57 protein-coding genes and 3 pseudogenes (2 of these 60 only partly in view) are annotated in these 55,102 nt (G+C 59.1%); 38 read left to right on the forward strand and 22 right to left on the reverse strand.

From position 1 onward, the window contains the following. The 7 genes and pseudogenes from ACZZ0K_RS05370 to ACZZ0K_RS05400 form a co-directional block, all read left to right on the forward strand. On the forward strand, positions 1-767 hold the 3' portion of the coding sequence (locus ACZZ0K_RS05370) for an NAD-dependent epimerase/dehydratase family protein (protein WP_252878667.1). Its footprint begins 172 nt before the window's first position; 767 of the gene's 939 nt are visible here — the last part of the coding sequence; its start codon lies beyond the left edge, outside the window; the stop codon is at positions 765-767. A gap of 48 nt (positions 768-815) precedes the next feature. Then, positions 816-1,829, forward strand: a complete 1,014-nt coding sequence (locus tag ACZZ0K_RS05375) for an MraY family glycosyltransferase (protein WP_150742535.1) — start codon at positions 816-818, stop codon at positions 1,827-1,829. A gap of 91 nt (positions 1,830-1,920) precedes the next feature. Beyond that, positions 1,921-3,915: a polysaccharide biosynthesis protein gene (locus tag ACZZ0K_RS05380; protein ID WP_150742534.1), complete on the forward strand. Its 1,995-nt coding sequence runs from the start codon at positions 1,921-1,923 to the stop codon at positions 3,913-3,915. A gap of 142 nt (positions 3,916-4,057) precedes the next feature. Further along, positions 4,058-4,986: pseudogene (locus ACZZ0K_RS05385) on the forward strand (glycosyltransferase family 2 protein). Position 4,987: 1 nt separating this feature from the next. After that, positions 4,988-5,932 carry a WxcM-like domain-containing protein gene (locus ACZZ0K_RS05390; protein WP_258707038.1) on the forward strand — a complete coding sequence of 315 codons (945 nt, stop codon included), beginning with the start codon at positions 4,988-4,990 and terminating at the stop codon, positions 5,930-5,932. Continuing rightward, positions 5,925-6,314: a GtrA family protein gene (locus ACZZ0K_RS05395; RefSeq protein ID WP_258707037.1), complete on the forward strand. Its 390-nt coding sequence runs from the start codon at positions 5,925-5,927 to the stop codon at positions 6,312-6,314. The genes ACZZ0K_RS05390 and ACZZ0K_RS05395 overlap by 8 nt, the downstream gene beginning before the upstream one ends. 11 nt (positions 6,315-6,325) lie before the next feature. Further along, a complete protein-coding gene (locus ACZZ0K_RS05400; RefSeq protein ID WP_258707036.1) occupies positions 6,326-7,774 on the forward strand; it encodes a hypothetical protein in 1,449 nt (482 codons plus the stop codon). A 107-nt stretch (positions 7,775-7,881) separates the two neighbouring features. On the opposite strand, the gene ACZZ0K_RS05405 is transcribed toward ACZZ0K_RS05400, so the two are convergent. Continuing rightward, positions 7,882-8,358: an acyltransferase gene (locus ACZZ0K_RS05405; RefSeq protein ID WP_150742529.1), complete on the reverse strand. Its 477-nt coding sequence runs from the start codon at positions 8,356-8,358 to the stop codon at positions 7,882-7,884. Positions 8,359-8,696: 338 nt separating this feature from the next. Between ACZZ0K_RS05405 and ACZZ0K_RS05410 the strand changes: the two genes are divergently transcribed. From ACZZ0K_RS05410 to ACZZ0K_RS05425, 4 genes and pseudogenes are all read left to right on the forward strand, one after another. Next, the gene (locus tag ACZZ0K_RS05410) at positions 8,697-9,032 is read left to right on the forward strand and encodes a ComEA family DNA-binding protein (RefSeq protein ID WP_150742528.1); all 336 of its coding nucleotides are present in this window, start codon (positions 8,697-8,699) and stop codon (positions 9,030-9,032) included. A 235-nt stretch (positions 9,033-9,267) separates the two neighbouring features. Then, a pseudogene (locus tag ACZZ0K_RS05415) lies at positions 9,268-9,765 on the forward strand (beta-ketoacyl synthase N-terminal-like domain-containing protein); the annotation flags it as partial. A gap of 59 nt (positions 9,766-9,824) precedes the next feature. Next, a pseudogene (locus tag ACZZ0K_RS05420) lies at positions 9,825-9,947 on the forward strand (hypothetical protein); the annotation flags it as partial. A 12-nt stretch (positions 9,948-9,959) separates the two neighbouring features. After that, positions 9,960-10,511: a beta-ketoacyl-[acyl-carrier-protein] synthase family protein gene (locus tag ACZZ0K_RS05425; RefSeq protein WP_463559749.1), complete on the forward strand. Its 552-nt coding sequence runs from the start codon at positions 9,960-9,962 to the stop codon at positions 10,509-10,511. On the opposite strand, the gene ACZZ0K_RS05430 is transcribed toward ACZZ0K_RS05425, so the two are convergent. From ACZZ0K_RS05430 to eat, 3 genes are all read right to left on the reverse strand, one after another. Beyond that, positions 10,508-11,065 (reverse strand): TetR/AcrR family transcriptional regulator, encoded by a 558-nt coding sequence (locus ACZZ0K_RS05430; protein WP_252878663.1) that lies wholly within the window; start codon positions 11,063-11,065, stop codon positions 10,508-10,510. The two genes, ACZZ0K_RS05425 and ACZZ0K_RS05430, sit on opposite strands and share 4 nt — an antisense overlap. A gap of 137 nt (positions 11,066-11,202) precedes the next feature. Continuing rightward, positions 11,203-11,370, reverse strand: a complete 168-nt coding sequence (locus ACZZ0K_RS05435) for a DUF2897 family protein (RefSeq protein WP_016770901.1) — start codon at positions 11,368-11,370, stop codon at positions 11,203-11,205. Positions 11,371-11,591: 221 nt separating this feature from the next. After that, on the reverse strand, positions 11,592-12,956 hold the full coding sequence (gene eat, locus ACZZ0K_RS05440) for an ethanolamine permease (protein WP_258707034.1): 1,365 nt from the start codon (positions 12,954-12,956) through the stop codon (positions 11,592-11,594). Positions 12,957-13,354: 398 nt separating this feature from the next. On the opposite strand from eat, the gene kdpF reads away from it, so the two are divergent. From kdpF to ACZZ0K_RS05470, 6 genes are all read left to right on the forward strand, one after another. After that, entirely contained in the window at positions 13,355-13,444 is a 90-nt protein-coding gene (gene kdpF, locus ACZZ0K_RS05445) for a K(+)-transporting ATPase subunit F (protein ID WP_007899818.1), read from the forward strand. Between the two features lie 8 nt (positions 13,445-13,452). Then, complete coding sequence (gene kdpA, locus ACZZ0K_RS05450; protein ID WP_463559008.1) at positions 13,453-15,147, forward strand: potassium-transporting ATPase subunit KdpA; 1,695 nt, start codon at positions 13,453-13,455, stop codon at positions 15,145-15,147. Positions 15,148-15,157: 10 nt separating this feature from the next. Beyond that, on the forward strand, positions 15,158-17,215 hold the full coding sequence (gene kdpB / locus ACZZ0K_RS05455) for a potassium-transporting ATPase subunit KdpB (protein ID WP_122611496.1): 2,058 nt from the start codon (positions 15,158-15,160) through the stop codon (positions 17,213-17,215). Positions 17,216-17,443: 228 nt separating this feature from the next. Beyond that, entirely contained in the window at positions 17,444-17,989 is a 546-nt protein-coding gene (gene kdpC, locus ACZZ0K_RS05460; protein WP_310217536.1) for a potassium-transporting ATPase subunit KdpC, read from the forward strand. A gap of 144 nt (positions 17,990-18,133) precedes the next feature. After that, positions 18,134-20,785: a sensor histidine kinase gene (locus ACZZ0K_RS05465; protein WP_056788409.1), complete on the forward strand. Its 2,652-nt coding sequence runs from the start codon at positions 18,134-18,136 to the stop codon at positions 20,783-20,785. Positions 20,786-20,833: 48 nt separating this feature from the next. Further along, a complete protein-coding gene (locus ACZZ0K_RS05470; protein WP_463559009.1) occupies positions 20,834-21,529 on the forward strand; it encodes a response regulator in 696 nt (231 codons plus the stop codon). Positions 21,530-21,661: 132 nt separating this feature from the next. Here the strand turns inward: ACZZ0K_RS05470 and ACZZ0K_RS05475 are convergent, their stop codons facing one another. After that, positions 21,662-22,699 carry a patatin-like phospholipase family protein gene (locus ACZZ0K_RS05475; RefSeq protein WP_039759961.1) on the reverse strand — a complete coding sequence of 346 codons (1,038 nt, stop codon included), beginning with the start codon at positions 22,697-22,699 and terminating at the stop codon, positions 21,662-21,664. A gap of 214 nt (positions 22,700-22,913) precedes the next feature. Here ACZZ0K_RS05475 and ACZZ0K_RS05480 point away from each other — a divergent pair, with 214 nt between their 5' ends. From ACZZ0K_RS05480 to ACZZ0K_RS05490, 3 genes are all read left to right on the forward strand, one after another. Continuing rightward, entirely contained in the window at positions 22,914-23,192 is a 279-nt protein-coding gene (locus ACZZ0K_RS05480; protein WP_016770894.1) for a hypothetical protein, read from the forward strand. Between the two features lie 104 nt (positions 23,193-23,296). Then, entirely contained in the window at positions 23,297-24,055 is a 759-nt protein-coding gene (locus tag ACZZ0K_RS05485; RefSeq protein WP_041478383.1) for a CHAD domain-containing protein, read from the forward strand. A 233-nt stretch (positions 24,056-24,288) separates the two neighbouring features. Continuing rightward, the gene (locus ACZZ0K_RS05490; protein WP_041478384.1) at positions 24,289-25,083 is read left to right on the forward strand and encodes an acyl-CoA thioesterase; all 795 of its coding nucleotides are present in this window, start codon (positions 24,289-24,291) and stop codon (positions 25,081-25,083) included. 1 nt (position 25,084) lies between these two features. On the opposite strand, the gene ACZZ0K_RS05495 is transcribed toward ACZZ0K_RS05490, so the two are convergent. The 3 genes from ACZZ0K_RS05495 to ACZZ0K_RS05505 form a co-directional block, all read right to left on the reverse strand. After that, complete coding sequence (locus tag ACZZ0K_RS05495) at positions 25,085-25,450, reverse strand: DUF962 domain-containing protein (protein ID WP_463559010.1); 366 nt, start codon at positions 25,448-25,450, stop codon at positions 25,085-25,087. Between the two features lie 229 nt (positions 25,451-25,679). Continuing rightward, on the reverse strand, positions 25,680-27,161 hold the full coding sequence (locus ACZZ0K_RS05500; RefSeq protein ID WP_463559011.1) for a methyl-accepting chemotaxis protein: 1,482 nt from the start codon (positions 27,159-27,161) through the stop codon (positions 25,680-25,682). 173 nt (positions 27,162-27,334) lie between these two features. Next, the gene (locus tag ACZZ0K_RS05505) at positions 27,335-28,141 is read right to left on the reverse strand and encodes a TatD family hydrolase (RefSeq protein WP_463559012.1); all 807 of its coding nucleotides are present in this window, start codon (positions 28,139-28,141) and stop codon (positions 27,335-27,337) included. A gap of 234 nt (positions 28,142-28,375) precedes the next feature. Between ACZZ0K_RS05505 and ACZZ0K_RS05510 the strand changes: the two genes are divergently transcribed. From ACZZ0K_RS05510 to ACZZ0K_RS05520, 3 genes are all read left to right on the forward strand, one after another. Further along, the gene (locus ACZZ0K_RS05510; RefSeq protein ID WP_056788457.1) at positions 28,376-29,797 is read left to right on the forward strand and encodes an MltF family protein; all 1,422 of its coding nucleotides are present in this window, start codon (positions 28,376-28,378) and stop codon (positions 29,795-29,797) included. Positions 29,798-29,910: 113 nt separating this feature from the next. Then, on the forward strand, positions 29,911-30,345 hold the full coding sequence (locus ACZZ0K_RS05515; RefSeq protein ID WP_039759946.1) for a DoxX family protein: 435 nt from the start codon (positions 29,911-29,913) through the stop codon (positions 30,343-30,345). A 248-nt stretch (positions 30,346-30,593) separates the two neighbouring features. Then, positions 30,594-30,902: a hypothetical protein gene (locus tag ACZZ0K_RS05520; RefSeq protein WP_095182213.1), complete on the forward strand. Its 309-nt coding sequence runs from the start codon at positions 30,594-30,596 to the stop codon at positions 30,900-30,902. Between the two features lie 6 nt (positions 30,903-30,908). Here the strand turns inward: ACZZ0K_RS05520 and greB are convergent, their stop codons facing one another. The 3 genes from greB to ACZZ0K_RS05535 are packed head-to-tail and all read right to left on the reverse strand — an operon-like array spanning position 30,909 to position 34,628. Next, positions 30,909-31,406: a transcription elongation factor GreB gene (gene greB, locus ACZZ0K_RS05525; RefSeq protein WP_150637747.1), complete on the reverse strand. Its 498-nt coding sequence runs from the start codon at positions 31,404-31,406 to the stop codon at positions 30,909-30,911. Between the two features lie 34 nt (positions 31,407-31,440). Beyond that, entirely contained in the window at positions 31,441-33,945 is a 2,505-nt protein-coding gene (locus tag ACZZ0K_RS05530; protein WP_463559013.1) for an ABC transporter permease, read from the reverse strand. Then, positions 33,945-34,628: an ABC transporter ATP-binding protein gene (locus tag ACZZ0K_RS05535; protein ID WP_016770883.1), complete on the reverse strand. Its 684-nt coding sequence runs from the start codon at positions 34,626-34,628 to the stop codon at positions 33,945-33,947. The genes ACZZ0K_RS05530 and ACZZ0K_RS05535 overlap by 1 nt, the downstream gene beginning before the upstream one ends. Positions 34,629-34,638: 10 nt before the next feature. On the opposite strand from ACZZ0K_RS05535, the gene ACZZ0K_RS05540 reads away from it, so the two are divergent. The 3 genes from ACZZ0K_RS05540 (at position 34,639) to ACZZ0K_RS05550 (ending at position 36,761) form a co-directional block, all read left to right on the forward strand. Further along, on the forward strand, positions 34,639-35,244 hold the full coding sequence (locus tag ACZZ0K_RS05540) for an arylesterase (protein WP_258707028.1): 606 nt from the start codon (positions 34,639-34,641) through the stop codon (positions 35,242-35,244). 57 nt (positions 35,245-35,301) lie between these two features. Further along, complete coding sequence (locus ACZZ0K_RS05545) at positions 35,302-35,595, forward strand: hypothetical protein (RefSeq protein WP_016770881.1); 294 nt, start codon at positions 35,302-35,304, stop codon at positions 35,593-35,595. A 194-nt stretch (positions 35,596-35,789) separates the two neighbouring features. Then, positions 35,790-36,761, forward strand: a complete 972-nt coding sequence (locus ACZZ0K_RS05550) for a L,D-transpeptidase family protein (RefSeq protein ID WP_024013783.1) — start codon at positions 35,790-35,792, stop codon at positions 36,759-36,761. A 126-nt stretch (positions 36,762-36,887) separates the two neighbouring features. On the opposite strand, the gene oprI is transcribed toward ACZZ0K_RS05550, so the two are convergent. Further along, positions 36,888-37,139 (reverse strand): outer membrane lipoprotei OprI, encoded by a 252-nt coding sequence (gene oprI / locus ACZZ0K_RS05555; protein WP_003183784.1) that lies wholly within the window; start codon positions 37,137-37,139, stop codon positions 36,888-36,890. A gap of 638 nt (positions 37,140-37,777) precedes the next feature. Here oprI and ACZZ0K_RS05560 point away from each other — a divergent pair. Continuing rightward, positions 37,778-38,059 carry a GNAT family N-acetyltransferase gene (locus ACZZ0K_RS05560; protein ID WP_016770879.1) on the forward strand — a complete coding sequence of 94 codons (282 nt, stop codon included), beginning with the start codon at positions 37,778-37,780 and terminating at the stop codon, positions 38,057-38,059. A 60-nt stretch (positions 38,060-38,119) separates the two neighbouring features. On the opposite strand, the gene ACZZ0K_RS05565 is transcribed toward ACZZ0K_RS05560, so the two are convergent. Further along, entirely contained in the window at positions 38,120-39,196 is a 1,077-nt protein-coding gene (locus ACZZ0K_RS05565; protein ID WP_016770878.1) for a 3-deoxy-7-phosphoheptulonate synthase, read from the reverse strand. A gap of 129 nt (positions 39,197-39,325) precedes the next feature. After that, the gene (locus ACZZ0K_RS05570) at positions 39,326-39,769 is read right to left on the reverse strand and encodes a PilZ domain-containing protein (RefSeq protein ID WP_056788469.1); all 444 of its coding nucleotides are present in this window, start codon (positions 39,767-39,769) and stop codon (positions 39,326-39,328) included. Between ACZZ0K_RS05570 and ACZZ0K_RS05575 the strand changes: the two genes are divergently transcribed. The 5 genes from ACZZ0K_RS05575 to cysB all read left to right on the forward strand — a co-directional run bounded on the left by ACZZ0K_RS05575 (position 39,768) and on the right by cysB (position 43,724). Continuing rightward, on the forward strand, positions 39,768-40,154 hold the full coding sequence (locus ACZZ0K_RS05575; protein ID WP_041478405.1) for a thioredoxin family protein: 387 nt from the start codon (positions 39,768-39,770) through the stop codon (positions 40,152-40,154). The genes ACZZ0K_RS05570 and ACZZ0K_RS05575 overlap by 2 nt on opposite strands. Then, positions 40,151-41,107, forward strand: coding sequence for a putative 2-dehydropantoate 2-reductase (locus tag ACZZ0K_RS05580; RefSeq protein WP_252878652.1), 957 nt, complete (start codon positions 40,151-40,153; stop codon positions 41,105-41,107). The genes ACZZ0K_RS05575 and ACZZ0K_RS05580 overlap by 4 nt, the downstream gene beginning before the upstream one ends. Positions 41,108-41,129: 22 nt before the next feature. After that, the gene (locus tag ACZZ0K_RS05585) at positions 41,130-42,035 is read left to right on the forward strand and encodes a 5'-nucleotidase (protein ID WP_024013777.1); all 906 of its coding nucleotides are present in this window, start codon (positions 41,130-41,132) and stop codon (positions 42,033-42,035) included. 97 nt (positions 42,036-42,132) lie between these two features. Beyond that, entirely contained in the window at positions 42,133-42,636 is a 504-nt protein-coding gene (locus ACZZ0K_RS05590) for a universal stress protein (protein WP_016770874.1), read from the forward strand. A 113-nt stretch (positions 42,637-42,749) separates the two neighbouring features. Further along, positions 42,750-43,724 (forward strand): HTH-type transcriptional regulator CysB, encoded by a 975-nt coding sequence (gene cysB / locus ACZZ0K_RS05595; protein ID WP_016770873.1) that lies wholly within the window; start codon positions 42,750-42,752, stop codon positions 43,722-43,724. Between the two features lie 9 nt (positions 43,725-43,733). Here cysB and ACZZ0K_RS05600 read toward each other — a convergent pair whose 3' ends face one another. Together ACZZ0K_RS05600 and ACZZ0K_RS05605 are read right to left on the reverse strand one after the other, a co-directional pair. Continuing rightward, positions 43,734-44,216: a GreA/GreB family elongation factor gene (locus tag ACZZ0K_RS05600; protein ID WP_024013776.1), complete on the reverse strand. Its 483-nt coding sequence runs from the start codon at positions 44,214-44,216 to the stop codon at positions 43,734-43,736. Between the two features lie 2 nt (positions 44,217-44,218). Further along, the gene (locus ACZZ0K_RS05605) at positions 44,219-44,632 is read right to left on the reverse strand and encodes a hypothetical protein (protein ID WP_258707027.1); all 414 of its coding nucleotides are present in this window, start codon (positions 44,630-44,632) and stop codon (positions 44,219-44,221) included. A gap of 125 nt (positions 44,633-44,757) precedes the next feature. Between ACZZ0K_RS05605 and earP the strand changes: the two genes are divergently transcribed. Both earP and ACZZ0K_RS05615 read left to right on the forward strand, forming a co-directional pair. Continuing rightward, positions 44,758-45,900 carry an elongation factor P maturation arginine rhamnosyltransferase EarP gene (gene earP / locus ACZZ0K_RS05610; RefSeq protein WP_258707026.1) on the forward strand — a complete coding sequence of 381 codons (1,143 nt, stop codon included), beginning with the start codon at positions 44,758-44,760 and terminating at the stop codon, positions 45,898-45,900. A gap of 48 nt (positions 45,901-45,948) precedes the next feature. Further along, positions 45,949-46,518, forward strand: a complete 570-nt coding sequence (locus ACZZ0K_RS05615; RefSeq protein WP_003226785.1) for an elongation factor P — start codon at positions 45,949-45,951, stop codon at positions 46,516-46,518. A 184-nt stretch (positions 46,519-46,702) separates the two neighbouring features. On the opposite strand, the gene ACZZ0K_RS05620 is transcribed toward ACZZ0K_RS05615, so the two are convergent. The 4 genes from ACZZ0K_RS05620 to ACZZ0K_RS05635 form a co-directional block, all read right to left on the reverse strand. Continuing rightward, entirely contained in the window at positions 46,703-47,713 is a 1,011-nt protein-coding gene (locus ACZZ0K_RS05620) for an alpha/beta hydrolase (RefSeq protein ID WP_024013773.1), read from the reverse strand. Between the two features lie 36 nt (positions 47,714-47,749). After that, on the reverse strand, positions 47,750-48,169 hold the full coding sequence (locus ACZZ0K_RS05625; RefSeq protein WP_007940002.1) for an organic hydroperoxide resistance protein: 420 nt from the start codon (positions 48,167-48,169) through the stop codon (positions 47,750-47,752). Between the two features lie 329 nt (positions 48,170-48,498). Continuing rightward, complete coding sequence (locus tag ACZZ0K_RS05630; protein ID WP_258707024.1) at positions 48,499-48,954, reverse strand: MarR family winged helix-turn-helix transcriptional regulator; 456 nt, start codon at positions 48,952-48,954, stop codon at positions 48,499-48,501. 82 nt (positions 48,955-49,036) lie between these two features. Then, on the reverse strand, positions 49,037-49,993 hold the full coding sequence (locus tag ACZZ0K_RS05635; protein WP_258707023.1) for a LysR family transcriptional regulator: 957 nt from the start codon (positions 49,991-49,993) through the stop codon (positions 49,037-49,039). Between the two features lie 111 nt (positions 49,994-50,104). On the opposite strand from ACZZ0K_RS05635, the gene ACZZ0K_RS05640 reads away from it, so the two are divergent. Next, positions 50,105-50,851, forward strand: a complete 747-nt coding sequence (locus ACZZ0K_RS05640; RefSeq protein WP_374046287.1) for a sulfite exporter TauE/SafE family protein — start codon at positions 50,105-50,107, stop codon at positions 50,849-50,851. Here ACZZ0K_RS05640 and ACZZ0K_RS05645 read toward each other — a convergent pair. Beyond that, complete coding sequence (locus ACZZ0K_RS05645) at positions 50,841-51,695, reverse strand: LysR substrate-binding domain-containing protein (protein ID WP_174823892.1); 855 nt, start codon at positions 51,693-51,695, stop codon at positions 50,841-50,843. The genes ACZZ0K_RS05640 and ACZZ0K_RS05645 overlap by 11 nt on opposite strands. A gap of 97 nt (positions 51,696-51,792) precedes the next feature. Between ACZZ0K_RS05645 and ACZZ0K_RS05650 the strand changes: the two genes are divergently transcribed. After that, positions 51,793-52,014 carry a DUF1127 domain-containing protein gene (locus tag ACZZ0K_RS05650; protein WP_130929310.1) on the forward strand — a complete coding sequence of 74 codons (222 nt, stop codon included), beginning with the start codon at positions 51,793-51,795 and terminating at the stop codon, positions 52,012-52,014. Between the two features lie 64 nt (positions 52,015-52,078). Beyond that, complete coding sequence (locus ACZZ0K_RS05655; protein ID WP_122746654.1) at positions 52,079-53,305, forward strand: winged helix-turn-helix domain-containing protein; 1,227 nt, start codon at positions 52,079-52,081, stop codon at positions 53,303-53,305. 131 nt (positions 53,306-53,436) lie between these two features. Here the strand turns inward: ACZZ0K_RS05655 and ACZZ0K_RS05660 are convergent, their stop codons facing one another. Next, on the reverse strand, positions 53,437-54,783 hold the full coding sequence (locus ACZZ0K_RS05660) for a class II 3-deoxy-7-phosphoheptulonate synthase (RefSeq protein ID WP_038861070.1): 1,347 nt from the start codon (positions 54,781-54,783) through the stop codon (positions 53,437-53,439). Positions 54,784-54,934: 151 nt separating this feature from the next. Between ACZZ0K_RS05660 and ACZZ0K_RS05665 the strand changes: the two genes are divergently transcribed. Beyond that, positions 54,935-55,102 carry the start of a spermidine synthase gene (locus tag ACZZ0K_RS05665; RefSeq protein ID WP_258707021.1) on the forward strand. It continues 588 nt past the right edge of the window, so the window shows 168 of its 756 coding nt (coding positions 1-168); it begins with the start codon at positions 54,935-54,937; its stop codon lies off the right edge, out of view.

Below are 55,102 nucleotides of genomic sequence, written 5' to 3' on the forward strand. Positions count from 1 at the left end.
TGGCAGGGGTTGATGTCGTTATCCATCTTGCGGGTCGGGCACATCAGTTTGGCAAGGACGCCGCTAACCTGAATGCCATGATGGCCGTCAACAGAGACCTCACCGTACGGTTGGCTGCCGAGGCTGAGAGAAATGGGGTAAAACGATTTGTTTTCGTTAGTTCCATCGGTGTGAATGGTGTGGAAACTGATTCTGCTTCGATAGATGAACGTTCCCCACCTAACCCCATCAAGGATTATGCGCTATCCAAACACGAAGCCGAGATTGCACTTTCGGCTCGATACATTGATCAATCTGGCCCCATGGATCTGGTCATTATCCGCCCGCCGCTCGTTTACGCTGCCAATGCGCCGGGGAATTTTCGAAAGCTGCTAAAACTTGTCGACAAAGGTATACCGCTGCCTTTTTCAGGCGTTGCCAATCAGCGAAGCATGATCTCACTGAACAATCTCACAGATTTCATGAGGGTATGCGCAACCCATCCAAGCGCTGGTGGGGAACTGTTCGTTGTATCTGATGGTCAGGATTTTTCTCTGCCTGAGATTCTTCAGGCGCTTTTCGAAGGCAAGAGCAAGGCGCCCCGACTGTTCTATTTTCCTGTCACACTCATGTCTGCTGCAGCTCGACTAGTCGGCAAAGGCGCTCTGATGACCCAGCTTTGCGGTTCTTTTGTCATCAATTCCGAAAAAGCACGCACTCTGTTGAATTGGGTGCCACCTTTCTCTGCGCGTGATGAGCTCGTCAAATCGGCACGAGATTTTAAATAATTTGGTGTCGCATGCCGCTCGAACCAGGAACGGCTCAATAAGGAGTTTTTGATGTTGTGGTTGTTTTTGTCGATTATTGCAATCGTGTCGTTCGCACTGACGTGGATTCTTCGTAAATACGCGATTGCACGCAGTTTGATCGACGTGCCAAACGCACGTAGTTCGCACACGATCCCCACTCCGAGAGGGGGCGGTGTCGCAATCGTTTTAGGTTTCCTTGCGGCTACGGCGGCCATGTATTGGATGAGTTTATTACCATTGAACCAAACCGTTGCGTTCTTGGGTGCGGGCACGTTGGTGGCAATTCTAGGGTTTCTCGACGATCACGGACATATAGCTGCAAGATGGCGTCTACTGGGGCATTTTCTTGCGGCATTCTGGGCTTTGTACTGGATTGGCGGACTTGCGCCTGTCTCGATTCTGCAAATGAAGATCGATCTTGGCTTGTTCGGCTATCTCGTTGCAGCGATGTTCCTGGTGTGGATGCTGAATCTTTATAACTTCATGGATGGTATCGATGGTTTGGCGAGCGTCGAGGCTGTCACGGTTTGTGTGGGGATGGCTTTTCTCTACGGGGTACAGGGGAACGCCGAAGTCGCAGGACCGCTTTTGCTCGCAAGCGCGGTTGCAGGTTTCCTTTGCTGGAATTTCCCGCCTGCGCGAATTTTTATGGGGGACGCGGGTAGCGGGTTTCTGGGTATTGTTTTGGGAATGTTTGCGCTTCAGGCGGCGTGGGTGTCCTCTGAACTATTCTTCGCTTGGCTGATTCTGTTGGGGGTTTTCATTGTCGATGCGACAGTCACCTTGATTCGTCGCTTGCTTCGCGGTGACAAGGTATACGAGGCCCACCGCAGTCATGCCTATCAATTTGCTTCCCGGCATTACGGTCGGCATCTGCCGGTAACGCTGGCGAGCGGCGTATTGAACATTGCATGGTTGTTGCCTGTCGCCTTTCTTGTAGTCTACGGAAAGCTCGATGGCTTGCTCGGATTGCTCGTGGCGTATGTACCTTTGGTGCTGCTGGCACTAAAATTCCGTGCCGGGGATGTGGAAGTACGCTGATTCCATGTCGGTTTTGCGCATCAGACTTCGTCGAATCCTGAAAAAAGGACATTGGCTGGCAAGCTGTTTCTGTTAGGTACTCAAAGGATTTATGGATAAATTACGTAGTTTTTTGGTGGGGCTACCGCGTCGGCAGAAACGCCTGATACAGGTGTCCGCGGACATAGCCCTGGTTTGGCTGGCTTTGTGGCTATCCTTCGTAGTCCGATTGGGACTTGATGTAATCATCAACCCTTTCAAAATGCACGAAGTGCTGTTTCTGGCCGCCCCAGCCATCGCCATTCCTTTATTTATCCGTTTTGGAATGTATCGTGCCGTCATGCGTTACTTCGGTAACGATGCACTTATCGCAATCGTCAAGGCTGTCAGCCTCTCATCCTTGATACTCGGCGTGGTAGTTTTCTGGTACAGCAATCATCAAAATATTGTGCCCAGATCGATCATTTTCAACTATTGGTGGCTGAGCCTGATCATGATAGGTGGCTTGCGGCTTGCCATGCGCCAATATTTTCTGGGTGACTGGTTTACCGCGGCTCAGCATGTACCTTTCACCAACCGTGATGATGGACTGCCCAAGGTTGCAATTTACGGTGCCGGCGCGGCGGGTAATCAGTTGGTAGCAGCATTGCGCATGGGGCGAGTCATGCGCCCGATTGCCTTTATCGATGACGACAACAGTATCGCGAATCGGGTGATCGCCGGCCTGCAGGTTTATAAACCAAAGCACATTCAAAGCATGATTGATGCCACTGGAGCGCAGGAAATCCTGTTGGCGATACCCTCAGCAAACCGGGTTCGTCGTCGAGAGATCCTCGGGTTTCTGGAAGGCTTTCCGCTCCACGTTCGAAGCGTCCCAGGATTTATGGATCTGGCGAGTGGACGGGTGAAAGTAGATGATATCCAAGAGGTGGATATCGCTGACTTGCTCGGGCGCGACGCTGTGCCCGCGCAGGAGAACCTTCTCGAACATTGCATCAAAGAACAAGCTGTAATGGTCACCGGGGCTGGCGGTTCCATCGGCTCGGAATTGTGCCGACAGATACTTGAACTGCGCCCAACGACATTGATTCTGTTTGAACACAGTGAATTCAATTTATATAGCATTCTTTCTGAACTGGAACAGCAAATCACGCGTAAGTCGTTGTCAGTCCGACTTCTGCCCATACTCGGTTCCGTGAGTAATCCAGGCAAGTTGCTCGATGTCATGAATACGTGGCAGGTAAATACTGTTTATCACGCCGCAGCCTATAAGCACGTGCCTATCGTTGAGCATAATATTGCCGAAGGCGTTCTCAATAACGTAATCGGAACGTTGAACACGGCCGAGGCTGCTTTGAAGGCTGGAGTGGCAAATTTCGTTTTGATTTCAACGGACAAGGCTGTGCGTCCGACTAATGTCATGGGAAGCACGAAACGACTTGCCGAACTGACCTTGCAAGCATTGAGTCGAGAGATTGCCCCCGTCTTGTTTCGAGATACCGCTAACGTATCTCATGTGAACAAAACGCGTTTTACCATGGTACGTTTCGGGAACGTACTTGGTTCCTCAGGCTCCGTTATTCCACTGTTCCATAAACAGATCAAGTCTGGAGGGCCGTTGACCGTCACCCATCCCAGAATAACCCGCTATTTCATGACCATCCCGGAGGCGGCCCAGTTGGTAATCCAGGCCGGCTCCATGGGTATGGGGGGAGATGTGTTTGTTCTGGATATGGGGGAGCCGGTGAAAATCGTCGAGCTGGCAGAAAAGATGATTCATCTTTCGGGCTTCAGCGTTCGCTCTGAGAAAAATCCTCACGGAGACATCGCGATCGAATTTACCGGACTGCGGCCGGGAGAAAAATTGTATGAGGAACTGCTGATAGGCGACAACGTCGTCGAGACACCTCATCCCATGATCATGAGTGCCAACGAAGATTTTATTCCTTGGGACATACTCAAAGCGAAATTATCAGAATTGATAGCTGCCGTTGAGGCTGATGACTATGCTCTAGTTCGCCAGTTATTGCGAGATACGGTCAGTGGATATACACCGGATGGTGAAATCGTTGACTGGATATATCAACAACGGCGACTTGATCCTTAAATCGCAAATTCGGGTTGTGGAGTGATATTCAGTCCGTAGCGTTCACCCAATATTTGGCATCAGCTAGCTCTCCTTGGCTTGAGATCTTGCCGCCAAACTAAGTCCTGCTTACAGGGCTTTAATTATTCAAAGGGGCTCTATTTTGCTGTCCTTAGTCGTTCCAGTTTACCGTAATGAGGGCTCTCTCCCTGATCTGCTCAGCGCAATTGATTTGATGAACGATCAATTGTTGAGGGATTTGGAAGTGGTTTTTGTGGTTGATGGAAGTCCGGATAATTGCTACGAGCTGCTCAGGCAAGAATTACCGAACAGGAAATTTCGCTCTCAATTGATATTGCTTTCGCGGAATTTTGGTTCTTTCATGGCAATCCGTACAGGGTTTCAGTTTGCTAGTGGAGAACGATTTGCCGTGATGGCTGCGGATCTCCAGGAACCACCAGAACTGATCAGTAGCATGAACAGCTTATTGATTACCAAAAATTTTGACATTGTCGTCGGTGTGCGGGACGGAAGGGATGATCCATTTATGTCCCGGACAGCCTCAAGGATTTTTTGGGGGCTCTATCGTCGCTATGTTGTACCGGAGATACCTCTTGGCGGCATTGATATTTTTGCCTGTAACAAACCTTTCAGGGACACACTGTTAACACTTCAAGAGCGCCATAGTTCTCTGGTCGCGCAGATCTTCTGGTTGGGTTTTCGGCGCGGTTCTGTGAGGTATAAACGCCAAAAACGCCAGCATGGGAAATCTGCCTGGACGTTTCAAAAAAATTAAACTACATGGTTGATAGCGTATTTTCCTTTACGGATCTACCTATTCGATTACTTACAAGAGTCGGAGCAGTCGGATCAATCCTGGCATTTCTTTTTGGGATGCTCGTTGTGTGGGCGAAAGTTCATGGCGAAATACCAGTTCCCGGATATGCGGTTACTATGTTGATGATTACGTTTTTAGGTAGTCTGAATTTGATGGGGCTCGGTATTGTAGGTTCCTATGCCTGGCGAACTTATGAGAATACAAAAAACAGACCGTTGGCAATTCCTATGCGCGTCGAAAAGTTTGGATCTTGAAGTGAACCCATTACCTCAATTTATACATGATCGTGCTGTTTGCACGCCAAACCAAATTGGCGAGGGAACTTTCATTCGAGCCGATGTCCGCATCAGCCCATCGGCGTGTATCGGTCAGCACTGCTGTATTTTTGAGGGAGTAACCGTTGAAAATGATGTAGCTATCGGCGATCGCGTGATAATCAAGAATCAAGCGAGAATTTTTGAATGCGTCGTTGTTGGAGACGATACATTCATTGGTAATGATGTCGTAATCCATGGTTATTTAAGCGGCTCTGAAAAGTCGCAACAAACCAAAATCGGCCGTAATGTCTATTTAGGTGATGGCGTAGAAGTGCAGGCAAACGTCATAATTGGCGATTTCGCAGTTATAGGTGCAGGCGTTTTGGTGACCAAATCAGTACCTGATTATGCCATTATAAGCGGAGCGTCTGCGCAAGTTTTAGGCAATAAAATCAATCCAAGCGTTGACCCGTCGCTGAATCATTTGGAAGATCATGTTGTGAGCGCTCGACAAACTTCAGTGAAAGGCGTCACGCTGCACGATATACATAAGGTCGAAGACGAGCGTGGCAAACTTTCAATGGGGGAATTTGGGCGTAATATCCCATTCATGGTATCTCGCTATTTTCTTGTTTACGCTGTCCCAGCCGAAGAAGTCCGCGGTAATCATGCTCATTTCAAGTGTCATCAGTTCCTGATTGCGGTAAATGGCTCTATTTCAGTGGTTGCTGACGATGGTGTCAATCGGGAGAAGTTCGTTCTGGATCGAGCTGATAAAGGACTTTACCTTCCTCCTATGACATGGGGTGTTCAGTATGAATACTCCGAAGACGCTGTGCTTCTTGTATTGGCCTCAGACTACTATGACAATGAAGACTATATCCGGAACTATGATGAGTTCATTGCTCATATTACTCTGGCCTCGAGGTCTACTGGTGTCTAAGATTTCAGGCGGTGCTACTATATTTTGCAGATTTGTATTGTCTGGCGGCTTTAATACCATTGCAACCTATGCTCTTTATTTGATTTTGCTCGGTTTTTTTTCGTACCAGATAAGTTATGCGGTAGCTTATGTGTCAGGGGTAATTCTGGCTTACTATCTGAATAGCAAGCTGGTTTTCAAAAGTAATCAAGGCCTGCGCTCAGTGCTTTTGTTTCCGCTTGTTTATGTGATCCAGTATATATGGAACGGCTTTGTGCTGTGGGTTGCGGTTGAAAAATTCGGTGTTAATAGCGAGTTTGCTCTGCTTGTTGTTATTTTGTTGTTTGTCCCGGTTAGCTATTTTTTGTCGCGCAAAATTTTCTCGGCTAATAACTATAAATAAGGCGTGTTAAATTGAATAGGTCCTCTATTTGCTGCGGTATTGCAGTGGCAATTGTTTTTCTGATAATGCATTCGGTTTTGGGGTTTATTCCCGTTCGCGACGGCGCAGGTTGGGATGGAAGTGTGTATGTTCAATACGTGGAAGCTTTGGCTAAAGGTCTCCCTGTTGTCGGGGATCCTTACCGCTCTATTCGTATTTCAGGATTCATTCCATTAGTCGTTGCTTCGTATTTTGGTGCATCGACCGCTTCCTTGATTATCTTGCAAGCAATACTCAATGCTCTAATGTTGTCGGTCGCAGTTGTGGTTCTCCATGATGCGATGATTAAATTGAGTGTTAAGTCTGGTGTTGCGACTTTATCTGTGGCGACCCTGGCCTGCAGTTGGATGTTTATCTGCATGCCGGTATTTTATCCCATACTTAGTGACCATATTGCCCTTGCTGCTGCATGTGTCAGCATCTGGTGCTGGGTTCGCTCTTATCGTTGGATGATATACATACTTTGCGCATTTTGTGCGTGGCTAATGCCAGGGCTTTTTTTGATTCCTTTGGTGCTCGCAGCTTTCCCATTCCATTTTAATCAGGTAGCTGAAAAGTCGCGTGCAAAGCTCAGATTGACTTTGCTTTGGTTTGTCATTCTAGCGGCACCGCTAACCGTTCTGCTTCTTTTTGTTATCCATCATGTACCCTTGTCTGCTGTATCTGCCCATTCGGCAAGTCTAAATGGCAAAACCGCGAGCGTTGATATGTGGATGTTGTCGGCGTTCGCAATATTGATATCGTTGTACGTCATAATTTGGCTGGGTCTAAGGCTGATAGTTAGACCTGAAACATGGAAGTCTTTGAGTATTTACGGTTCATTTTTCGGTGTGCTTTTCTTTTCATTGTCTGCCTTGTTAATGAAAATCAGCTTCGACTGGAATACCGGGTTCGCCGGGCCTCCGTTATTGGATTATTTGCTTTATCAGTCACTTGCTGCGCCATTTAAACCGTTAGTTGCACATTTTATAAGCTTTGGTCCGGTAATCGTTCTAGCTTTGTTCGCTTGCCTGGCTTGGTCCCTCGGTTACGCACGTCCATTTCCTACCGGGCTTATCGTGCTATTTATAGCGCTTTTGCCGTTTTTGGCCTTTGGGTCAGAAAGCCGACAGTGGATCGCCGCGTTGCCGGTTATCGTTCTGATATACGCTCTTAGTGATTTTGCGTGGCGCACGCGGATCTGGTGTTTTATCTTTTCTGTCTTGTTATTGGTACCGGTGTTTTGGCTGAAGCAAAATCTCGCAATCGCTGCTGTCAAAGGGTTGGGGTTTCAGACATATCAATGGCAATTTTATTTTGGCAGGCAGGGGCCTTGGATGTCACTCACGACTTATCAATTAGGGGTCATTCTTATGTCGGTTTTCATCGCCTTTTCACTATTTATGCACTTCAGTAAAAACCGCCACTTCAAGGAGTTTTAGAAACTGAAAGTCGGGAAGGGCAAGGTTAATCACTCTATTGAAAAATCGGCCTCTCGAGTCCACCAGGGGTGGGATGGCCGATTTTCCTCTCCAGTACCTAAGTACCGTTATTTCTTTGGTTGCAGAATTCTTGCAGGATTACCCACCACTGTGACGTTTGCAGGTACGGAGCGCGTTACAACAGCTCCAGCGCCAATCATTGCATTTTCTCCAATTGTAATTCCTGGAAGAATGGTGCAATTGGCTCCCAACGAAGCTCCCTTGCAAATCACAGTACGGTCAAAACTTTCCGGGTAGACTTTGCTGCGAGGGAAACGATCGTTAGTGAATGTTGCGTTAGGACCAATAAACACGTCATCCGCGATGGAAATGCCGTCCCAGATCTGAACGCCGCATTTGATTGTCACCCGGTTTCCGATCACTACATCATTTTCGATGAAGACATGGTCGCAGACGTTACAGTCTTCGCCGATTTTTGCTTTCGGCAATACGTGTGAAAATGCCCAAATTCGGGTGCCTTTACCAATATGAGAGCTTTCACACAGGGCGTGAGAGTGTACGAAGTAATCTTTGGAATCGCTCATTTTTCCATCCCGGGTTGGCTTTTTCGATGGCGTAGTTTCGTAGAAAACACGCTCTATATCCATACGTTTTTAAGCCTGTGAATACGAGTCATGCGGGACACTTCGAGTGTTTAACCAGTGTTCGCTCCATTGCGAATGGCATTGTCCATGGTACTGGCGACTACAACTGTTTCTTCCAATGACGGGTCACTCCGAATATTGCAGTGCCACCTGGTGGGGCCATTTATCCATTACACGTTTTGCAACGCTTGCATTTTTGACAACCTCCAGCGATCGCCTAGGTTTGAGGGAGCAGCTCAGGAAAGCTGCTTCATGACTTATTTCAAGGAGCGTCACTTATGCGTACCGGTTATTTCTACTCGCTGATCTTTGCTTTCCTCACCAGTGCCTCAATCGCTGCGATTGCGGCCCCTGTAGCGCCTTCGGAGACGACGAAGGCTCCTTTGCTGATGGATGCAGCTGCTCCTTCTCAGACTGCCAAGGTCGATCTCAACGGCGCGGATGCGGCGACGTTGCAGAAGGAGTTGGCGGGTGTGGGGGAGGCGAAGGCGCAGGCGATTGTTGCGTATCGCGATACAAACGGGCCGTTCGCGTCGGTGGATGAGTTGCTGGAAGTGAAGGGGATTGGCAAGGCGATTCTGGATCGCAACCGTGACAAGCTGGAAGTGAACTAAGCTGACAGTTCAACGCCGAGAGGCCGGTCATTGACCGGCCTTTTTATTGGGTGCCGATCTGTTGAATGTCTGAATGCTAAAAATTACGGGTATCATATTGCGTCTTGATTATGCCTATAATAATTTCGCTCGGGACTGATTCAGCAGCCGAATCGCAGCACACCGATGCACGTCGAATTTTGAATTGATAAGGGGTAACCACGATATGAACCAACGTCGAGTCGTCGTCACGGGCATGGGCCTGGTTTCACCCTTGGGCAGTGATGTTGAAATCGTCTGGCAGCGTTTGCTGGCCGGTCGTTCCGGGTTGCGCAACTTGCCAGATGCAGTCGTGGCTGATCTGCCGACCCGGGTCGGCGGCAGTGTGCCGACGGTGGAGGAGGATGCCGAGGCCGGGTTTGATCCGGATCGTGCGACGCCGCCCAAGGAACAGAAGAAGATGGATCGCTTCATCATGTTTGCCATGGAAGCGGCGCGGCAGGCGCTGGAGCAGGCCGGCTGGCATCCGGCGGACGCTGAAAGCCAGGAGCGCACTGCAACAATCATCGGCTCGGGTGTCGGTGGTTTCGGTGCGATTGCCGATGCGGTGCGTACCACTGACAGCCGTGGTCCTCGGCGTTTGTCGCCGTTCACCATTCCATCGTTTCTGGTCAATCTCGCGGCGGGTCATGTCTCGATCCAGCATGGCCTCAAAGGGCCGTTGGGCGCTCCGGTTACCGCATGTGCCGCCGGGGTTCAGGCGATCGGCGATGCAGCGCGGTTGATCAGGGCGGGGGAGGCGGACATCGCTGTATGTGGCGGTGCGGAGGCGTCGATCGATCGCGTCAGTCTCGCCGGTTTCGCGGCGGCGCGGGCGTTGTCCAGCGGCTACAACGACACCCCGGAAAAGCTTCGCGTCCCTTCGACAGTGGGCGCGATGGTTTCGTGATGGGCGAGGGCGCCGGTCTATTGGTCATCGAGTCGCTGGAGCATGCGCTCGCACGGGGTGCGAAGCCGTTGGCCGAACTGGTTGGCTACGGCACCACGGCCGACGCCTACCACCTGACCGCCGGGCCGGAAGACGGTAGCGGCGCACGCCGGGCGATGCATTTGGCACTGGCTCAGGGCGGTGTAAGGCCGGAGCAGGTGCAGCATCTCAACGCTCATGCGACGTCGACGCCGGTCGGCGATTTGGGCGAGTTGGCGGCGATCAAGGCGTTGTTTGGCACGCAGAACAAGATCGCCGTGACTTCGACCAAATCCGCTACCGGTCATTTGCTCGGCGCGGCGGGTGGGCTGGAGGCGATTTTCACGCTGCTGGCGATTCGTGATCAGGTGGTGCCACCAACGCTCAACTTCGAAAACCCGGATCCGGCGAGCGAAGGGGTAGACATCGTGCATGGCGAGGCGCGCTCCATTTCAATCGAATATGCCTTGTCCAACGGCTTTGGTTTTGGCGGGGTCAATGCGAGCGTGTTGTTCAAACGCTGGGAAGGTTAATCGCTCGATTGCTTGAGATGTCCGCGGGTGACGTCGAGGATGCGCTGAGCGAAGTCGGCATCCGCGACGCTGCGTGACAGCAGCAATGCGCCAGCCAGGGTGGCCATGATGACAATGCTGCGATCGGCGCTGTTCTCGCCTTCGAGCGTGCCTTGAATTTGTTCGAGGCGAGCATTGAGGACTTCGTCGCTGGTGGGGCTTGGTTGGCCGCGCAGGCCCAGCTCCGATGAAATGGTCAGCAGCGGGCAGCCTTCGTCGGGCGAGGTCTGATGCCACTCTGACAGGTAGGTGTCGATGAACACTTGCAGAGGGTTTTCCTGCGCGAAGATTTCTTCGCACAGGCCCGCGACTTGCTCGCCGGCCTCTTGCAGGGCTTTTTCGACCAGCTCTTCCTTGGATTTGAAGTGTGAGTAGAAACCGCCATGGGTCAAGCCCAGGGCTTTCATCAAAGGCTGCAGGCCGGTGCCGCCGATACCGTCCTTGCGAAATCGGGCGGAAGCCTCCTTGATGATGCGTTGATGGGTCTGGGCTTTGTGATCTGGCGAGTAACGCATGTGGAGCTCTCCGCGACGATGCTGCCATCTTAACCACGGAAGATTAAATGGTGACTGTACTTCTAAAATCTAAACAGCCTGCGGGTAAGTCCGATTGTGCTGAAAAAACAAACCCCGCCATTGCGGCGGGGTTGGTATCAGCGGTCTTGTGCATCCTTGGCATCCGCTTCGGCATTGCGCTGTGCGACGCGCTTGCGTTCTTCATCGGTCAGTTCGACCTTGTTGGCGGTGTCGCGCAACATCATCAATCCGCCGACAATCGAGCCGATCGCAACGACCAGAATCAACCAGGCATACCAGGGCATAACGGCTCTCCTTAATGGCAGCTCGACGGGCGAGGACTTCGCCGTGCGATGCTGCATACCACCTTTGAGCGAAACGACTTCGCAGTGGTTCCATTCTAGGCCGCTTGCACCCGGTGCATCCGAAATTCCTGTAGGAGCTGCCGAAGGCTGCGATCTTTTGATCTTGAAAAGCAAAGATCGCAGCCTCGTTTCACTCGTCAGCTCCTACAGGGGACGAGTCGTTACAGGCCTGTGAGCATGGCATCCGCCGGCGCATCGGCGCGCAGTTGCCCGGTGAGCATGAAGTAGCAGAACCCCACCGCCATGAAACCGAGGAAAATCAGCCCGATCAGTGTGTTGAACCACGCCATCGCTACCAGGCAAACCACCGCTAGCACCAGCGCGATCAGTGGAACCAGCGGATAGCACGGCGCGCGGAAGGTGCGCTCCAGGTTTGGCTCGGATTTACGCAGTTTGAACAGGCTGAGCATGCTCATGATGTACATCACGATGGCGCCGAACACGGCCATGGTGATCATCGCGGCGGTGAGTGTCATGCCGCCGAGGTTGATCAGACCGTCGCTGTAGATCGCCGCGATGCCGATAAGGCCGCCAGCGATGATTGCGCGGTGCGGGGTCTGGAAGCGCGACAGTTCTGCCAATGAGGCGGGCAGGTAACCGGCGCGGGCGAGGGCGAAGAATTGCCGCGAATAACCAAGGATGATGCCGTGGAAACTGGCGACCAGGCCGAACAGGCCGATCCAGACCAGCATGTGCAGCCAGCCGGAGTTGTCGCCGACCACGGTTTTCATCGCCTGCGGCAGTGGGTCGTTGATGTTGGACAAGGTGCGCCAGTCGCCGACGCCGCCAGCGAAGAACATCACGCCCATTGCCAGCAGCACCAGCGTCAGGATGCCGCTTATGTAGGCTTTTGGGATCGTGCGTTTCGGGTCCTTGGCTTCCTCGGCGGCCATGGCTGCGCCTTCGATGGCGAGGAAGAACCAGATTGCAAATGGAATTGCCGCGAACATCCCGGCAATTGCCGGCGCGCCGAAGACGTCGGAACCGGCCCAACCATTCAGCGCGAAGTTGCTGAAGCTGAACGCCGGCGCGACCACGCCCATGAACACCAGCAACTCAGCCACCGCCAGCACGCAGACGATCAGCTCGAACGTCGCGGCCAGTTTCACCCCGAGAATGTTCAGGCCCATGAACACGATGTACGCCCCGACCGCCGCGTGTTTCGGGTCGAGTGCCGGAAATTGCACATTGAGATACGCGCCAATCGCCAAGGCAATCGCTGGCGGCGCGAAGACGAATTCGATCAGTGTGGCCAGCCCGGCGATCAATCCGCCTTTTTCGCCAAACGCGCGGCGGCTGTAGGCAAACGGCCCGCCGGCATGGGGAATCGCGGTGGTCAGTTCGGTAAAGCTGAAGATAAAGCAGGTGTACATGGTCGCGACCATGAATGAAGTCACCAGAAAACCCAGCGTACCGGCCACGCCCCAGCCGTAACTCCAGCCGAAATATTCCCCGGAAATCACCAGCCCCACGGCAATGCCCCACAGGTGCAACGTGCCCAGCGTGGGTTTGAGTTGTGTGTTCATGCGCTTGCTCCCGCAATGGTTGGAAAGCTCAGGGGAGGGCGTGTGCAGTGGGCGTGCCACTACCGTGAAACAAGTCGTAATGAGTTCAAAGCTGTCGCAGGGGGATGTCCGGGTGGGGATAGCTGCTTTTTGTGCGCCAGTTGGGTGCGATGTTGTCGGTGATGCCGTCTTCGCGAGCAGGCTCGCTCCCACATTTTGAAATGCGTTGCCCCGGTGGGAGCGAGCCTGCTCGCGAAGGCGCCAGCCCAAACACCACGAAACTCAGCCGTAAAGCCCGCATAAACCCACTCTTTACGCTTTCTTTATGACCCACGCCGGGCCTCGCTCTCGTTCCTTTACAGCCTCCTTCCCGACAATCGCTGCACACACGGCAATACGCCGTTACACGGAGATCTTCCATGAGCGTTCTGGACGGGGTGTCACTGCTGTTGGCAGTGGGGCTGTTCATTTATCTGTTGGTTGCGCTGTTGCGCGCGGACCGGAACTAGGAGCGGCTATGCACAGTTATGACTATTGGCTGATCCTCGGGTTTTTTGCGCTGGTCCTGCTGCCGGCGCCGTTCCTTGGGCGCTTCTATTACAAGGTGATGGAGGGCCAGCGCACCTGGCTGACGCCGATTCTCGGACCGGTCGAGCGCGGTTGCTATCGTCTTGCCGGGATCGATGCGCAGGCGGAGCAGAGCTGGCAGAAGTACACGCTGGCGCTGCTGGCGTTCAACCTTGCAGGTTTCCTGTTGCTGTTCGCGATTCTGCTGTTCCAGGATCACCTGCCGCTGAACCCGCAAAATCTGCCGGGCCAGGAATGGACCCAGGCGTTCAATACCGCGGTCAGTTTCATGACCAACACCAACTGGCAGTCCTACAGCGGCGAAGCGACCCTCAGCTATCTGAGCCAGATGGTCGGTCTCACCGTGCAGAACTTTGTCAGCGCCGCCACCGGCCTCGCCGTACTGGTCGCGCTGTGCCGTGGGATCGGCCGTAAGTCGGCGCAGACCCTCGGCAACTTCTGGGTCGACATGACCCGCGCCACGCTCTATGGCCTGCTGCCGCTGTGCCTGCTGCTGGCGCTGTATCTGGTCTGGCAGGGCGTGCCGCAAACCTTCGCCCAGTATGTAAATGCCGTGACTTTGCAAGGCGTCGATCAGGTGATCCCGCTCGGCCCGGCCGCCAGCCAGATTGCGATCAAGCAACTGGGCACCAACGGTGGCGGTTTCTTCGGGGTCAACTCGGCGCACCCGTTCGAGAACCCGACCGCGTGGAGCAACCTGTTCGAAGTCGCTTCGATCATCCTGATCCCGGTGGCGCTGGTGTTCACCTTCGGCCATTACGTCAAGGACCTGCGTCAGAGCCGCGCGATCATCGCCTGCATGCTGGCGTTGTTCCTGATCGGCGGTGCGACATCGTTGTGGGCCGAGTATCAGCCGAATCCGACCCTGAACAATGCCGCCGTCGAGCAGACCGCGCCGCTGGAAGGCAAGGAAGCGCGCTTCGGTACTACCGCGACGGTGCTGTGGTCGGTGACTACCACGGCGGCTTCGAACGGCTCGGTGAACGGCATGCACGACAGCCTCAACCCGCTGAGTGGCATGGTCGCGCTGGTCAACATGATGGTCGGCGAAGTGATCTTCGGCGGTGTCGGTGCCGGGCTCTACGGCATGTTGCTCAACGTGCTGATCGCGGTGTTCCTCGCCGGTCTGATGATCGGTCGTACGCCGGAATACCTCGGCAAGAAACTCCAGGCCCGCGAAGTTCAGTTGCTGGTGGTGACGCTGCTGGTGATGCCGGTCGGCGTGCTGGTGCTCGGCGCGATTGCCGCCACGGTTCCCAGCGCTGCGGCAACCATCAGCAACCCCGGCCCGCATGGCTTCAGTCAGTTGCTCTATGCCTACACCTCGGCGAGCGCCAACAACGGTTCGGCATTTGGTGGCCTGGGCGCGAACACGCCGTTCCACAACCTGATGCTCGGCCTGGGCATGTTGATCGGCCGCTTCGGCTACATCCTGCCGGTGCTGGCACTGGCCGGTAGCCTGGCGATGAAGAAAAGCGCACCGGTCGGCCAGAACAGCTTCCCGACTCACGGCCCGCTGTTCGTGACCCTGTTGACCGTGACCATTTTGCTGGTGGGCGGCCTGACGTTCTTGCCGACGCTGGCGCTCGGTCCTATCGCCGAACATTTAAGTATGGGCTTCTAAGGAATCCATCATGAATATGCCTGCAATCAAACCCGCCGCCGTCAAAGCGCCGGAACAAGCCAAAACCGCGATCTCGGCCCTGTGGCGTCCGGCGCTGGTGCAAGCCTTCGTCAAGCTCGACCCAAGGCAACTGGCCCGTTCGCCAGTGATGCTGGTGGTCGAACTGACGGCGATTTTCACCACCGTGCTGTGCTTCCTTCCGGACGCTGATGTGCCGACCTTCGTCGCCGCACAAATCGCTCTGTGGCTGTGGTTCACCGTGCTGTTCGCCAACTTCGCCGAGGCCTTGGCCGAAGGTCGTGGCAAGGCCCGCGCCGACAGCCTCAAGGCCGGCAGCGAAGGCCTCAGCGCCCGTTGCCGCCAAGCCGATGGCAGCTTCAAGATCGTGCCGGCTGCCAATCTGCGCAAGGGCGACGTGGTGCGTGTCGAAGCCGGGGAAATGATCCCCGGTGACGGCGAAGTCATCGAAGGCATCGCGGCGGTCAACGAAGCGGCGATTACCGGTGAATCGGCGCCGGTGATCCGCGAGTCCGGCGGCGACCGCTCGGCCGTCACCGGCAACACGCGGCTGGTGTCCGACTGGCTGCTGGTGAAGATCACCACCAACCCTGGTGAATCGACCCTCGACCGCATGATCGCCCTGGTCGAAGGCGCCAAGCGTCAGAAGACCCCCAACGAAGTCGCGCTGGATATCCTGCTGATCGGCCTGACCCTGATCTTTCTGCTGGTGGTCGTCACCCTGCAACCGTTCGCGCATTTTGCCAATGGCAGCCTGCCGCTGGTGTTCCTCGTGGCGTTATTGGTCACGCTGATCCCGACCACCATCGGCGGTCTGCTGTCGGCCATCGGTATCGCCGGGATGGATCGACTGGTGCGCCTGAATGTGATCGCCAAATCCGGTCGCGCGGTGGAGGCGGCGGGTGACGTGCATGTGCTGTTGCTCGACAAGACCGGCACCATCACCTTCGGTAACCGTCGTTGCAGCGCGGTGTATGCCGCGCCGGGTGTGACCGGCCGTGAACTGGCCGAAGGCGCGCTGTTCGCCTCGCTGGCCGATGAAACCGCTGAGGGCAAGTCGATCGTCGAGTTCCTCCGTGGCCTGCATCCGCAACCGGAGCCGGCCCCGGAAACCCTGACCGCCGTGCCGTTCAGCGCGGAAACCCGCTTGTCCGGCGTCGATTATCAGGGCCGCGTGTATCGTAAAGGTGCGGTGGATTCGCTGCTGGCGTTTCTCGGTCAACAACGTAGCGATCTGGCCCCGGCGCTGGCGCGGGAAATCGACAAGATTGCGCAGAGCGGTGGCACGCCGTTGCTGGTCTGTGCAGACGGTAAGTTGCTTGGCGCGATCCATCTCAAGGACGTGGTCAAACCAGGCATCCGCGAGCGTTTTGCCGAGTTGCGCAAACTGGGAATTCGCACGGTGATGGTCACCGGCGACAACCCGCTGACCGCAGCAGCCATCGCCGCTGAAGCGGGCGTCGATGATGTGCTCGCCGAAGCCACGCCGGAGAAGAAACTCGCGCGCATTCGCCACGAGCAGAACGACGGTCGCCTGGTCGCCATGTGCGGCGACGGCGCCAACGACGCCCCGGCGCTGGCCCAGGCAGACGTCGGCATGGCGATGAACGATGGCACACAAGCAGCACGCGAAGCGGCGAACATGGTCGATCTCGATAGCGACCCGACCAAGCTGCTCGACGTGGTGCAGATCGGCAAGGAATTGCTGGTGACCCGTGGCGCGCTGACGACCTTTTCCATCGCCAACGACATCGCCAAATACTTCGCGATTCTGCCGGCGCTGTTCGCCTCGATTTACCCGCAGCTGGGCGTGCTGAACATCATGCATCTGAGCAGTCCGCAGAGCGCGATTCTCTCGGCCATCGTCTTCAACGCTTTGATCATCGTTGTGCTGATTCCACTGGCATTGCGCGGCGTGCGTGTGCAAGCAGCGAGTGCGGCGGCGTTGCTGCGGCGCAATCTGCTGATCTATGGCGTCGGCGGGATTGTCGTGCCGTTCGTGGGGATCAAGGTGATAGACATGCTGCTTACGGCGTTGCATCTGGTGTAAGGCTCAAAAGAGCCCCTCACCCTAACCCTCTCCCGGGGGGAGAGGGGACTGACCGAGGTGTTTGTGCGAGGTTCGCCGACCTGAAATTCCGAGCCTAACTCAGGTTTTGAACAGCAAAAGGATCGGCTCCTTTCCCCCTCGCCCCCTTGGGGGAGAGGGCTGGGGTGAGGGGGAAAAATCTCCCTGATACCCTGCAAAAGTTTGCCCAACGAATTCGAGGATTTTGAAATGTCCACAATGATACGCCCGGCCCTGACCCTGTTGGCGCTGATGACCCTGATCACCGGCGTCGCCTATCCACTCGCGGTCACCGGCATCGCCCAGGTCGCCTTTTCCGACCAAGCCAACGGCAGCCTGATCCACGACGCCGACGGCAAAGTCCGCGGCTCGGCGCTGATTGCGCAGGATTTCAGCGGCGACAACTGGTTCCACCCGCGCCCGTCCGCCGGGGCTTTTGCCACGGTCGCCAGCGGCGCCAGCAACCTCGCGCCGAGCAATCCGGCCCTGGCGACCCGCGTGATCGAAGACGCGCAAAAACAACAAGTCGCTGGGCAGGGGCCGGTGCCATTGGCCTTGCTGACCACCTCCGCCAGCGGCCTCGATCCGCACTTGCCACCGGCGGCAATTGCCTATCAACTGGCGCGTGTCGCAGCAGCGCGTAACCTGCCGGTGTCGACCTTGCAACAATTGCTCGATAAGCACATCGAACAGCCGCTGGTTGGGCCGCCGGTGGTGAATGTGCTGGAGCTGAATCTGGCACTGCAAAACCTGTAATTCAGTTGATACCGATCGTTCCCGCGCTCTGCGTGGGAATGCATCAATAGACGCTCTGCGTCTGCTTTTATGGGACGCAGAGCGTCCCGGGCTGCGTTCCCACGCAGAGCGTGGGAACGATCATCAGGAAGAGAGACATCAAGCATGAGCGACTCCGGCCGCGCCGACGCACTGTTAGCAGACCTGCCCCGCGATGGCCGTGGCCGGCTGAAGGTTTTTCTCGGCGCGGCGCCCGGGGTCGGCAAGACCTACGCCATGCTCCAGGCTGCCCACACGCAACTGCGCCAGGGCGTAAAGGTCCTGGCCGGCGTGGTCGAAACCCATGGCCGCGCCGAAACCGAAGCCTTGCTCGGCGGCCTGCCGCAGCAGCCGTTGGTGCGCAGCGAATACCGTGGCGTGCTGCTCGAAGAAATGGACCTCGACGGCATTCTCGCCGCCAAGCCGAAGCTTGTGCTGGTCGATGAACTGGCCCACAGCAACGCCCCCGGCAGCCGTCACGCCAAGCGCTGGCAAGACATTCAGGAACTGCTCGCCGCCGGCATCGACGTGTTCACCACGGTCAACGTCCAGCACCTGGAAAGCCTCAATGATCAGGTGCGCGGCATCACTGGCGTGCAGGTGCGCGAAACCCTGCCGGACTGGGTCCTGCAGGAAGCCTTCGAGCTGCTGCTGATCGACCTGCCGCCGCGTGAATTGCTCGAGCGTCTGCGCGAAGGCAAGGTCTACGTGCCGGAACAGGCCCGCGCTGCGATCGACGCTTTTTTCACCCAGACCAACCTTACCGCCCTGCGTGAACTGGCGATGCAGACCGCCGCCGCGCAGGTCGACAACGATCTGGCCCAGGGCTATCGCCAACTCGGGCAGGCCGCGCCGGCGGTACGCGGGCGTTTGCTGGTCGGTATCGATGGCGATGCGCAGGCCGAACGGCTGGTGCGTCACGCCAGCCGCGTCGCCCAGCGCCGGCATCTGCCGTGGAGTCTGGTGCATGTCGACAACGGCAGTGCCCGTGACGAGCAATCGCGTTTGCGTTTGCAAAGCGCCCAGCAACTGGCCGAACGCCTCGGTGGCGAAGTGGTGCTGTTGCGGGCCGGCGAAGTGGCGAAAACCCTGATTCAACACGCCGCCGAGCGCCGCGCCAGTCTGTTGCTGGTCGGCCAGTCGCGGCCACGTCTGCGCCGTCGACTGTTCGGCGGTGGCCTGGCGGCGCGCCTGCTGCGTCAGGCGCACGGTCTGGAAATCAACGTGCTCGACAGTGACCACGAGCAGCGCCAACCGCGCCCGCGCAATTCAGTCACGCTGGTGTGGTTCGACTACGCGCTGGCGCTGGTCGCGACGTTGTTGGCCACGGCCCTGGCCTGGGCGGTGTCGAGTGTGTTGCCGCTGCCGAACATCTCGCTGGTTTTTCTCGCGGCGGTGTTGCTGGTGGCGGTGCGCAGCAGCCTCGGTCCGGCGCTGGCCTGTGCGGCGTTGTCGTTTCTGACCTACGATTTTCTGTTCATTCCACCGAATTTCTCCTTCAGCATTCAGCGCGAAGAAGACGTGCTGACGCTGCTGTTCTTCCTGTTGATGGCGGCACTCACCGGCAACCTCGCGGCGCGTCAGCGGCGGCAGTTGCAAGCTTTGCGCGATACCCAGGAAGAGACCAGCGAGCTGCTCGACCTGTCGCGCAAACTCACCGCCGCGACCGATCGCCAAGCCGTGATCAGCGCTGCCGCGCAACACCTCGAAGGCTGGAGCGATGTGCAATTGTGCCTGCTCAACCGCGACGGCCAGGGCGGCTGGAAAGTCGAAACCGGCGGGCCACTGCAATTCACCGAGGCCGAACGCGCCGCCGCCGATTGGGCCTGGCAACACGATCAACCGGCGGGCAAGGGCACCGGCACCTTGCCGCTGGGGCGTTGGTGGTGGTGGCCGTTGTCGGTCGAGGACGGGCCGCTGGCGTTGCTTGGTGTTTGCGCCAAGGAAGGCCAGAGCTTGAGCGGTCAGCGCCGACGTTTGCTCACTGCGCTGAGCCAGCCGCTGGCGCAAGCCCTCGCCCGCGCGCAATTGGCCGATGACCTCGAAGCGGCGCGTCTGCACGGCGAAACCGAACAGTTACGCAGCGCCTTGCTGGCCTCGGTGTCCCACGATTTGCGCACGCCGCTGACGGCCATGCGCGGCAGCATCGACAGCCTGTTGGCCCTCGGCGAAGCGATCCCGCTGGAGGATCGCCGCGAGTTGCTCGAAGGCACCCGCGATGAGGCCGAACGCCTCGACCGCTACATCCAGAACCTGCTCGACATGACTCGGCTCGGCCACGGCGCCTTGAAGCTGGCGCGCGACTGGGTATCGCCGGCCGATATCGTCGGCAGCTCGCTCAATCGCCTGCGCGCCGTGCTGGCGCCGCTGCAGGTCAGCACCGAAGTGCCGGCCGAGTTGCCGTTGCTGTATGTGCACGCGGCGCTGATCGAACAGGCGCTGGTTAACGTGCTGGAAAACGCCGCGCGATTTTCGCCCAGCCACGGTCGCCTGCAACTGCGCGCGGGTGCCGATGAGCAGGAGATTTTCTTTTCGGTCAGCGATGAAGGCCCGGGGATCCCTGAAGAGGACCGAGCGAAGATTTTCGACATGTTCTACACCGCCGCGCGCGGTGATCGCGGCGGGCAGGGCACGGGGTTGGGGCTGGCGATCTGTCAGGGCATGGTCGGCGCGCACGGCGGGCGTATTTCTGTGGCTGACGGCATCGACGGGCGCGGCACCTGCATCACCTTGCACCTGCCGTTGCAGGCGCAACCGGGGATGGACGGTGAAGCTTGAAGTCGACTGCGCTACTCTCTTGCCAATCTATTGTGTTGATGTGAATTCATGAGCCAGACCGCGACCATTTTGGTCATCGACGACGAACCGCAGATCCGCAAATTCCTGCGCATCAGCCTCGCTTCACAAGGCTACAAAGTGCTCGAAGCCGGCACTGGCGCTGAAGGCCTGGCACAAGCCGCGCTGAGCAAACCTGACCTGGTGGTGCTCGACCTCGGGTTGCCGGACATGGACGGTCAGCACGTCCTGCGCGAGTTGCGCGAATGGGCGACCACGCCGGTACTGGTGCTGTCGGTGCGCGCCAGTGAAGGGCAGAAGGTCGAAGCGCTGGATGGCGGCGCGAACGACTACGTGACCAAACCGTTCGGCATTCAGGAATTTCTCGCCCGGGTTCGCGCGTTGTTGCGCCAGGCACCGGCGGGGGAGGCGCAGCCAGCGGCGCTGAGTTTCGGCCCTCTGACCGTGGATCTGGCCTATCGACGGGTGCTGCTCTATGGCGCCGAAGTCGCCCTGACCCGCAAGGAATATGCGGTGCTCGCGCAACTGGCGCGGCATCCGGGGCGGGTGATCACCCAGCAGCAATTGCTCAAGGATATCTGGGGGCCGACGCACACCGAGGACAGTCATTATCTGCGCATCGTGGTCGGGCACCTGCGGCAGAAACTGGCGGATGACCCGACCCGGCCGCGGTTTATCGTGACTGAGGCGGGGGTGGGGTATCGGTTGTTGAGTGAAGTTGGCTGATCTGACGCCTTCGCGAGCAGGCTCGCTCCCACAGTGAGCTATGTATCACCCAGATTTCATTCCCCCGAGAACCCTGTGGGAGCGGGCTTGCCCGCGATGAGGCCGGAACATTCACCCACAGCCTTCAGGTAATCAACCCTGCTCCTGCTCATACCGATCCAGCGTATCACTGGCAATCTCCCGCCCCAGCGCGATCAATTCCGGCGCCTTGTAGAACTCGAAAAACCGGCATACCCGCTTCGGCACGTTGATCAGGATATCCGGCGGATACCCGGCAATCTTGTACTGTGCCAGCGAGGTCTGCATCACCTCGAAACTCTGGTTGATCAAATCCAGCAGCGACGCCGGCCCGACGTTATCGATGATGAACGAACCTGTAGCGGATTTCGGTGCGCCTTCGCGTTCCGGCGCGGCGGCCGGTTGCTGGCTTTCCGGTTCGACGCCTTCGAGCCAAGGATTGATCTCCGCCGCCTCGGCGCGCAAGGCTTCCTGTTCCAGCTTCAACAATTGCTCGGCCTGTTTACGGCGGAACGGCAACTTCGAACCCATGGATTTGATCAGACTGTCGAAGCGCGAACGGAACGCCGCCGGCCGCTCGATCACCGGCAACTTGTACTGGCGCTGATTGGTGGCGTTGAGGTTGACCGCGATGATCAGGTCGCAATGGCTCGACACCACCGGAACGATCGGCAACGGATTGAGAATGCCGCCGTCGACCAGCATGCGGTTGCCCTGCATCACCGGGGTAAACAGGCTGGGAATCGCCGCCGAGGCGCGCATGGCCTGATGCAGGCAGCCTTCCTGAAACCAGATTTCCTGCTGATTGGTCAGGTCGGCGGCGACGGCGGTGTAGGGAATGCGCAGGTCTTCGATGTTGATCTCGCCGACGATCTTGCGAATCTGCCCGAAGACCTTTTCGCCGCGAATCGCGCCGAGACGGAAACTCACATCGACCAGACGCAGCACGTCGAGGTAATCAAGGCTTTCGATCCAGCGGCGGTACTCATCCAGTTTGCCGGCGGCATAGATCCCGCCGACCACCGCGCCCATCGAACAACCGGCAATGCAGGCGATGTCGTAGCCGCGTTTTTCAATTTCTTCGATGACGCCGATATGGGCGTAGCCCCGGGCGCCACCGGAGCCCAGTACCAGTGCGACACGCTTTTTCATCAAACTTCCTCCGGACAAGCCTGCACAATGCACGCATCGGCCAAGCGGCTCAATCGCCAAGGTCGTTGCGCGAAGCGGTGACGTCGTTTTTCGTTCGCGGCGTACGCTTGCGCGCTATGCTCTGCGCCACGTGGTTTGACCGATCAGCGAGGCACTTTTTCACCGCTTGACCGTCTTACCTGCACGACTGTTGACCTACCTTGAGGTGTGAGTGATGAAAGCCTGGATCTGTGTACCGTTGATGGCTCTGGTTCTGGCCGGTTGCGCCGGCAAAACCGCGTACCGCGACAGCTGCGGCAGCCAACTCGACGCGGCCTGGCACGAACTGGACCTGGCCAAGGCCGAAGGCTTCGCCGGCACCGTCAGCTATTCCAAAGCGCTGTCGCTGCTGACCGCCGCCAAGACCCAGCAACAATTCGAAGGCTTTGAAGGCTGCAGCAAGAAAGCCGAGAAAGCCCGCTTCTACATTCGCGAGTCCCGCGCAGGACGTTAACAGCAGCTGCAAGTTTCTAGCTGCAAGCCACAAGCTTTGAAGCAAACGCATTCAGCTTGAAGCTTGTAGCTAGAAGCTTGCAGCTGTCTACGGAGTAGACCCCCATGATCGATCGCTTGGTGGCTCATGTGTTGAGCCTGGATGTGCGGCTACTGGCATGTCAGGCGCGCTTGACTGCGCGCACTGATCCCGAGGCGTTGCATGATTTGCGCACCACGGTGCGGCGCTTGCGCAGTCTGTTGCGGCCGTTGCGCGGCTTGCCGGGTGTCGAGCAACTGGAGGCGGCGGCTTCGGCGGTGGGCGAGTTGACCACACCGTGGCGTGATCGCGAAGTGCTCGCGGCGTATCTGCTCGAGCATGATCAGCCCGAGGCTGCGCAGCGGCGTCTGGCGCAAATGGCCGAGGCGTATCCGGCGCTGGCGGCGAGTGCGGAAGTGGCTTCGTTGCTGATGATTCTTGACGCCTTTCCACGATTTTTGCGCGCGTCCCAGCGTCAGGGGCTGCTCAAGGATCTGGATAAACGCATCGAAAAACGGCTGGGCAAACAATGGCAGAAACTCGATGCGGCGCTGCACGATCCCGCCCATGACCGCCATCGCCTGCGCCTGCTGATCAAACGCGTGCGCTATGGTATCGAAGCCTACCCCGAACTGGATCGCTTGCCGAAACCGGCCTACAAACGCCTGAAATCCGCGCAAGGCGCACTGGGCGACTGGCACGATTGCTGGCAATGGCTGGCGCGCGCCGAACAGGAGGCTGATCTGCAGCCGTGCGTGGCCACCTGGCAGGCCGGGTTGATCAAGGCAGAGCTGAAGGCCGATCAAGTGCTGGAAAAGCTCAGCGCTACGTGTTTCAAATCCTGAAGCTTACGCATCCCCTGTAGGAGCTGCCGAAGGCTGCGATCTTTTGATTTTGATTTGCAAACAGATCAAAAGATCGCAGCCTCGTTTCACTCGACAGCTCCTACAAGGGTTTTGCGGCGAAATCGAAAAGTGCCAAGGCCTATCTGTCAGCCCATTTGACCGGAATAGACGCTGCGCCGCCGCCTGGGGCTGGGTAAGATCCGCGCATTCCTTTCTCGTTTTCCGAGGTTGCCATGCGCTTTTGCGATCTGCTCGATGCTGTCCGCCAACAACCTGAAGTAATCATCCCCGCCGAATGGGGGCAGGGCCGCGCCAGTTTTGGCGGACTGGTGGCCGCGCTGCAATTTGAAGCCATGCGCGCCAGGGTGCCGACGGAGCGCCCGGTGCGTTCGCTGGCGATTACCTTTGTCGGCCCGGTCGAGCCGGAAGTGCCGGTGAGTTTCGAAGTCGACGTACTGCGTGAAGGCAAAGCCGTCAGCCAGGTGTTGGGCCGCGCCATGCAGAATGGTCAGGTGGTGACGATCATTCAGGGCAGCTTCGGTGCCTCGCGGCCCTCGGAAGTCGCTGTCGAAGCCTACCCGGCGCCGACCATGAAACACTGGGACGAATGCCAGGAGCTGCCCTACATCAAAGGCGTGACCCCGGAATTCATGCGCCATCTGGCGATGCGCTGGAGCGTCGGCGGTATTCCGTTCTCCGGCACGGCGTCGCGCTTGATGGGCGGCTGGGTGCGGTTGCGTGGGGATGTCAAAGAGGAGCCGGTCAACGAGGCGCATCTGCTGGCGCTGGTGGATGCCTGGCCGCCGGCGCTGTTGCCGTATCTGAAGAAACCGGCGCCGGGTAGCACGCTGACCTGGACCATCGAATTCGTGCAGCCGTTACACGACCTGAGCACGCTGGATTGGTGCCAATACCTGGCCGATATCGAATACGCGGCCGACGGTTACGGCCATGTCGCCGCGAAGTTGTGGAGCGCGAAAGGGGAGTTGATTGCCATGAGTCGGCAGACCGTGACGATCTTCGCCTGACTCAATGCCGACGGTGGCGCTCACGCCAGGCGCGCCACCAGCCACCGCTGAGAAAGAACCGGGGGAAGGTCAGAAACTGCTCGACCAGCAAACGTGACACGGCATCTTTGCGATCACTGAACGGCTCGGAGGCTTGCGCCTCCAGGCCGTGACCGTGGCGCTGCAGACCCAGCGCCGCCATGATACCGATCACGCCGATGGCGACGCTTGCCAGACTCAAGCTGAACACCCCCGACACGATCAGCAGAAACGCCACGATAAACATCGGCACAGCAATCAGGTGCAGGACCAGATTTGTCGGATGCTGATGATTGCCCGGGTAGGCGCGCCATTGCCATGCGGGAAGGTTGGGGTGACGTTTGCCCATGTTTGCTACTCCTCGATCCATGTTGAACTTCATGGTTGAAGAATAGGCCCGGGCGCGGAGCGCGGCGAATCAAGGTTGGCTATTGAGCTGATAGCGGCAATGGCAAAATTTGATGTCGCCTGAGCGGACGGCATCGCGGGCGAGCCCGCTCCCACAGTGTGCTCGGTGTACGCACAATTGTTGATTGTCGAAAATCCCTGTGGGAGCGGGCTTGCCCGCGAAGAGGCCATCAGAGTTTCAACTGGCCTATCGCCTTGTTAAGCGCCCCGGCCAGCGCCGCCAGCTCATTACTGGTCGTCGCCGAATCCACCGTCTGCTGCACGGTGTTCTCGGTCACGTCACGAATACTCACCACCGCCCGGTTCATCTCCTCGGCAACCTGACTCTGCTGTTCCGCCGCCACGGCAATCTGCGTGTTGCTTTCGCGCATCTGCGCCACCGCTCCGGTGATTTCCGCCAGCGCCGCGCCAGCCTCTTGGGCCTGCTGCACGCAGTCGTCGGCCTTGTACGAACTCTCCTGCATGAAATCCACCGCATCGCGGGTGCCGGCCTGCAATGCGGCGATCATGCCGGTGATCTCGTCGGTGGAAGCCTGCACGCGCTTGGCGAGATTGCGCACTTCATCGGCGACCACGGCAAAGCCGCGACCCATCTCCCCGGCGCGGGCCGCTTCGATCGCCGCATTCAGCGCGAGCAGATTGGTCTGTTCGGCAATGCTGTGAATCACGCTGACCACGCCGTTGATCTTCTGGCTGTCCTCGGCCAGGCGTTGAATCATTTCTGCCGTCTGCTGCACGCCGTTGGACAACCCGGCAATCGATTGCTGCACCCGCGCCACCACCTGCTGACCGCTGCCGGCGAGGCCATCGGCGGTTTTCGACAGATCGCGTGTGGCGCCGGCGTGTTGCGCGATGTGATAAACGGTGGCGGTCATTTCGTTGATCGCGGTGGCAGCCTGGTCGGTTTCGCTTTGTTGGCCGAGCATGCCGTGGCGCACGTCGTTCATGCTCGAGGCCAGCCGCGCTGCACCGTCATCCAGTTGTCGCGCGGTGCTGGCAACGGTGGTCACGACGCGTTGATAACCGGCCTGCATGGCGTTGAAGGCATTGGCCATCTGCCCGACCTCGTCCTTGCCCACCAGCGGCACGCGAGCGGAGAGGTCGCCGGTTTTTTCAACGTGCAGCATCACGTCTTTCAACGTGTTGAGCTGGCTGAGCAGAAAGCGGATCAACAGTTGCGAGGCGCCGAGCATCGCCAGCATCAGGACGAAGACCGCCAGCGCATAGTTGGCGAAACGCTCGCTGAACACCTGGCTCAGGCTCGGGGCATAGGCGATGACCGCCACTTGCTCGCCGTCGGCACGGCTGAACACTTCGGCGCCGATCAACGGATTCTCGCCAAACAGCGGCATTTCATTGATGGCGTTCCAGCCGTTGCTGCCGCTGATTTCCAGTAGCGGTTGATCGTTGAGACGCGGCACTTCACCGCGCTTGAAGGTCAGCACCTGAGCGGACTTGGGCAACGGTTGCCCGAGCGGCCAGGCCTTGAGCAACTGCGCCTGCGCCTGCGCGGACACCTGCGCGGCGTGGCTGCGGGCCTGCTGTTCGAGATGTACGGCGTACAGTACGAGCAGCAGGGTGGTGACAAAGGCGACCGCGTTGACCGCCCAGAATTTGTATTTCAGCGAGATGTTGCTAAGCCAGGCACCCATGGAGGTCTTCTCTGATAGCGGAAACAGTTTTGGCAAGGTGCCATTATTGTGCCGCTATGCAGAAAACCATTTTTTGATGCGGATCAACAGATCAAAAGATCGCAGCCTTCGGCAGCTCCATTGGCACGGCGTAGATTCTGTAGGAGCTGCCGAAGGCTGCGATCTTTTGCGTTTTACACCAACATCGGAAGATTAAAAAACGCCCGGGCACATGCGGTGGTATGCGCGGCCAGCGCTTCCTCGGTCTCGCCGCGATGCATCGCCACCTCGCGCAACACTTCGGTCAGATACGCCGGTTCGTTGCGACCGTTTTTCGGTTTCGGCCGCAACGTGCGCGGCAGCAGATATGGCGCATCGCTTTCCAGCATCAGCCGTCCCGCTTTGATCTCTTTGACCAGTGGATGCAGATGCGTGCCCCGGCGTTCGTCGCAGATCCAGCCGGTGATGCCGATGTGCAGATCCAGATCGAGGTAGCTGAACAAGGCCTTTTGCTCGCCAGTGAAGCAGTGCACCACCGCCGCCGGCAGTTGATCGCGGAAGTCTTTGAGGATCTCCAGCAGCCGCTGGCTGGCATCACGCTCGTGCAGGAACACCGGCAATTGCAGTTCGACGGCCAGCGCCAGATGTTCTTCGAGAACCTTTTCCTGTTGCGCGCGCGGGGAGAAGTCGCGGTTGAAATCCAGCCCGCATTCGCCCACCGCGACGACGCTGGATTCGTTCAACAGACTGCGCAGACGACGGGCGCTGTCAGCGTTCCAGTCGCTGGCCGAATGCGGGTGAATACCGGCGGTGGCGAACAGCCGTTGGCCACTTTCATCCAGTTGCTGGCACAGTTCCAGCGCCTGCTCGCTACCCTCGACGCTGGTGCCAGTCAGCACCAGTTGGCAGACGCCTGCGGCATAGGCGCGGTCGAGCACGGCCTGGTGTTTGTCGGCGAAACTGGGGTTGGTCAGGTTGACGCCGATATCGATGAGTTGCATGGTGCTACCTCGGGCCGAAGGCCGGAAAGCATATCAGAGCTGTAGATTTATAAGAAAAGCCAAGAACTACAAAGACTTATGGCTGTCTGTTGAGGCCGCTGGGGACTCCGGGGTGGCGACAATGCCATCACTGTGCCAGTCTCACGCACTTTATCAGCGCTCCAAGCGCTCTGTTTTCGTCGGTGATGTCGTCTCTTTTGCGACGAATCGCCCCGTATTCTTTTCGGAGAGTGGATGCATCGTCCCTCGGTTCTGCTGCTGTTGTGTGCTGCGTTGTTGCTGCCGATGACGGCGGCCGCGCGCCTGCCCGGACCGCTGCAAGCCGTACCGGCGAGCAAGGTTCGCGACCTCTCCGAAATCCGCAGCAGCCGCGTGTTGCGGGTGTTGGTCAATCAGAGCCGCAACAGCTCCGGCGAAGTCCAGGGTCAGGCCATCGGTGTCGAGTACCACCGACTGCGCGCGTTCGAGCAATACCTCAACGGCCACGCTCGCGACGGCCAGGAAGTCACCCTCAAAATCATTCCCAAAGCCAAGGATCAATTGCTCGGCGCCTTGCAGCGCGGCGAAGGCGATATGGTCGCGCCCGGTGAATTGCTCGATCTGCCTTCTGGCTACGCGGTCGCCAGCAGTGAGCCGATTGCCAGCAACGTGCCGCTGGTGCTGGTCGGGATCAAGGGCCAACGCCGTTACACCAAGGTCGAGCAACTGTCCGGCAAGACCCTGGCCTTGCCCACCGGTAGTGCGGCGGGGGAGGTGGTCAGTCAGCTCAACCAGAAACTGGCGCTGCACAAACTCGCGCCGATCAATATCGAGTGGGTCGATCCGACGCTGGCGGTCGAAGATGTGCTGGAGATGGTCCAGGGCGGGATTTTCCACCTGACCATTGTCGAGCAACCGATTGCCGAGCGTTGGGGCAAGATCCTGCCGAAGCTGCGTCTCGATCGGCAGCTGAGCCTCGGCGAGCCGGGCGAAGAACATTGGTTCGTGCGCCGCGATGCGTCGATGTTGCGCGCGAGCATCGATCGCTTCCTCACCGGTTACAAGAGACCGTCGGACGAAGACGCGGCGTTCCTGCGCATCTATCGACGCTTGTACCAGGTGCACAACCCGCTGGCCAAAGCCGATCGCCAGCGTCTGGAAAAACTCCGTCCGACCCTGCAGAAGCACGCCGATGCGCAGAACATGGACTGGCTTAACCTGGCGGCGCTGGCGTTCAAGGAATCGCGTCTGCAGCCCAACGCTCGCAGCGGCAGCGGCCCGACCGGGCTGATGCAGATCACCCCGTCCGCCGCGCAGCGGGTCGGCGTGAGCAATATCCAGAATCTCGATGCGAATGTGCAGGCCGGCGCCAAGTACCTGGCGATGATCCGCCGCAAGTTCTTCAGCAGCCCGAAACTCAACGAGCGTGAGCGCATGGCCTTCACCCTCGCCGCTTACAACATCGGCCCCGAGCGCGTGCAGGGCATGCGCGCGGAAGCCCGCCGCCGTGGCCTCAATCCCAACCAGTGGTTCTTCCAGGTCGAGCGCATTGCCATGGAGCAGGTGGGGATGGGCGCCGTCAGCTATGTTAATAGCGTGAACAAGTATTACCTGGCATTCGACCGGGAGCGAGAGTCGCTCGAGCCCCGGCAGCAGAAAGTGGTCACACGGAAATAATCTAACAATTCGATTGTTATGGCGAAATTTTTGCGCTTTAAACATGAAATAAACTGATTAATATAGCGACCAACCCAAACACACAAACACTTCTGCACAACAAGGAATGCACCATGAGCTCTCTGATCAACAAGGTTCTGTTCACCCGCGCCGGTTACGGCCTGACTGTCCTGCGCATTGCTGTCGGCGTGATCTTCGCCGCCCACGGTTCGCAGAAACTCTTTGGTCTGTTCGGTGGTTACGGCTTGGCCGGCACCGCACAATGGATGGAAAGCATTGGCCTGACCCCGGGCTATCTGATGGCCTCGCTGGCCGGCGGTACCGAGTTCTTCGCCGGTCTGGCGCTGATCATCGGCTTGCTGGTACGCCCGGCGGCACTGGGTCTGGCGTTCCTCTCGCTGGTGGCGATCTTCTCGGTGCACATCGGTAACGGTCTGTTCATGGCCAACAACGGTTACGAGTTCGCCCTCGCTTTGTTGGCCGGCAGCATTGCGGTCCTGATCGAAGGCGCCGGCAAGCTCTCGGCGGATCGCGCCATCGCCGGTTGAAGGCTCTGGCTCAAGGCAAAGGCCCGCATTGCGCGGGCCTTTTTTGTTGCGGGGGATTCTTGACACTGGTCGGTCACGTTCTCTAGGATGTTGCCCATGCGCCGATTTAAACAGCTACTTGCGGGGCGCCAGGTGACTTCTACAGTTACCGTCAGAAGCCGGAACAGGGCTTCGAAATACCGCTAAAGCGCTGGTTCGGTGTTGCCTCTCACCTGCCATGCAGACTTTTGAGGCAGAGACACGACACGATGAACGCACTACGCCCTCCAGCACGTCCCGCGCCGATCACGGCACATGTCACCCAGCGCAACCCGAAAATCCTTCTTGGCGGCAAACACCAGCCGACGCTGTTGCGTTATCTCGATGGCTGGCCACGTCGCAGCGGCGGTCCTGCCGCATTCCTGATCCAGTTTGTCGATGACGGCGAGTCGCTGGCGCGTTTTGCTACGGACAGCTTCGATCTGGCGGTGATTCAGGCGCCGAGCGCAGAAGATGCGCCGGACATGATCAAGCAACTGACCCGCGTAGCGCGGCAGGGCCTGATCACTCGGCGCTGATCAGTCTTACGGGTATTCAATCGCAACGATGTAAACGAACTGCTCGCCGGTCGGCGTTTGCACCCGCACTTCCGTGTCGAGTGCCTTGCCGATCAGCGCGCGGGCCAGCGGCGAGTCGATGCTGATCAAGCCGAGTTTGAGGTCCAGTTCATCAGGGCCGACGATGCGGTAGCGCGATTGCTTGCCGTCTTCGTCTTCGATGGTCACCCAGGCGCCGAAATAGACCTTGTTTGGATCGCTGGGTTTTTCGCTGACTACCTTGAGCGCTTCCAGGCGTTTAGTGAGAAAACGCACGCGACTGTCGATTTCGCGCAGCATCTTCTTGCCGTAGGTGTACTCGGCGTTTTCCGAACGATCGCCCTGCGCTGCCGCTTCACTCACAGCCTGGGTGACCTGCGGGCGACGCACATGCCACAACTCATGGAATTCGGCGCGCATCCGCGCTTCACCCTCGGGGGTGATCAGCGCGGTGCCGGCGGTGCGGGGAGGGCGATAACGACTCATGGCGACTTCTTGTGATTAAGACCGCTTGAGTCTATCAACCCTCGCGCAACACTGTCAGTGGGCTGGCATTCAGAGCGCGACGCGTGCCGAACACACCGGCGCCCCCAATCAGCGCGGCGCCAATCAGCGGCAGCACCAGCAGCCATGGATGCGGATGCCATGGCAGATCAAAGGCGAAGCGGTACAGCACCAGACTGACCACCTCCGAACCGATCGCCGCGAGTAGACCGCTGACCGCACCCAACAGACCGAATTCGATACGCCGCGCCTTGATCAGCAACTGCCGCTCGGCGCCCAGCGCACGCAACAGCGCCCCCTGGCGGATGCGCTCGTCCAGCGTCGCTTGCAGGCCGGAGAATAGCACCGCCATCCCCGCAGCCAGAACAAACAACAATACATACTCCACCGCCAGAGTGACCTGGGCGAGGATGCTGCGCAGCTGTTCGAGCAACGCTTCGACCTGCAGAATGGTCACCGCCGGGAAGGTCCGCGACAACTCGACGATCTGCTGATCATGCCCCGGAGCCAGATAGAAACTGGTCAGGTAGGTCGCCGGCAGATCCTTCAGGGTGCCAGGCTGGAAGATCATGAAGAAGTTCGGCTGGAAGTTGTCCCAATTGATTTCGCGCAGGCTGGTGACTTTCGCTTCGCGATTGACCCCGCCAACACTGAATACCATGTGATCGCCGAGTTTGAGTTTCAGGCTTTCGGCAACCTTGCCTTCCACCGAGACCCCCGGCACATCATCGGACGGCTGGCCGCTCCACCACGAGCCGGCGGTGAGCTTGTTGCCGGCCGGCAGATCCGCCGCCCAGGTCAGGCTCAGGTCACGCTGAATGGCGCGGTCACCGGCCGAGTCCTTGCTGACGATCTGTTGTACCGCTTCGCCATTGATGCTGATCAACCGACCCGGCACCACCGGATACAACGGCGCCGCTTGCGCGGACACCTTGATCAGGTGATCGGCGAAAGCCTGTTTGTCCGCCGGGAGGATATTCAGCGCGAAGTAGTTCGGTGCATTTTTCGGTAGCTGGTTCTGCCAGGTGTCGAGCAGTTCGCCGCGCAGCAGTGCGATCAGCGCCATCGACAACAGGATCAGACCGAACGCCAGCGACTGCCCGGCCGCCGCCAATGGATGCCGCAACAACTGGCCAAGGCCCAGACGCCAGGGCAACGAGGCGCGGGCCAGCAGGCGGCGCAGGCTTTGCAGCAGCAACAACAGCAGGCCGCCCAGCACCAGCGCGGCGACTACGCCACCGCCAAGCAGGGCGAAGGTCAGCAGCAGGTCGAGGCTCAGACGCCACATGATCAGGCCCAGCGCACCCAGCGCCGCGCCGTAGACCATCCATGTGCTCGAGGGGATCGGCAGCATGTCGCGGCGCAACACCCGCAACGGTGGCACGCGACCCAGTGCAGCCAAAGGCGGCAAGGCGAAACCCGCCAGCGCCACCAGCCCGGTGCCAATCCCGGCCATCGCCGGAAACAGCCCACCCGGTGGCACGTCACTTGGCAGCAAATCATGCAGCAGGGCGAACAGACCCAACTGCGCCAGCCAACCGAGCAGGGCGCCACTGATGGCGGCAATCAGGCCGAGCACGGTCAGTTGCAGGCTGAACAGCACCATGGTTTCCCGGCGCGACAAGCCGAGGCAGCGCAGCAAGGCACTGGCGTCGAAACGGCGACTGGCGAAACGGTTGGCTGATAGCGCCACGGCCACGCCAGCCAACAACACCGCGACCAGACTGGCCATGTTCAGATAGCGCTCGGCCTTGCCCAGCGCACCGCCAATCTGCCGGTTACCGTCACGGGCATCCTGGATTCGCTGGTTTGCAGCGAGGCCCGGTTTGATCAGCTCGCGATAAGTTTCCAGCGCCTGCGGTTCGCCGCGCCAGAGCTCGCGATAACTCACTCGGCTGCCCGGTTGCACCACGCCGGTGGCGGCGAGGTCATCAAGATTGATCAACACCCTTGGCGTCAGGCTGTAGAAGTTGCCGGCGCGATCCGGCTCGTAGGTCAGCACGCGGGTCAGCTTGAGCGTCTTCATGCCGACGTCGATGCTGTCGCCGATCTTCAGATCCAGCGCAGTCAACAGACGCGCCTCGACCCAGGCTTCACCGGGTTGCGGTTCGCCGCCGACTTCTTCCTCGGCAAATGGTGCGGGCGCGCTTTTCAGCTCGCCACGCAATGGATAGGCACGGTCGACAGCTTTGATGCTCGACAGCTGAATGCCGTTGTCGGTGGCAATGACGCTGGAGAACTCCACCACTTGCGCATGATTCAGGCGCAGTTCGGTGCCGCTGCGGATTTGCTCCTCGCGGGCCGGCGAGCTGCCTTCAAGGACCAGATCGGCACCGAGAAACTCGGTAGCGCGCAGCATCATTGCGCCATTGAGGCGGGCGCCGAAATAGCCGATCGCGGTGCTTGCCGCGACGGCCACCACCAGCGCAAAGAACAACACGCGCAGCTCACCGGCGCGGGCATCGCGCATGAGCTGGCGCAGGGCAAGGCTGAACAGGCGCAACAGCGGCAGACGTGCCATCAAGGCTCCAGAGGGGCGACCAGCAGCCCGGCTTCAAGACGGATCAGGCGCCGGCAGCGATGGGCCAGGCGTTCGTCGTGGGTCACCAGCACCAGGGTGGTGCCGCGTTCCTTGTTCAATTCGAACAGCAAGTCGCTGATGCGCTCGCCGGTGTGGCTGTCGAGGTTGCCGGTCGGCTCGTCGGCGAACAGCACGTCCGGTTCGGCCGCGAAGGCGCGGGCGATGGCCACGCGCTGCTGTTCACCGCCGGAGAGCTGGCGCGGCGAGTGGGTCAGGCGCTGCCCGAGGCCGACGCGCTGAAGCAATTGCGTAGCGCGCTCGCGGGCATCTTTGCGGCCATCGAGTTCAAGCGGCAGCATGACGTTCTCCAGCGCATTGAGGCTGTCGAGCAACTGGAACGACTGGAAGACAAACCCGACGTGCTCGGCGCGGATTCGCGCGCGTTGGTCTTCGTCGAGATTGCTCAGGCCCTGGCCGGCGAGAGTGACTTCGCCGCTGCTCGGCAGGTCGAGGCCGGCGAGCAGGCCGAGGAGGGTGGATTTGCCGGAACCGGACGCGCCGACGATGGCCAGGCTGTCGCCCTTGTTCAGTTCCAGGCTGAGTTCGTGCAGGATAGTCAGTTCACCTTCCGCGCTAGGGACCACTTTGCTGAGGTTCTTCGCGGTGAGAATGCTTGCGCCCATGGAGAATCCGATGCGTGTATGGTTTTTGAGTGCTGGCCTGGCCTTGATGTGCATGGCCCAGAACGCAGCGGCGGGTACTGTCCTGATCGTTGGCGATAGTATCAGCGCCGGTTTCGGCCTGGATACCCGTCTAGGGTGGGTCTCGCTGCTCGAGCAGCGCCTCAAACAAGAGGGTTTCGACGATAAAGTGGTCAACGCCTCGATCAGTGGCGACACCAGTGCCGGAGGCCAGGCGCGGCTGCCGGCGCTGCTTGCAGAGCATAAGCCGGAGTTGGTGATCCTCGAGCTGGGTGGCAATGACGGCCTGCGCGGGATGCCGCCAGCGCAATTGCAACAAAATCTTGCTTCGATGATCGACAGCTCGCGGCAGAGCGGCGCGAAAGTGCTGCTGCTCGGCATGCAGTTGCCACCCAATTACGGCAAGCGCTACACCGATTCGTTCGCTGAGGTTTACGGCAAGCTCGCCGAGGAAAAGAAAATCCCTTTGGTGCCGTTTTTTCTTGAGGGGGTCGGCGGCCATCCGGAGCTGATGCAGGCCGACGGTCTGCACCCGGCGGCGGGGGCTCAGGGCAAGTTGCTGGAAAATGTCTGGCCGACGCTAAAACCGCTGTTATGAGGCTTTTCTAGTGGCAGGCTTTCGGCTAATGTGGCGCCCCCTAATTTGGAGCCCCCGATGCCGCGTCCTGCCTGGTCCCTGTTTGCCTACCAACTGATCGAGCCTGACGAGCAGCTGGATCTGTTCGCCTGCCAGGAAGTGCGGGTGCATCTGGTGACGCGTCAGCTGGAACTCGGTGGCTCGGCCGATCGCACGCTGTGCGGCACGCTGCTGCCGGCGCAACCGCGCTGGTCGAATGTTGATCGCCGGGTGTTCCAGGATCAGCGTCTGTGCTCGCTGTGCCGGGCGATTCTTGAATCGCAGAAGCGCGGTACGTCGCCGATCTGGCCCGAGCTTCGATTCGAACTTTAAGATCAAAGATCGCAGCCTCGTTGCACTCGTCAGCTCCTACAGGGAATGCGTTGCAAATGTAGGAGCTGACGAGTGCAACGAGGCTGCGATCTTTCAGGGCGCGACACGGTCTATCGGCGTGTCTCCCGAATCCCCAAGCCGCGGTGTACAATCGCGCCCCTATACCCTTGATGATCATGCGAAGGATTTTCCGGATGTTGCCGCGCTTTCCTGCCGTCACCCGCTGCCTGTCACTTGCCGCCCTGTGTGTGGCCGGTCCCGTTGCTGCATTGGAGCTTCCCCTGCCACCACCCGGCGAAGACATCGTCGGCCAGGTGCAGGTGATCAAAGCCAAGTACGAAGACACCTTCGCCGATCTGGGCACCACATACGATCTGGGCTATTCGGAAATGGTTGCGGCCAACCCGGGCATCGATGCCTGGCTGCCGGGGGCCGGTACCGAGATCGTCCTGCCGACGCGCTTCATCCTGCCACCTGGCCCGCGTGAAGGCATCGTCATCAACCTTGCCGAATACCGTCTCTATTACTATCCGAAAGGCCGCGACGTGGTGTACACCTTCCCGCTGGGTATCGGCCGTGAAGGCTGGGGCTCGCCGATCGCGCACACCTCGATCATCGCCAAAACACCGAACCCGACGTGGACGCCTCCGGCTTCGATCAAGGCCGAACACGCCGCTGACGGTGATCCACTGCCCAATGTGGTGCCGGCCGGTCCTGATAACCCGCTGGGTCCGTTCAAGTTCACCCTCGGCACGCCGGGCTACCTGATCCACGGTTCGAACAAGAAGTTCGGCATCGGCATGCGCACCAGCCACGGCTGCTTCCGCATGTTCAACAACAACGTGCTGGAGATGGCCGGCATGGTCCCGGTCGGCACCTCGGTGCGCATCATCAACGACCCGTACAAGTTCGGTCGCAGTGGCGGCAAGGTCTATCTGGAAGCGCACACGCCGCTCGACGACAAGGGCAACCCGTCGGTGGTCGACAAGCACACGGCGGTAATCAACGCGATGCTCAAGCGTGAGGACATCACCAGCAACCTGCGCATGAACTGGGATGTGGTGCGTGATGTGGTCGCCGCCGAAGACGGCCTGCCGGTAGAGATCGCCGTGCCGAATACCTCGGCGCCAATGGTGAGCAGTGCACCGATCGATCTGCAGCAATAAGCGCTGATTGAAAACCCGCCGATGCGAGCAGCGTCGGCGGGTTTTTTATTGCCCGGAGAAAAGCACCGGGCACAAAAAAGCCGACCCGGAAAACCGGATCGGCTCGATAACAATCCCGAGGGATTATTACTTGCGGCTAGCTTTTTCCAGCATGCGCAGAGCACGCTCGTTAGCTTCGTCAGCAGTCTGTTGTGCTTTTTGAGCAGCAGCCAGAGCTTCATCAGCTTTACGGTAAGCTTCGTCTGCACGAGCCTGGGAGCGAGCAGCTGCGTCTTCAGTAGCGGTCAGACGTGCTTCGGTTTCTTTCGATGCGCTGCTGCAACCGGTAGCCAGAACTGCGGCCAGAGCCAGAGCAGAGAATTTCAGAACGTTGTTCATCGTGTTCCCCTTCAAGGACTTTCAAATTAAGTAGCTGTCTCCTCACGATTGAGGAAATAGCCGGCGTACATACTACCCATTACTTGTAGTAAGTAAACTGACGTAGCGCAAGAAGCAAAAAAATTGTAGGCGTTGATTCTTTTTCGAGCAACTTTTAACTGCGCTGTATAAAAAATATCCAGCTGCAAGCCCCGGCGTGAGCGACTCAAACGGGAAAAGTTCCCGCGCTCGCGCGCTGTTTTTGCGACTTCGGCTAAAGTCTTTCTAAATGAATTCGTCCACACTTTTGTTCAGGTTCTGCGAAGCGCTTCGCGTATCTTTGTTGATGTACAGGTGACTTTAAAAAAGGTCGCACGTCTTAAGTCTCAACATTCCGGCAATGTTCAGGCAAACGGCACGCAAAGATTGTCTTGCGGCCGAACCTGCGACCATCGATGCCAATGCACGCAAACCATCCGATGACGAGCGTACCTTGAGCATTTTCGCCAATGGTGCCTACTATTCAGCAGGTGTCAGATTGCGCGAGATCGGTGTGGCTCTTCTCAGTGTCCATCAGGCACGGGGTGGCGTAGATGTTCCTTCGCCGGGAAAACATCGGTAAGGTAGGGGTCACAATTCAAGACCCGCGAGGAGTAGTGATGAGCGAGGCGTTGTCCATCCACCATGACCAGGCTGGTCATCAATTCGAGACCACTGTGGACGGTCATCGTGCTTACCTGACCTACATGGATCTGGGCAAGCAGACCCTGGATATCTATCGCACCTTCGTGCCCAACGCCCTGCGTGGCCGTGGCATTGCCGCAGCGCTGACCGAACGCGCGCTGCAATACGCCGAAGAAATGGGCTACACGGTGATCCCGTCATGCTCCTACGTCGAGCGCTACATGGAACGCCATCAGCGCCGCGCTGCGAAGATCTGAATCGCACACACAAAAACGCCGGACAATGTCCGGCGTTTTTTTATGCGCTTAGAACGCAGCTTACGTGCGCTGGCGTTTCGGCAATACGTCCTTGAGCTTGGCGTGCATGCTGCGCAAGGTGTTTTCGGTGGCGGACCAATCGATGCAGGCATCGGTGATCGACACGCCATATTGCAGGTCGGCGAGGTCTTTCGGGATTGCTTGGCAGCCCCAGTTCAGGTGGCTTTCGACCATCAGGCCGATGATCGACTGGTTGCCTTCGAGGATCTGGTTGGCGACGTTCTCCATCACCAGCGGTTGCAGGGCCGGGTCCTTGTTGGAGTTGGCGTGGCTGCAGTCGACCATGATGTTCGGCTTGATCTTCGCCTTGTTCAGCGCCTGCTCGCACAGGGCTACGCTGACCGAATCATAGTTCGGCTTGCCATTACCGCCACGCAGCACCACGTGACCGTAGGCGTTGCCTTTGGTGGTGACGATCGACACGCCACCTTCCTGGTTGATGCCGAGGAAACGGTGCGGGCTGGACACCGACTGCAAGGCGTTGATCGCCACGGTCAGGCCGCCGTCGGTGCCGTTCTTGAAGCCGACGGCCGAAGACAGGCCGGAAGCCATTTCGCGGTGAGTCTGCGATTCGGTGGTACGCGCGCCGATGGCCGACCAGCTGATCAGATCCTGCAGATACTGCGGGGAGATCGGGTCGAGGGCTTCGGTCGCGGTCGGCAGGCCTTTCTCGGCCAGGTCGAGCAGCAACTGACGACCGATGTGCAGACCGTCCTGGATCTTGAACGAGTCGTCCAGATACGGATCGTTGATCAGACCTTTCCAGCCGACGGTGGTACGCGGCTTTTCGAAATACACGCGCATGACCAGGTACAGAGTGTCCGAGACTTCCTCGGCCAGCACCTTGAGGCGATCGGCGTATTCGTGGGCAGCCTTGATGTCGTGAATCGAGCACGGGCCGATCACGACGAACAGACGGTGGTCGGTGCCATCGAGAATGTTGCGAATGACTTCGCGGCCCTTGGTGACGGTGCGCAGGGCGGCGTCGCTCAGGGGGATATCACGCTTGAGCTGATCGGGAGTGATCAGGGTCTCGTTAGAGGCGACGTTTAGGTCGTTGATCGGTAAATCAGCCATCGTTTACTCGTCAGGTCACGGGTGCCGGCCGCCAGCGATCCCCGCGCGGCGGAGCACAGCAGATTTAGCGCGTCGGGGGAGCCGAACCTTAGCGCGTCAGAGGCGGCTCGACAATGGGCAAACCGTGCTTTAGTCCAGCGCTGGCTGCGCAAAAGCCTTGCGCAGGTTGTCGTGGGAGAACTCTTCGGCGTGCTCCTCGACCCATTGCAGGGCCAGCGCCTGACTATCCTGCAGATCGTCGTGGCTGTCCTGCATGCGCGAATAGCGTTCGATCTGACACACCTGCTCACCCATTCGCGCGCTGAACAGGGTCTGTTCGTCAGTGAAGGCGATGCCCACCAGATAGCCTTTTTTACGGCGCAGACACCAGGCCACGTAGCCCGGGCAACAGAAGTCGGCATTCAGCGTCGGCATGCGTACTTGCAGTGCAGTGCCGTGCCGCCAGGCGCGGTGGTAATTGCAAGCGATGCCGCCGAGGCTGATAGTGTGCAGCTGTTGTCTGGAAATGCATTCAGGCTTGAGTAACGTCAATTCAACCGGCACTTCGTCCGGATGAGGAATGAAACGTCCCATGAGCACAGACTCCCTGTGTCGGCCATCTGACATTGTTTCCCCCAGTATAGTGGTCGAATCCGAGCTGACCGACTTCGACGCCGACCAGCGGCTGCTGGCGATGCGCGGGGTTTCTCTGGTGATCTTCACCAGCGTCGGCTGCGCCAGTTGTCGTTATGCCCGCGAGGTGTTGCCGGGATTGCCGCTGGCTATCGATCGGCTGTGCTGGATTGACGCCGGCGACAATGGCGGGCTGGTCGAGCGTTATCAGGTGTTTCATTTGCCGGCGCTGTTTGTGGTGCGCGACGGCGAGTTCTTTGGCGCAGTGCACACACGTCTGACGGTTGATCAACTCAACCAGGCGGTGGCGCAATCGCTGAGTCGAATTGCAGAGGAGTTGCCATGAGCGAGACAGTCAGCAAGCCGGTGGTGGGGATTATCGGCACCGGTGCAATCGGCGGGTTCTACGGGGTGATGCTGGCGCGTGCCGGTTTCGACGTGCACTTTTTGTTGCGCAGCGAATTCTCGGCGGTGGCTGAGCGCGGTTTGCAGATCAACAGTGCGGTGCACGGGCCGTTGACGCTGAATCCGGCCAATGCCTATTCCGCTGCCGAAGACATGCCGCCCTGTGACTGGCTGCTGGTCGGCACCAAGACCACCAGCAACGCCGGTCTGGCCCCGGCGATCATTCAAGCCGCTAAACCCGATGCAAAAGTGCTGTTGTTGCAAAACGGTCTGGATGTCGAAGACAGCCTGCGGCCGCTGTTGCCGGATTCGCTGCATCTGCTCGGTGGTCTGTGCCTGATCTGCGTGCACCGCGAGGGGCCGGGGCAGATTACCCATCAGGCCCTTGGCGCGGTGAATGTCGGTTATCACAGCGGCTCGGCCATTGATGAAGTAGCGCGCATGGCGATCGTCGAGGAGGGCGCCGGGCTGTTCCGCGCCGCCGGCATCGACTCGCAGGCGATGGCCAACCTGCATCAGGCGCGCTGGCAGAAACTGGTGTGGAATATTCCCTATAACGGCCTTTCGGTGTTGCTCGGCGCGGGAACGGAAGCGCTGATGGCCGATGCCGACAGCCGCCTGTCGATTCAGGCGTTGATGGCCGAAGTGGTGCTGGGCGCCAAGGCCTGTGGATACGAGATCCCGCCCGGCTATGCCGAGTACCTGTTCACCATGACGGAAAAAATGCCCGATTACTGGCCGAGCATGTACCACGACTTTGCACACAAACGCCCGCTGGAGCTGGAGGCGATTTACGCCCGGCCACTGGCGGCGGCGAACGCGGCGGGCTGCGAGTTGCCGCGCATCGAGGCGCTGTATCGCCATTTGGGTTTTATCGACCGACGCAATACCTGAGTCGGTTGTTCTGGGGGAAGGCATGGCCAATAACATCGATGACAAACTGGTGCTGGCGATTTCCTCGCGCGCCTTGTTCGACCTGAGCGAAAGCCACAAGGTCTACCTGTCGAGCGGCGTCGAAGCCTATCGGCAATATCAGATCGAGCACGAGGACGAAATCCTCGCGCCGGGCGATGCGTTCCCGCTGGTGGAAAAACTCCTGAGCCTGAACAGTCGCCTCGGCCGTGCGCGGGTCGAGGTGATTCTGGTTTCCCGTAACAGCGCCGACACCGGTCTGCGCGTGTTCAATTCGATTCATCATTACGGTCTGGCGATTTCTCGTGCGGCGTTCGTCGGTGGGCGCAGTCCGTACCCTTATCTGAAAGCGTTTGGCTGCGACCTGTTTCTCTCGACCCACGCCGAAGACGTGCGTGCGGCGCTGGACGCCGGGTTCGCCGCCGCCACGATTCTGTCCGGTGGCGCCAGCCGGGCGGCCAGCGATGAATTGCGTATCGCCTTTGACGGTGACGCGGTGATCTTTTCTGACGAGTCCGAGCGCGTCTATCAGTCCGGCGGCCTGGAAGCGTTTCAGGCCAAGGAACGCGAATCGGCACGCGAGCCTTTGCGCGGTGGGCCGTTCAAGGGCTTTCTGGCAGCGCTCAATCTGTTGCAGCGCGAGTTTCCCGATGACGATTGCCCGATCCGCACGGCGCTGGTGACTGCGCGTTCGGCGCCGGCCCATGAGCGAGTGATTCGCACACTGCGGGAATGGGATATCCGCCTCGATGAATCGCTGTTTCTCGGTGGCCTGACCAAATCGGCGTTCCTCGAAGCCTTCGCCGCTGACGTGTTCTTCGATGACCAGACCGGTCATTGCGAGCTGGCTCGCGAAGTGGTCGCCACCGGCCACGTGCCCCATGGCATCAGCAACGAACCGCCGATCTAGAGCCTTTTCATTCAGGACGTTGCGTCGCACGTCGTACTCGCCAAGGCACTGCTAAGCTGAATCAATCTCCGCCATCGTTGGCTCGCGAGGAGGTCCCATGATTCGCTCAATGCTGTATGCCACCGACCTCGGTCTGTACGCACCGTTCGTGATGCAGCATGCCCTGGCCTTGGCGCGCACCTTCAATGCCGATTTGTATGTAGTACACGCGGTGGAACCCATGGGCCTGTTTGCCGAGTCAGTGCTGCAAAGCTATCTCGACGAACAGGCATTGAACGAATTCCATAGTCAGGGTCTGAAAACAGTCATTGCCAATATCGAACAACGGGTGCTCGACAGCTTTCGTGAAGAACTGGGGGACGACGGCGAACAGGATCTGCAGCGCATTCGCGCGGTGCGCGTGCTGCAGGGTGATCCGTCGCAGGTGATTCTCGACCAGGTGCACAAGCTCTCGGTCGATCTGCTGATCGTCGGCAGTCACAGCCATGGCGTCGGCGCGGAAACGCCGTTGGGGCGCACGGCGGCGCGGGTCCTGCAGCTGGCCAAGGTGCCGGTCTATCTGGTGCCGCTGATGGAGCGCCGGCGGCGGGAGGATCGTTGAAGCAGGAATAATGGCGTTTTGATAAAAAAGTTCTAGATTTATTCTTCGAACCATTAATATAGTTATATACCGTCGCTGATGCCCGTGGCGTCTACCTGCTTTGAGGGATTGATATGAAGCTTCAACAACTGCGCTACATCTGGGAAGTGGCGCACCACGACCTCAACGTTTCCGCTACCGCTCAAAGCCTGTACACCTCGCAACCGGGCATCAGTAAGCAGATCCGCCTGCTGGAAGACGAGCTGGGCGTCGAAGTCTTCGCCCGCAGCGGCAAGCACCTGACCCGCGTCACCCCGGCCGGCGAGCGCATCATCACCACCGCCGGCGAGATTCTGCGCAAAGTCGAAAGCATCAAGCAGATTGCCCAGGAATTCTCCAACGAGAAAAAGGGCACCCTGTCGATCGCCACCACCCACACCCAGGCGCGTTATGCGCTGCCGCCGGTGATCAGCAATTTCATCAAGCAATACCCGGACGTGGCCCTGCACATGCATCAGGGCTCGCCGATGCAGATCGCCGAAATGGCCGCTGACGGCACCGTCGATTTCGCCATTGCCACTGAAGCGCTGGAGCTATTCGGTGATCTGGTGATGATGCCGTGCTACCGCTGGAACCGCTGCGTGGTCGTACCCCACGGCCACCCGCTGACCAAGCTGCCGAAGCTGACCCTTGAAGCGCTGGCCGAATATCCGATTGTTACTTACGTGTTCGGTTTCACCGGCCGTTCCAAGCTCGATGAAGCCTTCAGCCATCGTGGCCTAACGCCGAAAGTGGTGTTCACCGCTGCTGACGCCGACGTGATCAAAACCTACGTGCGTCTGGGTCTGGGCGTGGGCATCGTGGCTAAAATGGCCGTCGATACCAAACTCGATAACGACCTGGTGGTGCTGGATGCCAGCGAGCTGTTCGAATCGAGCATCACCAAGATCGGTTTCCGTCGCGGCACTTTCCTGCGTGGCTTCATGTGCGACTTCATCGAGAAATTCGCCCCGCACCTGACCCGCGAAGTCATGGCCAAGGCCATTCAGTGCCACAACAAGCAAGAGCTGGAAGAACTGTTCGACGGCGTCGAACTGCCCGTTCACTAAGCACCCGCTTCAGAGCACCTCGGTGACAGCAAATTGTTGCCGGGTGCCCGCCACCAGAATCTCCACCTCATCGCCCGCGAACTTGCCCAGCAGACTTTTGCCCAGCGGCGAGCGTGGGGTGATGACGGTGATCGGCTGACCCACCACGTCGACTTTCAGCCCCGCCGCATCCGGCGCCAGAAACAGCCATTGCTCGCGACCCTTTTCGTCCTCCAGACCGAGCAGGGCGCCGACTTCGATGCCGCGATTTTCATCGTAGGCACGCAACGTCAGGTTCTGGCACAGCGCCAGGGACTGACGGATTTCCTCAACCCGCTTCGCCTGACCCGCCGCCAGATACGACGCCTCCAGCCCCAGCGTGTCGTATTTGTTTTCGGCGATGTTTTCTTCGTGGGTCGCGGTTTCGTAAGCGGTTTGCGCAGCGCGTTCGGCGATGTCGAGGTCGATGCGCAGCTTGTCGAGAATCAACTGGTGGACGCTGTGTTTGTTCATGATCAATCGCAGAATTGCAAAACGTTGGCGCGGCTCTTTTCGGTCGGCGCGGTCTGGTCCTGCTGCAGCCAGAACTGGCATTTCGGGTTCGACGCATTGCGCGAATTGGCGCGCGCCTGATCCAGTCGGGCCTGCTGTTCATTCTTGCGCAGGTTTTCTTCGTACTGTTGGAACAGCGGCGTTGGCGGCGGTGCGACGTCCGGCTGTGGCTCGACTGCGACTGGCGGATTGGCCAATTGCTGCACCGCTTTAGCCACCGGGGCCAATTGCTCGGCAAAGATGAAGCGCGATAGCAGCCAGCAGGTCAGCGCAATCGCCAGGAACCCCAGCCACAGGCCCAGCGCAATGCTGCCGGTCAGATGCAGCGCGCTAAGCTGAACAGGCAAGGGACGACGCGGATTCGGACGGTAGGGCATGGCGGCCTCCTGGCGGATGGTTGCGGGCAAGCGGCGATTGTCGCACGAAGATTAATCGCCGTCGGCTCTTCTGCGCGAGCGCATTTATGCGGACAATCGAGGTTTTTTGCCAACGGGAGAACGGCATGCCTGAAGCGAAACCCCGCTGGGACATTTTCTGCACCGTGGTCGATAACTTCGGCGACATCGGCGTGACCTGGCGCCTGGCCCGGCAACTGGTGGCCGAACATGCCTTGCCGGTGCGTCTGTGGGTGGATGATCTGCGCGCGTTCGAGCGCCTCTGTCCTGAGATCGATGTCGATCTCGCGCAGCAATGGCAGCAGGGCGTCGAGGTGCGTCAGTGGCCGAGCGAATGGCCGCACGCCGAGGCGGCCGACGTAGTCATCGCCGCCTTCGCCTGTCAGTTGCCCACTGATTACATGGACAGCATGGCTGCGCGTAAAACGCCGCCGCTGTGGCTCAACCTCGATTATCTCAGCGCCGAAGACTGGGTCACCGGCTGCCATGGCTTGCCGTCGGTGAAATACAAATCGGTGCAGAAGTTCTTTTTCTTTCCAGGCTTCAAACCGGGCACCGGTGGCCTGCTGCGCGAACGCGGACTGCCCGAACAGCGTCGGCGGTTTCAGCAGGATCGGCCGGCTCAGCGACATTTCCTGCAAGCCTTGGGTATCGATCCTGCTCCGAACGCGCAATTGATCTCGCTGTTTGCTTATGAAAACCCCGGGTTGGCCAGTTGGCTGGATGTGCTGGCGGCCGATGCACGGCCGACTCACCTGCTGGTGCCGGAAGGGCGGATTCTCGGCGATGTGGCGCGCTGGCTGAATGTGGAAACCCTGACGGTCGGCGCGATTCATGTGCACGAGTCCCTGACCGTGCAAGTGCTGCCGTTCGTCCGTCAGGATCAATACGACCATCTGCTGTGGTGCTGCGATTTCAACGCGGTGCGCGGTGAAGACTCATTCGTGCGCGCGCAATGGGCGGGGCGGCCGATGCTCTGGCACATCTATCAGCAGGACGATGATATCCATCTGGACAAGCTCGACGCTTTCCTCGCGCTCTACACTCACGGCCTTTCGCCCGCTGCGGCGCAGGCGATGAACGGTCTGTGGCGAGCGTGGAGCGCCGGGCAACCGATCGGCGAGCACTGGCTGGCGGTGCGAAATCATTGGCCGGAACTTCAGAAAAACGCCGAGGCATGGTGTCTGGAACAGGCCTTGCAGGCGGATCTTGCCACGGCGCTGGTACAGTTTTATGTAAATTGGATATGATACGCGGCCTAGATTTTTGTAAATCCCATCCAAATTCGGATATTCGCAATGAAAACTGGTAAAGAACTCAAACCCGGTACCGTGATCCGTATCGACAACGATCCTTGGCTGGTTCAGAAAGCTGAATTCACCAAGTCGGGCCGTAACAGCGCGATCATGAAGACCAAGCTGAAGAACCTGCTGACCGGTTACAAGACCGAAACCGTTTACGGTGCGGACGACAAACTGGACGACGTGATCCTGGATCGTAAAGAAGCCACCCTGTCGTTCATCAGCGGTGACACTTACACGTTCATGGACACCACTGACTACACCATGTACGAGCTGAACGCCGAAGACATCGAAAGCGTTCTGCCTTTCGTTGAAGAAGGCATGACCGACGTTTGCGAAGCCGTGTTCTTCGAAGAGCGTCTGGTTTCCGTAGAGCTGCCGACCACCATCGTGCGTCAGGTTGACTACACCGAAGGCTCCGCTCGCGGTGACACTTCCGGCAAGGTGATGAAGCCTGCCAAACTGAAGAATGGTACCGAGCTGTCGGTTGCCGACTTCATCGAAATCGGCGACATGATCGAGATCGATACCCGCGAAGGCGGTTCCTACAAAGGCCGTGCGAAATAAGCGCTGCTTTTTGCGGAAAGAAAAAACCCGACCATTGAGTCGGGTTTTTTTGTGCCTGCGCTTTGAGTTTCACACCTGTCCCATGTGGGAGCGAGCCTGCTCGCGAATGCGGTGTGTCATTCAATGAAGCGCTGTCTGACGGGACGCTTTCGCGAGCAGGCTCGCTCCCACAATGGGACTGTGGTTACTTCAAGTGTTGCTTCAGTTCTTCAGACGCCTGCAACATCGCCGACCGCACCGCAGGCACCTGGCTGACCACGTTGAGCAAACCGTAATCGTGAATCATGCCGTTGTAGCGCACCGACGTTACCGGTACTCCGGCCTCGTCGAGTTTGCGTGCGTAAGCTTCACCTTCATCACGCAGCACGTCGGCGCTGGCAGTCTGCACCAGTGCAGGTGGCAGACCTTTGAGTTGCGCGGTAGTAGCGCGCAGCGGTGAAGCGTAGATCTCGTTGCGCTGCTTGGCGTCGGTGGTGTAGTTGTCCCAGAACCACTTCATCATGTTGCGGGTGAGGAAGTGCCCTTCGGCGTACTGGTTGTACGAACCGGTGTCGAAGTTGGCATCGGTCACCGGCCACAGCAGCACCTGGAATTTGATCGCCGGGGTGCCCTTGTCCTTGGCCATCAGTGCAACCACTGCGGCCATGTTGCCGCCGACGCTGTTGCCGGCCACGGCCAGGCGCTTGCCATCGACGTTGATCTCTTTACCGTGTTCCGCCACCCATTTGGTCGCAGCGTAGGCCTGGTTGATCGCCACCGGGTAATGCGCTTCCGGCGAAGGGGTGTAGTTGACGAACACCGCCGCCGCCCCCGAACCGACTACCAGATCGCGCACCAGACGTTCGTGAGTCGGGAAGTCCCCCAGCACCCAGCCGCCGCCATGGAAGAACATGAACACCGGCAGCTCACCCTTGACCCCGGCCGGCCGGACGATGGTCAGGCTCAGCGGTTGACCATCGACCTGGATGGTCTTCTCGCTGACATCGGCTTTGGGCAACGTCAACTTGACCCCGGACTGCGCGCCGACCAGCACGGCGCGGGCATCCTTGGGCGACAGCTGCTCGATCGGCTTGCCGCTGCCTGAGTTCAGCGCATCGAGAAATGCCTGGGTGTTGTGTTCGACATCACCGGCGAAAGCGCTGTGTACCGACAGGGCGAGAAGGGTACCGGTCAAGACTTTGCTGAAAGTGTTCATGTTCAATTTCCTTGTTCGGGCCGGAGACTTGAGTGATTACACGGTTACGTGCAGACGCACATCGACGTTGCCACGGGTGGCGTTGGAGTACGGGCAGACCTGGTGAGCGGCGTCGACCAGCGACTGCGCATCGGCTTGTTCCAGGCCTGGCAGGCTGATGTGCAAATCGATGTCCAGACCGAAACCGCCAGGGATCTGGCCGATGCCGACATGGGCGGTGATCGACGCGTCGTCAGGAATCTTGCGCTTGGTCTGGCTGGCGACGAATTTCAGCGCGCCGATGAAGCAGGCCGAGTAACCGGCAGCGAACAGTTGCTCAGGATTGGTCGCCGCGCCGCCAGCACCGCCGAGTTCTTTCGGGGTGGCCAGTTTGACGTCGAGCACGTTGTCGCTGGAGATCGCACGACCGTCACGGCCGCCAGTGGAAGTTGCGATTGCGGTGTAGAGAGTTTGCATGGTGTGAGCCTCATGGGTTGTGGTTTTGTGCGCTAATTGTTTGCGCGCTAAGTAGGTGTGAAGAGAATGTATAGCGCTAATGTTTAGTGCGCAAGATAAATTTTTAATAAAAATCGCGTTTTGCTCAAGGGCATAGCGTGGAAGGGGCGGGTAAGGCCTGATTTAGAGCGCTTGACGAGGGAATTCAGGCGGGACAAATATTTTTGTTGGCGCTGAAATCAGTATGGGAGCGAGCCTGCTCGCGAAGGCGTCGTGTCAGCCGAGACACGTTTTGACTGATCAATTGCCTTCGCGAGCAGGCTCGCTCCCACAGGGGGATGTAGCGGGGCTTAATTCAGGCTGTCTTGCAGATGTCCGCGCAGCGCTTGCAGCTCGGCCTGCAATTTCTGGAGACGTTCAAGGGTGAAGCCACTGGCGCCAAGAATGCACTGCGGCACGGTCTGCGCCTTGTCGCGCAAGGCTCGGCCCGCTGCGGTCAGTTCCACAATCACCACCCGCTCATCTTCGCGACTGCGGGTGCGGCTGAGCAGGCCTTCGGCTTCCAGACGCTTGAGCAATGGCGTCAGCGATCCCGGATCGGTCAGCAGGCGTGCGCTGATTTCTCCGACAGTCAGACCGTCCTTCTCCCACAACACCATCATCGCCAGGTACTGCGGATAGGTCAGGCCCAGCGCCTGCAACAGCGGCTTGTAGACCTTGGTCATCATCAGCGAGGTCGAGTGCAGGGCGAAGCACGCCTGATTGTCGAGCAGAAGGTCGTCGCAGTTGTCGCATTCGGAAGTCATGTCAAAGCCTTGATCGTTGATCGTTGATCGTTTTTTAATCTAGCGCTCGAATCTTTAAGGCGCCAGATAAATATGTCCGGCGTCAGTGCCGGGCGAATTGCCGTTGCAGCGCCAGATCCCACGGCGGCACAGGGCTGAAGCGGGTTTTCAGATATTCCAGCAACAACCGACTGCGCGAATGGATCTGCTGTTCCATGCGCAGCGCGTAAATACCGGTGGACTCCGGCGGCGGCAGGCCGTTTTCGCAGAACAGTGGCACCAGTTCGCCACGCAGCAGGTATTCGCTGGCCAGCCAGGTCGGCAGGTGTGCGACGCCCAGACCCGCCGCCGCGCCACACACCAGGGCCTCGGCATTGTTGGCGCTCAGCCGCACGCGCGATGGCCGGTGCAATTGCATTTGCCCGTCCACTTCGAATTTCCAGGCAAAGGGCGGCGCAAGGCCTTCCCAGTCGAGCCCGTCGTGTTCACTCAACTGCGCCGGGTGCTCGGGCACGCCACGCTGCTTGAGATAGTCTGGGCTGGCGCAGGCGACGCGGACCATGCTCGCCAATGGCGTGGCGACCAGGCGCGAGTCGGCCAATTGTCCGGTCCGCAGCACCAGATCGACCTTGCCCAGGCTGGAGCCTGCCATGTCGCTGAAGCTGTCGATCAGGTGCATCTGCACATCCAGTCCAGGGTACAGCAAGAGAAAATCGGCAATTACCGGCGCCAGATGTCGCCGCCCGAAAGCTGCTGGCGCATCGATGCGGATCAGGCCTTCCGGTGCGCTGCTCAACGACACCGCCTCGGCACGCGCCAGTTGCAACTCGGCGATGATCCGCCGCGCCCGTTCGGCAAAGGCCAGGCCGGCCGAAGTCGGCAGCACGGCATGGGTGCTGCGCACGAACAGCTGACTGCCGACGGCACTTTCCAGGCTGTCGATGCGCCGGGCCACGGCAGACGGCGTCAATGGATGGCGGCGCGACGCGGCAGAAAAACTGCCACTCTCCAGCACATCGAGAAACAGGCCGAGCTGATCGGTCAATTGGTTGGGATTCATGGAAATCACGCTTGTGCAGAATCGGCATAGCCATTGTGCGTTGCTATGCGTTTCCCCGCTAGGCGCGAGTGCGTAGCATTGGCCGCCTGTCGTTAGAGGATTACCGTTGTGATGGATTTTCTGTTGTACCTGCTGTTTGGCGCCGCCCTTGGCACATTGGGCGGGATCTTTGGCATTGGCGGTGGCTTGATTGCGATTCCGTTGCTTGGCGTGTGGTTCGGGCTTGATCAGCAGATCGCCCAAGGCACGGCGCTGGTGATGGTGGTACCGAACGTGATGCTGGCGCTGTGGCGTTATCACCAGCGCAATCGCATCGAATTGCGCCATGCGCTGCCGCTGGCAGTGATGGGTTTCTGCTTTGCCTGGCTCGGCTCGATCTGGGCGGTGGGCATCGATGCGCAGACCATGCGCATCGGCTTTGTCGCCTTTCTGGTGGCGCTGTCGGCTTACAACCTGTTGAAGATGTTCGGCCCGCGCCCAGCGCCGACTGCCGAGATGCGCCATTCGTGGCCGTGGCTGGGCGTGCTTGGCGCCGCCTCGGGGACCATGGGCGGTCTGTTCGGCGTCGGCGGCGCAGTGGTGGCGACGCCGGTGCTGACCAGCCTGTTCGGCACCAGCCAAGTGGTCGCTCAGGGCTTGTCGCTGGCGCTGGCCCTGCCGAGCACTGGCGTAACCCTGGTGACCTACGCCGTGCACCATGAAGTCGACTGGATGATCGGTCTGCCTCTGGCGGTCGGTGGTCTGCTCAGCATCAGTTGGGGCGTGAAAGTTGCCCACGCCATGCCGGAAAAAATTCTGCGTGGGCTGTTTTGCGGCTTCCTCGTGCTGTGTGCGGTGATGCTCGCGTTTAAAGTTTGAAGCCCTCGACAATGTGCTCGGCCAGGCACTCGGTGATCGGCGACGGGTTGTTAAGATTGCGGATCAGCATGATGCTCGCCTCGGGCAGCAGCGGCAGGTCTTCGGCGGCGCCAAGGATGCGCATGTCCGGGGTGATCAGGCTTTCCAGTTGCGCGGTGATCGCCAGCCCTGCGCTGACCACGGCCATCAGCGCCGACAGGCTGCTGCTGTTGTAGGCGATGCGGTAATCGCGGCCCATCGCGTCCAGCGCATTGCACGCCCACAGGCGGCAGAAACAATCACTGTTGAACATCGCCAGGGGCAGCGGCGTCTGTTCGTGGGCGCTGAAGTTCTGCGCCTCGGCCCAGACAAAGCGCTCCTTGCGCAGCAACTGGCCGATCTCGTTGCCCGGCTCACGGGTGACGATCGACAAGTCCAGATCAGTGCGCTGCAACAGTTGTTTGGTCGATTCGCAATGCACTTCGATCTGGATCAGCGGATAGAACTGCGCAAACCGCGACAGGATTCCCGGCAGAAAACGCATCACATAATCATCCGGCGTACCGATGCGAACGGTGCCGACCATGTGCGGCTCGCGCAGAGTGTTGAACACCTCACTGTGCAGTTTGAGGATGCGCCGCGCATAACCAAGCAGCACTTGGCCTTCAGCCGTAAGCCGCACCTGACGGCCATCGCGCTCGAACAGCTGGCGCTGCAACACGTCTTCTTCCAGACGTTTCATCTGCATGCTCACCGCCGACTGGGTGCGGTTGACCATCTCGCCAGCACGGGTGAAACCGCCCTGATCGGCAATCGCGACGAAGGTGCGCAGGACATCGGTATCGATACTGGGGTAGGCGGACAATTGATGAATCTCCGTGATGCATGCCATCAGAAACATTCGTTGGATTGATCTTAGCGCTGGCGCGAGACTTGAGCCATCCACAAAAGGAGGCAATACGATGAAAGGTCAAAGAGAGTATGCAAACCAAGAGCAGCTGTCCGGCCACGGCCATATCGTGTCCGATCTGCTTCACAAATTCAGCCGCTGGTATGAGCTGCATCGTGAACGGGAAATGCTCGCCGGTCTAAGCGATGAGGCGCTAAAGGACATCGGCATCAGCCGCGCCGATGTCGAACACGAAACCGTGCGGCCGTTCTGGGACGACCCGATGCATAAATGATGAGGCTATCGCTACACAAACCCCTTTCAGGTGAGGTAGGTTGCGAGCAGACATGGAGGAATAAATGCCCGCGACAGTGTCCTTTTCCCTCAAACAGGCGCGACGTCTGGCGCTGGCTGCCCAAGGGTTCAACGGGCGCCAGCCGCCGAACGTCAATGCCAGTCATCTCAACCGGCTGATCGAACGGCTGGGTCTGCTGCAAATCGATTCCGTCAATGCCGTGGTGCGCTCGCACTACCTGCCGCTGTTTTCCCGTCTCGGTTCCTACCCCTCTGACTTGCTCGACCAGGCTGCCTGGAGTTCGGGGCGTCGGCGCACGCTGTTCGAATACTGGGGCCATGAAGCGTCGCTGTTGCCGCTGTCGATGTACCCGTTGCTGGGCTGGCGCATGCAACGCGCCAAGCGTGGCGAAGACATCTATCAGCAACTGGCAAAGTTTGGTCGCGAACAGCAGGAAACCATCCGCCGTGTGCTGACTGCGGTTGAGGAGCGGGGCGCGCTGGGTGCCGGCAGTCTGTCGACCCGCGAAGACAAGGCTGGGCCATGGTGGGACTGGAGTGCCGAGAAACATGCGCTGGAATGGTTGTTCGCCGCCGGTGAGGTCACAGTGGCGGGGCGACGCGGTTTCGAGCGCTTGTACGATTTGCCCGAGCGGGTGATTCCTCCTGCGATCCTGCAACAGCCCACGCCGGACGAGACCGAGGCGCAACGCAGTTTGCTCTTGCATGCGGCGCAAGCATTGGGCGTTGGTACGGAAAAAGACCTGCGTGACTACTTTCGCCTGAACCCTGCGGATGCGCGGCGGCGTCTGGCGGAGTTGGTTGAAGCTGGTCAATTGCAGATGTGTGAAGTCGCCGACTGGCGGCAGATCGCCTATTGCCTGCCGGAGCCCAAAGTGCCGCGCAAGGTCATTGCCAGTGCGCTGCTGTCGCCGTTCGATTCGCTGATCTGGGAGCGCAGCCGCACTGAGCGCCTGTTCGATTTCCGCTATCGCCTGGAAATCTACACACCGCAGCCCAAGCGGGTTTACGGCTATTACGTGCTGCCGTTTTTGCACAACGAGCGGATCGCCGCGCGAGTTGATCTGCGCGCCGAACGGGCGGCAGGGCAGTTGGCGGTGCATGCGGTGCACGAGGAAGAACCGGGGCTGGACGAGGAGGGCATGCTGGCGCTGGCGCTGAATTTGCGGCGGATGGCGGGTTGGCTGGGGCTTGAGCGGGTGCAGTTGAATTGTCAGCGCGAGAGTGCGGCTCGGCTTGGGGTGGCATTGGCGCAGATCGGGTGCGACTGAGCTGACGCCATCGCTGGCAAGCCAGACTCCCACAGGTTCTGTGCCGGATACATAAATTGCATACGACACGAACCCTGTGGGAGCGGGCTTGCCCGCGAAGAGGCCAGTTCAGGCAATAAAGAACGCCAACCTCATCGCCGAACCTGCTTCAGGGTCTCGGCAATCAAAAACGCCAATTCCAGCGACTGGTCGGCATTCATCCGCGGATCGCAGTGGGTGTGATAACGATCGGACAAGCCATCCTCGGTAATCGGCCGCGCGCCGCCGATGCACTCGGTGACGTTCTGTCCGGTCATCTCGATATGAATGCCGCCGGCATAACTGCCTTCCGCTTCGTGCACCTGGAAGAACTGCTTCACTTCGCCCAGGATCTGCGCGAAGTCACGGGTCTTGTAGCCGCTGCTGGCCTTGATGGTGTTGCCGTGCATCGGATCGGAGCTCCACAGCACCTGCTTGCCTTCGCGCTGGACCGCGCGGATCAGTGCCGGCAGATGATCGCCGACCTTGTTCGCGCCCATCCGTGCGATCAGGTTCAAGCGGCCCGGATCGTTATCCGGGTTGAGCACGTCGATCAGGCGGATCAGGTCATCAGGGTTCATGCTCGGGCCGACTTTGACCCCGATCGGGTTGTTCACCCCCCGCAGGAATTCGACATGCGCGCCGTCGAGCTGGCGCGTGCGGTCGCCGATCCACAGCATGTGCGCCGAGCAATCGTAGTAATCGTTGGTCAGGCTGTCGCGGCGCACGAAGGCTTCTTCGTAATTCAGCAGCAACGCTTCGTGGGCAGTGAAGAAACTGGTTTCGCGCAGTTGCGGCGAGCTGTCCATGCCGCAGGCGCGCATGAACGCGAGGGTTTCATCGATGCGGTCGGCGAGGTGGCTGTACTTCTCGGCCAGCGCCGAGTTGGCGATGAAATCCAGGTTCCACTTGTGCACTTGGTGCAGGTCGGCAAAACCGCCCTGGGCGAAAGCGCGCAACAGGTTCAAGGTCGCTGTGGACTGATGATAGGACTGCAGCAAACGCTCCGGATCGGGCACGCGGCTCTTTTCGTCGAAGCCGATGCCGTTGACGATGTCGCCACGGTAGGCCGGCAAGGTTACGCCGCCGATGGTTTCGTCGTTGGCCGAACGCGGTTTGGCGAACTGGCCGGCCATGCGCCCGACCTTGACCACCGGGCAGCCAGCGGCGAAGGTCATGACGATTGCCATTTGCAGCAACACTTTGAAGGTGTCGCGGATCTTCGCGGCGGAGAATTCAGCGAAGCTTTCCGCGCAATCGCCGCCCTGCAACAGGAACGCGCGGCCCTGAGTGACTTCGGCAAACTGCCGGCGCAGCTCGCGCGCTTCGCCGGCGAACACCAGCGGCGGATAGCTGGCCAGGGTTTGCTCGACCTGGCGCAGGTGCGCGGCGTCGGGGTATTGCGGTTGTTGCTGGATCGGCAGGGCGCGCCAGCTGTCAGGGCTCCACGGTTGGCTCATCACGGTCTCGAAGTTCATACGCAGGGAAGCGCCATGTTAGCAGCAATTAGTGCGTGACCTGCTCCTGCCCCATCGCCGACAATCGCCGCTTTGCCACGGCGCCACAGCGGTGCCATCGCGTCACCGCGCCCGGTGACCATCAGGAGACGAAATGACTGAGGAGCGCGTCGAGCATCTGCTCGCCGAAGTACAGGATGAGTTCGGCGTGATTCGCGTGCTGGAAGTGGCCGATTACCGCTTTCTCGAGTTCGGCGATGCGATCGAGCAGAGCTGCGTGTTCACTGCCGACCCGAGCTGGCTGGAGTACGACTACACCCGC

This window comes from Pseudomonas sp. AC255 (assembly GCF_979258175.1).

Coding starts and splice junctions, on each gene's coding strand:
- ACZZ0K_RS05380 (WP_150742534.1), top strand. CDS start 1,921: ATGGATAAATTACGTAGTTTTTTGGTGGGGCTACCGCGTCGGCAGAAA.
- ACZZ0K_RS05405 (WP_150742529.1), bottom strand. CDS start 8,358: ATGAGCGATTCCAAAGATTACTTCGTACACTCTCACGCCCTGTGTGAA.
- ACZZ0K_RS05410 (WP_150742528.1), top strand. CDS start 8,697: ATGCGTACCGGTTATTTCTACTCGCTGATCTTTGCTTTCCTCACCAGT.
- ACZZ0K_RS05425 (WP_463559749.1), top strand. CDS start 9,960: ATGGGCGAGGGCGCCGGTCTATTGGTCATCGAGTCGCTGGAGCATGCG.
- ACZZ0K_RS05430 (WP_252878663.1), bottom strand. CDS start 11,065: ATGCGTTACTCGCCAGATCACAAAGCCCAGACCCATCAACGCATCATC.
- ACZZ0K_RS05435 (WP_016770901.1), bottom strand. CDS start 11,370: ATGCCCTGGTATGCCTGGTTGATTCTGGTCGTTGCGATCGGCTCGATT.
- eat (WP_258707034.1), bottom strand. CDS start 12,956: ATGAACACACAACTCAAACCCACGCTGGGCACGTTGCACCTGTGGGGC.
- kdpF (WP_007899818.1), top strand. CDS start 13,355: ATGAGCGTTCTGGACGGGGTGTCACTGCTGTTGGCAGTGGGGCTGTTC.
- kdpA (WP_463559008.1), top strand. CDS start 13,453: ATGCACAGTTATGACTATTGGCTGATCCTCGGGTTTTTTGCGCTGGTC.
- kdpB (WP_122611496.1), top strand. CDS start 15,158: ATGAATATGCCTGCAATCAAACCCGCCGCCGTCAAAGCGCCGGAACAA.
- kdpC (WP_310217536.1), top strand. CDS start 17,444: ATGTCCACAATGATACGCCCGGCCCTGACCCTGTTGGCGCTGATGACC.
- ACZZ0K_RS05465 (WP_056788409.1), top strand. CDS start 18,134: ATGAGCGACTCCGGCCGCGCCGACGCACTGTTAGCAGACCTGCCCCGC.
- ACZZ0K_RS05470 (WP_463559009.1), top strand. CDS start 20,834: ATGAGCCAGACCGCGACCATTTTGGTCATCGACGACGAACCGCAGATC.
- ACZZ0K_RS05475 (WP_039759961.1), bottom strand. CDS start 22,699: ATGAAAAAGCGTGTCGCACTGGTACTGGGCTCCGGTGGCGCCCGGGGC.
- ACZZ0K_RS05480 (WP_016770894.1), top strand. CDS start 22,914: ATGAAAGCCTGGATCTGTGTACCGTTGATGGCTCTGGTTCTGGCCGGT.
- ACZZ0K_RS05485 (WP_041478383.1), top strand. CDS start 23,297: ATGATCGATCGCTTGGTGGCTCATGTGTTGAGCCTGGATGTGCGGCTA.
- ACZZ0K_RS05490 (WP_041478384.1), top strand. CDS start 24,289: ATGCGCTTTTGCGATCTGCTCGATGCTGTCCGCCAACAACCTGAAGTA.
- ACZZ0K_RS05495 (WP_463559010.1), bottom strand. CDS start 25,450: ATGGGCAAACGTCACCCCAACCTTCCCGCATGGCAATGGCGCGCCTAC.
- ACZZ0K_RS05500 (WP_463559011.1), bottom strand. CDS start 27,161: ATGGGTGCCTGGCTTAGCAACATCTCGCTGAAATACAAATTCTGGGCG.
- ACZZ0K_RS05505 (WP_463559012.1), bottom strand. CDS start 28,141: ATGCAACTCATCGATATCGGCGTCAACCTGACCAACCCCAGTTTCGCC.
- ACZZ0K_RS05510 (WP_056788457.1), top strand. CDS start 28,376: ATGCATCGTCCCTCGGTTCTGCTGCTGTTGTGTGCTGCGTTGTTGCTG.
- ACZZ0K_RS05515 (WP_039759946.1), top strand. CDS start 29,911: ATGAGCTCTCTGATCAACAAGGTTCTGTTCACCCGCGCCGGTTACGGC.
- ACZZ0K_RS05520 (WP_095182213.1), top strand. CDS start 30,594: ATGAACGCACTACGCCCTCCAGCACGTCCCGCGCCGATCACGGCACAT.
- greB (WP_150637747.1), bottom strand. CDS start 31,406: ATGAGTCGTTATCGCCCTCCCCGCACCGCCGGCACCGCGCTGATCACC.
- ACZZ0K_RS05530 (WP_463559013.1), bottom strand. CDS start 33,945: ATGGCACGTCTGCCGCTGTTGCGCCTGTTCAGCCTTGCCCTGCGCCAG.
- ACZZ0K_RS05535 (WP_016770883.1), bottom strand. CDS start 34,628: ATGGGCGCAAGCATTCTCACCGCGAAGAACCTCAGCAAAGTGGTCCCT.
- ACZZ0K_RS05540 (WP_258707028.1), top strand. CDS start 34,639: ATGCGTGTATGGTTTTTGAGTGCTGGCCTGGCCTTGATGTGCATGGCC.
- ACZZ0K_RS05545 (WP_016770881.1), top strand. CDS start 35,302: ATGCCGCGTCCTGCCTGGTCCCTGTTTGCCTACCAACTGATCGAGCCT.
- ACZZ0K_RS05550 (WP_024013783.1), top strand. CDS start 35,790: ATGTTGCCGCGCTTTCCTGCCGTCACCCGCTGCCTGTCACTTGCCGCC.
- oprI (WP_003183784.1), bottom strand. CDS start 37,139: ATGAACAACGTTCTGAAATTCTCTGCTCTGGCTCTGGCCGCAGTTCTG.
- ACZZ0K_RS05560 (WP_016770879.1), top strand. CDS start 37,778: ATGAGCGAGGCGTTGTCCATCCACCATGACCAGGCTGGTCATCAATTC.
- ACZZ0K_RS05565 (WP_016770878.1), bottom strand. CDS start 39,196: ATGGCTGATTTACCGATCAACGACCTAAACGTCGCCTCTAACGAGACC.
- ACZZ0K_RS05575 (WP_041478405.1), top strand. CDS start 39,768: ATGAGCACAGACTCCCTGTGTCGGCCATCTGACATTGTTTCCCCCAGT.
- ACZZ0K_RS05570 (WP_056788469.1), bottom strand. CDS start 39,769: ATGGGACGTTTCATTCCTCATCCGGACGAAGTGCCGGTTGAATTGACG.
- ACZZ0K_RS05580 (WP_252878652.1), top strand. CDS start 40,151: ATGAGCGAGACAGTCAGCAAGCCGGTGGTGGGGATTATCGGCACCGGT.
- ACZZ0K_RS05585 (WP_024013777.1), top strand. CDS start 41,130: ATGGCCAATAACATCGATGACAAACTGGTGCTGGCGATTTCCTCGCGC.
- ACZZ0K_RS05590 (WP_016770874.1), top strand. CDS start 42,133: ATGATTCGCTCAATGCTGTATGCCACCGACCTCGGTCTGTACGCACCG.
- cysB (WP_016770873.1), top strand. CDS start 42,750: ATGAAGCTTCAACAACTGCGCTACATCTGGGAAGTGGCGCACCACGAC.
- ACZZ0K_RS05600 (WP_024013776.1), bottom strand. CDS start 44,216: ATGAACAAACACAGCGTCCACCAGTTGATTCTCGACAAGCTGCGCATC.
- ACZZ0K_RS05605 (WP_258707027.1), bottom strand. CDS start 44,632: ATGCCCTACCGTCCGAATCCGCGTCGTCCCTTGCCTGTTCAGCTTAGC.
- earP (WP_258707026.1), top strand. CDS start 44,758: ATGCCTGAAGCGAAACCCCGCTGGGACATTTTCTGCACCGTGGTCGAT.
- ACZZ0K_RS05615 (WP_003226785.1), top strand. CDS start 45,949: ATGAAAACTGGTAAAGAACTCAAACCCGGTACCGTGATCCGTATCGAC.
- ACZZ0K_RS05620 (WP_024013773.1), bottom strand. CDS start 47,713: ATGAACACTTTCAGCAAAGTCTTGACCGGTACCCTTCTCGCCCTGTCG.
- ACZZ0K_RS05625 (WP_007940002.1), bottom strand. CDS start 48,169: ATGCAAACTCTCTACACCGCAATCGCAACTTCCACTGGCGGCCGTGAC.
- ACZZ0K_RS05630 (WP_258707024.1), bottom strand. CDS start 48,954: ATGACTTCCGAATGCGACAACTGCGACGACCTTCTGCTCGACAATCAG.
- ACZZ0K_RS05635 (WP_258707023.1), bottom strand. CDS start 49,993: ATGAATCCCAACCAATTGACCGATCAGCTCGGCCTGTTTCTCGATGTG.
- ACZZ0K_RS05640 (WP_374046287.1), top strand. CDS start 50,105: ATGGATTTTCTGTTGTACCTGCTGTTTGGCGCCGCCCTTGGCACATTG.
- ACZZ0K_RS05650 (WP_130929310.1), top strand. CDS start 51,793: ATGAAAGGTCAAAGAGAGTATGCAAACCAAGAGCAGCTGTCCGGCCAC.
- ACZZ0K_RS05655 (WP_122746654.1), top strand. CDS start 52,079: ATGCCCGCGACAGTGTCCTTTTCCCTCAAACAGGCGCGACGTCTGGCG.
- ACZZ0K_RS05660 (WP_038861070.1), bottom strand. CDS start 54,783: ATGAGCCAACCGTGGAGCCCTGACAGCTGGCGCGCCCTGCCGATCCAG.